The sequence below is a fragment of the Enterobacter sp. NFIX58 genome, assembly GCF_900110475.1.
Classification (GTDB): Bacteria; Pseudomonadota; Gammaproteobacteria; order Enterobacterales; family Enterobacteriaceae; genus Enterobacter; species Enterobacter quasiroggenkampii.
The window spans coordinates 1308313-1365983 of record NZ_FODW01000001.1; the positions used below are offsets into that span (position 1 = coordinate 1308313).

Here is a 57671-nt window from a genome sequence, read left to right on the forward strand (position 1 = left end):
GCGGGTTACCAGACAGGCATTTCATCCTGAAGGAACGGATTATGGAGCCGTTCATAGCCCAGCGTCGACATCGGACCGTGCCCAGGGATAAACGTCACATCATCACCCAGCGGCAATAACTTCTGTTTAATCGACTGAATCAGCTGTCGGTGATCGCCGCGCGGAAAATCGCTGCGTCCTACGCCACCTTTGAAAATCACATCGCCGGAGATCAGCAGACGGGACTGGTCATCAAAGAAGACGATATGGCCTGGCGTATGCCCAGGACAATGCAACACCTGTAAAGTCACATTCCCTATGCTAACGCGCTCTCCTTCATCCAGCCAGCGATCGGGCGTCAGAGGCTGACACTCATCAAGGCCAAACATGCGGCTTTGGGCAGGTAACCCCTGCAGCCAGAACTCATCTTCTTTTTCCGGACCGACAATCGGCACGCCGTAGTGTTCAGCCAGTTCAGCCGCTGCGCCCACATGGTCGAGGTGACCATGCGTCAGTAAAATCTGCATGAGCGTCACGCCGCTGTCGGCGACTTCCTGCTTGATCTTCTCAGCGTCACCGCCGGGATCGACAAGCGCGGCCAGTTTAGTTTGTTCGCACCAGATGAGTGAACAATTCTGGGAGAACGCGGTAACCGGAATAATACGATAGTTCATACTGCTCCTGTGTTTCGTTATTACCAGTGCCGAACCGGACCGGTATCAATATGCACAAAGTTGCTGCTGGGGTAATATCCTACACCACCTGCGCGCATAGATAACGCAGCTTTGCGAATATTGGCTAACGAAACGCCCTCAATATGGAAATCCATTGCCTGGCCCTTCGTGTGATAGCTTTTTTTCGCTACCCCGCGACTGTGGGCGCGCAGTTCATTATTGGTATCAACCGAGCGATAACCAGAAATAAGCTGCACCGGCTTGCTGGTACCCAGCAGGCCCTGAAGGCGGAAAAGCTGATCAAACAGTCCTGGGTCGATGGCTTTAATTTTATTCGCGCGGAAATCACGGAAAAAATGGTTAAGTCTTGCTAATTCATCCTGAATATAGCCTCTGCCATCGAAGAACTCCGCTTTTAACGACTCACCGGTATGAAGATTGTTGAGCGTTAAAACTCGCGGACGAGGTGTCGAGAGGGTGGCAAATGCTGGCGTCGGCAAGATGGCCGCTGCGCCAAGCGCAACACCACCTAACGCCAGCAGTTTGCGGCGATTAGCGTCAAATTTGTCCATGATAATCAGGTCTACAGGTAAAAGAAATCGTAATATGCTTAGCGCACGAAGGGCACCTTAACTGGCAAAACCGGGTACGTCAAGGCGCCCAACCCCAGTGAATACGCGGCTTGCAGCGATATAGCCCCTTATTCACCCTAACTTACGACAATCATTTTTCCCGAACTGCTTCATTTACCTGATTAATTGTTCCGCTTTTGGCAAAATTTGTGCGCCGGATCGCGCGGTGAGATCATAATTGTAAATATCTGTACGGTACTGGGTACGCCCGTCTTCGCCAACAAACGCCGTCAGATAGTAAAGATTGACCGGAATATTGTGTCGAATATTAACGTAACGCGTATCTCCCTGCTTCAGGGCATCCGAAATGCGCGTATCGTTCCAGCCCGCGTCCTGCAGCAGCATATTGGCCAGCTCCGAGGCTTTGTTCACGCGCACGCAGCCAGAACTCAGCGCGCGCGTATCTTTCTGGAAGAGATTGTGGTTCGGCGTATCGTGCAGATAGATAGCGTCAGAACTCGGCATATTGAATTTGTAACGCCCTAAAGAGTTATGCGCCCCCGGTGCCTGCTGGAAACGGAACGGCAGGTTAGAAGCCGTGATTGTCGACCAGTCGACCATATAAGGATCGATGGCCTCTTTACTGTTCCAGCCACGCATCACCGTATAACCATGACGTTCCAGATAACCCGGATCGTTCCAGACCTTCGGCAGAATGTCTTTACGCGCCAGAGTCGGTGGCACGTTCCACGGCGGGTTAACCACCACGTTATTCAGCGCGCTGCTCATCATCGGCGTTTTGCGATCCGGACGCCCGACAATCACGCGTGACGCCAGTTTTTCGCTACCGTCCTGGTAATAGACCAGTGAATACGCAGGAATGTTAACCATAATCCCGGTAGAGAGGGTTCCAGGCAGCAGGCGCAAACGCTGGATATTGAGCGCCAGCACCCCAGCCCGCTGCGCAGGCGATACGTTCAGCCAGTCTCGTGTCGTCTGGCCAATGACGCCATCGGCTCCCAGTCCCTGAGCGGCCTGGAATTGCTTCACTGCCGCAACCAGCTCACGATCGTATGCTGCGGGTTTATTGCTGACGGCAATCGCTTTTTTCTCTTTCACGGGCGCTGACGGGCTGACCGCCGCGTTTTGTGGATCGTCACCAGGCAGAGCGATATGTGGCCCGCCATCAAGAAGACCGGAGCGAGTCAGGATCTCACGCAGAGCAGGCACATCGCTGCTCCACTGCCCCGGACGCAGCGTCGCGGTGCCGCGCATCTGCGGCCATGGACGCAGCGTCGCGGTGCCGCGCATCTGCGGCCATGGACGCGAGTCGCCCACCAGCGCGAGAAGCGACTCGTGCAGAGTGGCATATTGTGGATGCGCCGGTGCAAGGCTGGCAATAAAGCGCGGCAGTTCGCCGTTATCCAGGGCTAACTGCCACTGGTTAATCACCGACAGCGCTGGCGTCGCCAGCTTATACGGCTTGTCGCTGTACAGCCAGCGGTTGCCATTGACAGGAATACCCGCCACAAACTGCAGATAGCCCATCATGGCATCGGAAAGCACGACGTCCCGTGCCTGACCGGACACGGCAGGATCGGTTAACAGCTCAACCCACTTTGTAAACTGTGGCTGAAACCCTGCAATCGCGACCTCCGCCAGCTGCTGCTGGAAGGCGCGCACGGCATCGCGGTTTTCCCACATCGGTTTCATATCGCGGGCAGCATAGAGGAGCGTGAGCTGATTGATATAGACCGGCGTGTAGCCTGACGGCAGCCCTGACTGCAGCTGCTGGCTGAGCGATTCGGCATCGATGCCTTCCGGCAGCGGCTTAATACCGGCCATGATAGCCGTCGCCGGAGACTGTTCCAGCGGCTGGGACAACGACGTAGGCTGCGTGCCTGTCGTTGCCGAGCTGTCAGTCGGCACAATTTCAGGCTCGTCGGCCTGGGCGGTTAACAGTGGAGCAAACATCACTGCCAGGCATAGACTAAGCGCAGACAGCTGACGACCACATTCTTTCTTAAGCAACATCCCTTGCCCCCTGTTTTCACGACATGCCCATCACGTTGGGGCTTTCTTTCATTATAGGTAGACGGCTAAGCTGTTGCCTTACCTTATGTAAAGAAGTTTAAAGATAACGCAGCCCTAAGCACAAGTTAAGTTTAAAAAAAAAGCGGCGCCAGGGCGCCGCTTCGGATCGGAAAACGCGTCAGGAAGCGTCCGCCGTGGTTTCTGGCAGTGACTCTGGCGGCTGCGGCGCAAAGCCACGCAGCCCCACAACGTGCACGTGTTCGCTGTTCTGGAACACTTTACGCACCAGCTTGTAGGTTGTCCCTTTTTCAGGACTGATGTTCTCCGGTGCCGCAATGATGAGCTGCATATCGAGACGTTCGCAAAGCTCAAACAGCGTGGCAATGGAGCGCGCATCAAGACGCGCCGCCTCATCCAGGAACAGCAGTCGGCATGGGGAGATGTCTTTGCCGCGCAGGCGGCGCGCTTCGTCTTCCCAGCTCTGTACCACCATCACCAGAATTGACATACCGGTACCGATCGCTTCACCGGTTGAGAGTGCTCCGGACTCCGCACGCAGCCAGCCGTCTGAACCACGGTTTACCTCTACCTCCATTTCCAGGTAGTTACGGTAATCCAGCAGCTCTTCACCAATGGTTTGCGGCGTACGCTGGCCCATATCAATCTGCGGGTTCAGGCGCTGATACAGTTTCGCCAGCGCTTCAGAGAAGGTCAGACGGTTACTGTTGAACAGATCCTGATGCTGCTCGTGCTGCTCAGACAGCACTTCCAGCAGGGTGGCATGCGCTTCGCGCACGTTAACGTTGAGGCGCACGCTGTTCACCTGACCAAACGACACGCTCTGCAGACCCTGGTTGAGCTGGCGGATACGGTTCTGCTCGCGCTGAATGGTTTTACGGATGATGTTCGCCACACTGCGGGAGCTGATCGCCAGCTTCTGCTCGCGAGAGGTCAGCTCTTCCGTCAGACGACCCAGCTCGATTTCCATCTGTTCGATAGCCTCGACCGGATCGTCAGTACGAATGATGTCCTGACGAATACGTTCGCGCAGGTGCTGGTAAACCGCCACGAAGAACTGGATTTTACGTTCAGGACGTTTCGGATCTTCAGACATGCGCAGAACATCGCGCAGGTGTTCGTTATCCGCCACCGCCAGACGCAGGGCACCCAACGCCTTATCCGACATGGAACGAAGCTCATCGGCAGAAAGATATGCCAGCTCGCGACGGTGCAGGCGACGCTCAACGTTATTGTCTTTCACCATGCGCATCACCGCGCACCAGCCCGCCTTCGCGGTCACGACCTGCTCGCGCATCTCAAAGTAGTCGCGCTCCAGCTTGCGCAGGCGACGGGTCAGGTTATCCATTTCTGCTTCGCAGAAGGTCAGCGCTTTTTCCAGCTGATTGCGACGCGCACGGTTGTTGCTCAGTTGAGCATGCAGCTCGTCACGACGAATGCGCGCGCGCTCTTCTGCCCCGCTGTCGGCACGAACGCCGATGTCCTGAAGCTCTTTCTGCAGGTCGTTTAACAGCTCTTTCTTGGTATCGAAGGAGCTTTTCAGCGAGGCCAGCACCTGGTTGTACTGGTTCAGCTGAGCGGAATGGCTGCGCATTGCTTCGCGGGCGCGGGTACGTTCCGCTTCCGCCTGCTCAAGGCGCTGACGTAGCTTTTCATTCAGATCGCTGTTACCGCTCAGCATTTCTGCCGAATCGGAGTAGCCGAAGTGGGCGCGACGCTGCACCACCTCCGTCAGGGCGAACGCCTGCTGACGCGCCTCGCGCTGCACCTGCTGCGACCAGGCATAGTCTTCTTTCAACTGCTCAAACTGTTCCGGGTCGCTCTGCAGGACAGAGACAACCGGCTCCAGCTTCGCCAGCTGATTGCCGTGCTGCTGCACGAAGCGCGCGGCTTCCTGCGCTTCATCCAGGCGCTCCTGGATCTCGTCCACGCGATCGGCCAGCGTGTCATCCGCCAGCAGATTCAGGCGCGGCAGAATACGGTTAAGGGCTGCGACGCCCTCTTTCGCCTGCTCAAACTGGACGCGGCTCTGCTGGTTGTCGCTTTCATGACTGGCAATCGTCCGCTCCAGCTCGCCGCGACGGGTATTGAGCTTGCGAATTTCCGCTTCCGGATCAGCTTCAAAGGCCACGGCCAGATGGCTGCCGATAAAGCGGCTAAACGCCTGATGCAGGCGCTGGGTTTTCTGCACGTCAAACGACAGCGTCGCAAAACGTTCAGATAGCGTTTCACGCTCGGCGTGCAGGCTTTCGATGCGGCTTTCGCGCGCGGCGCGGCCAAACAGCGGCAGCTCAGGGAAGCGGGAATAGCGCCACTGACGGTCAGCGATTTTCACCACCACCGCTTTTTCCAGTTCGTCGACGCTGAATACGCTGTCATCGAACGACTGCGGATCCCCTTCGATCAGGTAGAGATCTTCCGGACAATCTTCCAGACCGGCAAGCTGCTCAGAAATCAGCGACAGATCCGGCACCACGATCGCATTACGGGATGGACCGTACAGCGCGGAGAAGTATGGCGCATCGTCCAGACCGACATCGTCGTAAATCTCGGACAGCAGCACGCCGCCAAAACGCTCCGCCAGGGCATTGAGACGCGGGTCTTCCGCACCGCCCGGCTGGCTCAAGCGTTCAATTTCTTCGTCGACTTCACGCTTGCGCGTGCCGACTTCATCACGCTCAACAATGGCTTCGCGCTCACGCTCCAGCAGCTGCTGCAGGTATTCGGTCACTTCCTGACTGGATTCAAACTGCTCGCCGCACTGTTCGCTGAGCTGGTTAAGGCTGCTCTGGGCCGCCAGCCAGACCGGTGCACGCTGCAGAAGCGCTTGCGAACGGGACTGCAGCTGTTCCAGCTCCTGACGCAGGGTCATACGCTGTTCGCTGGCGCTGGAGACCGTGTCTGAAAGCGCAGCGATACGCGCCTCGAGTTCCTGATGCAGGGCCTCAAGCTCGTCAAAATCGTAATTTTTGCCCTGACGTTTGCAGAATTCCGCCAGCAGACGCTCGGCTTCCTGCTGCTCGCGCAGGCGCTGTTCCAGCTCGTTCAGTCGCATACGCAGCGGCTGAACCTGCTCGGCCAGATGGCGCTGGTTCACGCCGTCGCGCAGCAGTTCACGGGCAACGTCCCAGGCTTCGTTACGCGCCAGCGGGCCGTTAATCGCCACAACCAGCTGATAGGCCTGCTCAAACTGGCTGTGCGCCGTTTGCGCAACGCTCATTTTCTGTTCGAGGGACAGCAGTTTCTCAGTGGCTTCCTGCTCTTTGGCCTGGAAGGTATCCAGCCACTCGTCGGCGCTTTCCGGCGTCAGGTCAGGCAGATGGCACAGCTCTTTCGCGCGCTGTAATGCCTGCAGTGCCTGGGTGTACTGGATCGCGCGCGTCTGCTGCACGTCCAGCGCCTGCTGGTAATCGGCAAGCTGGCTTTTCAGCTCATCCACTTCCAGCTCGGCCGCTTCGGCGCGGGCTTCGTTCTCTTCCTGCATCTCGGCGGCTTCGGCCACCACTTCATTTTGCTCTTCGAGACGGATCTGCAGCTCATCGAGGTCCGCTTCATAGCGCTCGATTTTTTCCTGCTGACGGAGCGCAGTTTGCACCAGGTTCAGGTGATCGCTGGCGGCCTGATAGTCGGCTTCCAGGTCGCCCTCGGCACCGTTGTGTTCACCGAGCTCGCGCGCCATTTCGACGTGCTTGTACTGCTCGGCCACCAGCTGTTTACGGGATGTAAACAGCTCGCGGCGATATTCTAATGCCTGATCGAGGTGGACGCGGCGCTCGTTGGCGTGGCGCATGTAGTCCGCCGCCACGTAGTTGGTGGCTTCGCTGATCAGGTGTTTAAACAGGTCACGGTCAGACTGGGTAACGCGAATCGCTTCCAGCGTCATGCGGTTTTCACGCAGCGCCGCTTCCATATCCTGGAAGGCCTTACGCACGCCGCTGTTTTCCGGCAGCAGGTAGTCGCGCAGGGAGCGGGTAATGGCGCTGGAGATACCGCCGTAAAGAGACGCTTCAATCAGGCGGTAGTATTTGCTGCGGTCTGATGCCGTGCGCAGACGACGCGCCACCACGCCGAGATCGAACATCAGCGAGTGGTAGTCGGTAATCGAGTTAAACTGCTTGAACTGCACGCCTTCGATCGCTTCGAGCTTATCTTTCAGCTCCTGGAGCGTTAGCACGCGCGCCTGGCGTTCGTTCAGGGTTTCCGTCAGCAGCGCCGTTGGCTGCATGGACGTTGGCAGCCCCTGGATGGCGAACGGTTTAATATCGACTTTACGATCGCGACCGGCAACCTGCTGCAGGCGTACGCCCACCACCACGCGCTGATGGCGGGAGTTAATGACGTCCAGAACCGAATAGCAGACGCCGGCCTTCAGCTTCCCGTGCAGACCTTTGTCACGGGAGCCGCTTGTGGCACCCGCTTCAGTGGTGTTACGGAAGTGAAGCAGCGTCAGGTCAGGGATCAGCGCCGTGACAAAGGCCGCCATGGTGGTGGATTTACCCGCACCGTTACCGCCGGAGAGCGTCGTCACCAGCTCATCCAGATCGAACGTTCGGGCAAAGAAGCCGTTCCAGTTAATCAGCGTCAGTGAGCGAAATTTACCGCGTTCAATCATTACTCTTCCTCCCCGCTATCCGGCAGATTCTCTTCATGCTCATCATTGAGCTGCAAATGGTTTTCCACCGGCATCGCTTCACCGTCGCGGATCATGCGAAGCTGCGCTTCACGCGCGTCATCGCCCGCACGCACGTCGGCGCCGAAGCGGAAGACAGATTCCGTAATGCGGAATTTGCTGCTGTCGTGGCCCATAAACCAGACCATCCCCAGACGGCGCAGACGGTTCAGGGAAGAGCGAACCTTTTCCTGTAATTTCTGACGGTCAAGATCCGACCCCGTGGAGCGGTTGTTCACCAGCTTGAGCAGCTTGCTCTCATCTGCCAGCGTCAACAGCTCGTCGTAAAGCTCCTGCTGGGTGAAGATCCCTTCATTCGCCAGACGTTCCGGGCTGAGGTAGAGGTAGCAAAGAATTTTGCCGACCATCATATCCAGCTCGGAGAGCACGGAACGCGGAATCAGCGTCGTGGAGCGCGGGCGCAGGTAGAAAAACCCTTCCGGCGCGCGGATAAGCTCCACGTTGTAGCGTGCGTAAAACTCTTCCAGGTACTCCTGGAAGTCCATCAAAAAGGCGTGATTATCCAGCTCGTCTAAGCCAATGTGACGACCGGCACGCAGCTGGCTGTCCAGCGCCGGAAATAACGGATTCGCCAGCGCCTGTGCCAGCTTAACCGGCATCACTTGTTCAATATTTGTCAATGACATGCGCCTGTACCTTGGCTCCGTAATCGTTAATTGGCTGCCACTTCGGCGGCAGTCCGGTGAAGTCTGCTTGCGCGATACCCAGGCGAACAGCCTGGTCTACCACAATGCGGGCAACGTCGAAGTGGCGCGCGCGCGGATATTGCGCCAGATAGTCGCGCACCACGAGTCCAAGATCCAGCGGAGCTTGTCTGGTTTTATAGACCGCGAGCTGTTCTTCGATCATCGCCGCAAGCTGCTCGCGAATTTCGTTAAATTCTTCATATTCCAGATCCGGCGGCAGTTCACCGGTCACCTCTTCATCGCGCAGCGCCATCTCTTCGTCGCGCATATCCAGCAGACGATCGGCATTGGCGTAGGTCAGCGCCCACGGCGCATCGAAATAGGTCTGCACCGACTGGCGCAGACGCTGGGCAAAGACGCGGTTCTTATCCATATCGATCGCGGTACGGATAAATTTATGCACGTGTCGGTCATAGCCAATCCACAGGTCGATCGACTGCTGGCCCCAGCTGATAATACGGTCCAGTTTGCTCTGCAGGTCGAACACTAAACGATCGATAAAGTGCAGATCGTCGTGCGCCAGCGTCGCGTCCTGGATACGCAGCAGGTTCGCCTGCAGCTTATCCCCTGCGGCTTCCAGCGTATCCTGCAGCTCACGCAGCGTACCGGAGGTTTCTGACAGCAGAAGTTCACAGCTGGAGATGGCCGCTCGCCAGTCTTTATTCAGCAGCTGTGCGATATCGTCTTTCACCTGCTGCTGCTGTTCGTCCATCAGGCGCTGGGTCAGATCGATACTGTCGAAGATTTCCGCCACCGAATATTTCAGCGGTGCATAAACGTTTCGGTGCCAGTGGAATTCGTCACCGTCTTCATCTGCCGCATCGGCGGCGCGCTTAAGCTCACCCGCCACGATCGACAGCTGCATGGAAAGACGCAGCGTGGAAAATTCACGCTGGCGGATATAATAATCGGTGATGCCGATGCCCAGTGGCGTCAGGCGATAGATGGCGTTTCCTTCCGCCTGCTCGCTGGTAAAGCGGTTCAGCAGACGTTGACGCACCATATCGTTGATCGCGTTGTTGGCACGGACGCTAATGGTTTCGCTGGTTTGCTCAAACGCATCACTGACGTGGCGGAACGCATCCACCAGTTCACCCTCGCTCATTTCACCATCCAGCCGCTCGCCGTTCAGCGTGGCGACCGCCAGCAGGAAAGAGAGTCTGTCTACCGGCAGCGAGATGGAGAAATCGTTTTTCCTGGCCCAGGCAACCAGTTCGGGGACTGTCTGGGAAAATTCACTCATAGGTTATCCTTGCATCTGCGGCTTGTGCGCGGTGACGTGAATATAGCGGCCAAGGCTGACAAAAGGCTCCTGACGGCAATACCGCGTTTCCAATTCTGTTAAGGTGTCAAAACAGTCACGCTGTTTGTGTTTTTCACGCAGATAATCATGAAACACCCTGACGCCCGTCTTCCCGACAATCTGCCAGCCAATCGCTTCCAGCCAGCCATAAACCTGCTGTGGATCGCGCGGATAGTCCGGGGAAAGCGTGCGCTTTTTCTTTTTGGGCATCCCGACCTGAACATAGTCGAAGTTTCCCGCAACCATGTTGTGCATCAGGAAGCCGTTAGCATTGTAGAACATCAGCGACAGCGTGCCGCCCGGGCGCAACATCGACCACAGGGTTTGTAACACGCTTTGCGGATCGGCAACCCACTCCAGCACCGCATGAAACAATATCAGATCAACCTGGGTTTCCAAATGCTGTGCGATGTCCTGAGCGGCGCATTGTATAAAATGCATGTTGTCGCTCACACCTTTCTCTTCTGCCGCACGCGTCGCGCGGGCGACCATTTCAGCAGAAAGATCGCAAAGCGTGACGTGATGACCGCGTTCAGCCATTTTTATGGCCGTCTGCCCTTCACCACCACCGGCGTCCAGCACGCGCAACGTTTGGCCGCCGAACGTAGCCAGAATGGTGTCCAGATCCTGCCAGAGGATCGTCTGACGGAGCTGCCCCTTCGTGGTGCCATAAATGTTGCGCGAAAATTTTTCCGCGATGTCATCAAAATTGCGATCCCGCATTGGGAGAGTTCCACTCGCTAACTGCAAAACCGCTATTTTGTCACACCCGCGCGGAGAATGAACCTCTCTGGTGTAATATCACCGGCAATCACCTGCTATATGGTCAAAAAAGGAACCAAAAAGGATGCTTTTTACCCTTAAGAAATACATTGGAGGGATGATGCTTCCCCTTCCGCTGCTGCTCATCATCATCGCGCTGGGGCTGGCGCTGGTGTGGTTCAGTCGCTTTCAGAAGAGTGGCAAAACGCTTATCACGCTCGGCTGGCTGGTCTTGCTGCTGTTGAGCCTGCAACCGGTCGCGGATGGCCTGTTACGCCCCATCGAGAACAGGTACCCAACATGGCAGGGAAATCAGAAAGTGTCGTACATCGTGGTGCTGGGCGGTGGATATACCTGGGATCCTGACTGGGCTCCGAGCTCAAACCTGATCAACAACAGCCTGCCACGGCTGAACGAAGGTATTCGCCTGTGGCTGGCGAATCCGGGATCAAAAATGATCTTCACCGGCGCGGCGGCGAAAACGAACCCGGTGAGTACGGCTGAAGCGGGCGCCAGGGTCGCGGAATCTCTCGGCGTGCCGCGTTCCTCAATCATCACGCTGGACAGCCCGAAAGACACCGAAGAAGAGGCTGCTGCAGTGAAGCAGGCGATTGACGATGCCCCGTTCCTGCTGGTGACCTCCGCCTCGCACCTGCCGCGCGCGATGATTTTCTTTGAGAAGCAAGGCCTGCACCCGCTTCCCGCACCGGCAAACCAGATGGCCATCGACGCACCGCTCAACCCGTGGGAACGGGCGATCCCCTCCCCGGTGTGGCTGATGCATAGCGACCGCGTCGGCTACGAGACGCTCGGACGCCTCTGGCAGTGGCTGAAAGGATCCTCAGGCGAGCCAGGGCAAGAGTGATTTTGTTGCCAGATCGAAGTTTGCGCGATTGAATCGTCCGGTGTTCACCAGCTGCGCGACTTCGTCCCAGAGCAGGTAGAGCCAACGTCGCCAGAGAAACGCTTCCGCAACGGGGGCGCGTTGGAGGTAATGCCACAGTAAGCCTTCCGCCGCCCCGCTGTCGCTGAGCCTGAACAACTCATATTCGCGCGGTGCCCAGAGCATGATGCCCGGCCCCACCATTGCCAGAAGCTGATCGCTGCGGGCGTCTTTGAGCATGCTGCGCAGGGTAAAATTGCCGTGGATCAGCACGCAGTTGTCATTAAAACCGTCGAACAAGGCCGGTAAGCACTCCCGGGTGCGAAACAGGATACGTTTGTCCTGCATGGTTAAACCGGTATTGTTGAACTGGTTAAGCGTTCCCCACAGCACTTCAACCCGCTGGCGGTACCACAGCGGCCAGAGGTTTTCCTGGGTGCTGTCAACCGGTCCGACAAGCCCACGGCTATCCTGACGGTGCCAGGCCAGCAGCGCCTCGACAATCTGGTCTTTCAGCTGCTCCCAGCGTTCCGGCGTTCGCGCGGGCGCTTCAACGGGCACACCGCGTAAACGTTCAATCAGCAGTACGTCCGGGCCGGGGTGTTCCTCATGGGTCATCACGCCATACACCGTCGGCATACGCACGGTTCCCTCCCGCGCCAGCATCGACATTTTCCATGCAAGCTGCCTGGCAACGCCGGGTGACGTGAAACTTCTTGCCATTAGCGGCATTGGGTTACCCTGACTGTCGTAAAGCGACCAGAGCGCGGTATCGGCTTTTTCACTCACGCATTCGACCCGGCTTAACTTTTCACCCAGCAGATGGCTAAGTTCGGCACGCAGCTGTTCCATATGAGATTACCCCCATTAAGACTACTGCTTTTATAATGAGCGTCCTTAATGAAGATGTCACCCGGAAGAGATCAATCAGGAAAAAGAAAGTGAAAAATAAAGCGGAGAGTGCATCCCTCCCTGCGGAGAGATGCCGGTAAGATTAACGCAATTCGGCGCGAACGCGCTCAAGATCTTCAGGGGTGTCTACGCCCGTGCCGGGGACTTCCTCAGCAACGGCAACGTGAATTTTCTCGCCGTACCAGAGCACGCGAAGCTGCTCCAGCATTTCGATATGCTCCAGCGGGCTCGGCGCCCAGGCCACATAGCGGCGAATAAAGCCAGCGCGATAACCGTAGATCCCAATATGACGCAGGAAGGTATCACCGATGGTCTCTTTAGAGAGCGCAAAGCGATCGCGATCCCACGGGATCGTGGCGCGGGAGAAATAGAGCGCATAGCCTTCCGCATCCATGACGACCTTCACCGCATTCGGGTTAAACGCTTCTTCTGCATGATGAATGGGTACCGCCAGCGTCGCCATTCCGACCTGACGCTGCGCCAGGTTTTCGGCCACCTGACGGATAATGACCGCGGGGATCATCGGCTCGTCACCCTGCACGTTTACGATGACCGTATCATCACTGAAACCGCATTTCTCAACCACTTCCGCCAGACGTTCGGTGCCGGACTGGTGATCGGCTCGTGTCATGCACACCTCTCCGCCTGCGGCCTCAACCGCACGAGCGACATCCGGATGGTCGGTGGCAACAATCACGCGGTCAGCACCCGATTCACGCGCGCGCTCGAGGACATGCACAATCATCGGCTTGCCGTTAATATCCACCAGCGGTTTACCCGGCAGACGCGTTGAGGCATAACGCGCAGGAATAATGACGACAAAACTCATGGCTTGCTCTCTTCTGCCACCAGGGAACGGGCTTCATTTTCCAGCAATACCGGAATACCGTCACGCAGCGGGAAAGCCAGACTGTCCAGCTTGCAAATGAGCTCTTGTTTGTCCTGGCTGTAGTAAAGTTTGCCGTTGCATACCGGGCAGGCAATAATTTCAAGTAAACGGTGATCCATAGTTCCTCCGTATGGGTAATCGCTAAAGCTTAACACATTCCCTTTTCAGGACGTGCCTGTTTCCCAGCCACTTCGACAGGATGTAAACAATCCATCAGGTACCCGGCCCAGCGTCACGTCGTCGGCCCCCTGCCAACGCGCGAATTCACTAATGGCGGACGTTAATCCTTTTTCCAGGCTCGCCGTCACCCTGACGCCCTCTTGCAGATAAAGCGCAATGATTTCAAGCGTGCCGGTCTTGCGGTGCATTTTGGCATCCATGCGCCCGACCAGCTGTCCTTTATGCAGCAGCGGTAAAACAAAGTAGCCATACTGGCGCTTTGGGGCCGGGGTATAACATTCCAGCCGGTAGCTAAAATCAAAGAGCTGCTCGGCGCGTTTTCTGTCCCAGACGACCGGGTCGAACGGCGACAATACCGCGCTGTGGGTTGCCTGAAGTTTCCCCTCCAGAGCCTGAGGCAATAACGGAAGGAGATCCGCATGCAGCCACATTCCGCCCAGCGTTTCCACGGTAACGGGAATAACGCGCTGCTCGTGTTGCCACATGTCCAGCAGCGGTTTCAGCACGGGCTGGCGCAGGCGATAATAATCTGCCAGCCACTGCGCGCGAAAAATCCCCAGACTGCGGGCGCTGTTCTCCAGCATAATGGCCTCGGCCGCCTCCTGGGTAAGCAGGTCGCGCTCGTCGTCCCAGTGCGGCATCACGCGATGCGTCAGATCGTAGACGCGCTGAAAGTTACGCCGCTCAATCACCATGACTTTCCCAGAGGTAAATAACCCTTCGAGATGACGTTTGTGCGGCTTCCACTCCCACCAGCCGCTTGCCCCCTTGCGCGGGTGTTCAAAATCGGCAGAGCGTACAGGACCGTTTTCCTGAATATGCGCGATGAGCTGCTCTATTTCAGCCGCATGTTCCTGCATCCAGGCCTGTCGGTATTTCCAGCCCATCTTTTCCGGCGCAAGCATACGGTGACGCACCAGGGCAAAATCGCTGCGAGGAAGGAAGCAGGCTTCATGCGCCCAATACTCCATCAACTCCCCCTTGCTGAGCGCCTCATCCAGCCACTGGGAAGGATAACTCCCCAGGCGGCTAAACAGCACCAGGTAAGGGCTGCGGGCCACAATATTAATGGTGTCGATCTGGAGGAGCGACATGCGCTGTACGGTAGAGAGGATATCGGCAGGCTGCGCGCGGCGGCGGGGCTTTTTGAGCAGCCCCTGCGCGGCCAGGTGGAGATTACGTGCGGCTGAAAGCGAGAGTTGCGGTAGAGACATGCGTTTTCCTGTCAGTCAAAGCGCCACCAGAACCGCGTAAGCCTTTAGTGCACCAACGCAATCAGTTCCTTGAGCAAATGTTCCGGCTGCTCACCGCTGAGTTCGGCGTCAACCGGCAGATACCACCAGTTATCTTTCGCAAAGGCGCGGCATTTCACCGCATCTTTTTCGGTCATGATCAGCGACTGCCCGGGTGCGGTCAGGGCGTCTACCTGCCCTTCCACCAGCGCCTGATGGTCGGCCAGCGGAACGCGTTTTTCCAGCCGGGCACCACACTGTTCCAGCGTCGCGAAGAAGCGCGGCGGATGACCAATGCCCGCCATCGCTACCAGTGAAGGCAACTCTGAAACCGACCGGCGTTCCCCCGTCACCAGGTTGATCGCCAGGCCCGGCTGCAGGTGCATCGGGATTTCACCCGTTTTCGCCTCACCCCCGTTCACGATCACCGCATCCACAGACTTCAGACGTGAAGCGCGTTCGCGCATGGGCCCGGCAGGTAACCACCAGCCGTTACCAAAACGGCGAACGCCGTCGATGACCACAATCTCTTTATCACGCGCCAGGGCGTAATGCTGCAGACCATCGTCAGTGATGATGATTTGTACCGCGTGTTCGGCAAGCAGTGCCTGTACGGCATCGCTGCGCACCGGGGAAACCGCGACCGGTACGCCGGTACGCTGGAAAATCAATACCGGTTCATCACCCGCTTCAGCCGTCGTGGTTTCCGCCGTCAGCAACAGCGGGTAATGCGACGCTTGACCACCATATCCGCGCGATACCACGCCCGGGCGTATACCGCGTTTTTGTAACTGCTCTACCAGCCAGATCACCACCGGCGTTTTGCCGTTGCCGCCCGCCGTAAGATTACCGACAACCACAACCGGCACCGGCGCGCGCCAGGCCCGCTTCACCCCCAGACGATAAAGCAGGCGGATGATGCCGCTCACCAGGCCGTAGAGCCAGGAGAGCGGCAAAAGCAGCAGCCACAGCGGGGATTCACCGGACCAGATGCGTGCAATCATTCGCCGAACTGCATCTTATGAAGCTGAGCGTAAACGCCGCGGTGTTCCAGCAGGTCAGCATGGCTTCCACGCTCAACAATGATACCGTCCTCAACCACGACGATTTCATCAGCCTGCTCGATAGTCGACAGACGGTGCGCAATCACCAGCGAGGTACGGTTCTTTTGCAGCTCATCCAGCGCGGACTGAATCGCGCGTTCAGATTCCGTATCCAGCGCAGAGGTCGCTTCGTCCAGGATCAGGATCGGGCTGTCGCGCAACAGCGCACGGGCAATGGCGATACGCTGACGCTGCCCACCGGAGAGCAGTACGCCGTTCTCACCGATGATGGTATCCAGACCGTTATCCATCTTGTTGATAAAGTCCATCGCGTAAGCCATACGCGCGGCGTTCTCAATCTGCTCGCGGCTGTACTCTTCAGTACGCGCATAGGCAATATTGTTTGCCACGGTATCGTTGAACAGGTGCACGTTCTGAGAGACCAGCGCTACCTGATTACGCAGCGACTGCAGGGTATACTCCCGCAGGTCGTGGCCGTCTAACAGAATTTCACCTTCGTCAATGTCGTAGAAACGGGTGATCAGGCTGGCAATGGTCGATTTCCCCGAGCCAGAACGGCCTACCAGCGCAACGGTTTTCCCCGCCGGAATGGTCAGGTTGATATTGCGCAGAGCCGGTGTTTCGCGGCCAGGATAGGTAAAGGTCACATTGCGGAACTCAACGTCGCCGTTCGCGCGCTCAATGACGCGTTTACCTTCATCTTTTTCCTGTTCGGAATCCAGAATGCTGAACAGGGTCTGGCAGGCGGCCATCCCACGCTGGAACTGGGCGTTTACGTTCGTCAGTGACTTCAGCGGACGCATCAGGGCAATCATTGAGGAAAAGACCACGGTAATGGTACCCGCCGTCAGCGTCTCCATGACGCTCGGGAAGCTTGCTGCATACAGGACGAACGCCAGTGCCAGCGAAGCAATCAGCTGAATAATCGGGTCAGAGATGGAAGAGGCCGAGACCATTTTCATCCCCTGCAGACGCATTTTGTTGCTGACTTTATCAAAGCGTTTGGTTTCGACGTCCTGACCACCAAAAATCAGCACTTCTTTATGCCCTTTCAGCATCTGCTCTGCGCTGGTGGTCACCTGCCCCATCGTGTTCTGCATATTCTTACTGATATTGCGGAAGCGCTTTGACACGACGCGGATAGCAATGGAAACCACCGGTGCCAGAACGATAAGGATAAGCGACAGCTGCCAGCTGTAGTAGAACATCATCACGAACAGACCGATGATCGACGCGCCCTCGCGCACAACGGTAATCAGCGCGCTGGAAGAGGAAGAAGCAACCTGCTCGGAGTCGTAGGTAATACGCGACAGCAGCGTCCCGGTTGACTGCTTGTCAAAGAACGCAACCGGCATGCCCATCATGTGACTGAACAGTCGACGGCGCATGGTCATCACCACTTTCCCGGATACCCAGGAAATGCAGTAGCTTGAGATATAGCTGGTGATACCGCGTAAGATCATCAGTCCGATAACCACCAGAGGCATCCATAGCAGCACTGAGCGATCCGTTTTACCAAAACCGTCATCCAGTAACGGTTTAAGAAGCGATAGCATAAAAGTATCGCTGGCTGCGTTGAGGATTAACGCTACACCCGCCACGATCAAGCCTGCTTTAAAAGGGGCAATCATCGGCCAGAGTCGGCGGAACGTTTGCCACGTGGAGAGATCTTTGTCGTTATGCATTCAAAAAACCAGCATTGTTGAAATAGCCGCATATTCTACCCGTTATCGACGGGCGCGCCAAACCACTGATGATACCAACGTGGTAAAATTTGCTCTCGCAAGCGCCGGATTTGCCAGTGATGTTGCGAGAATGTCACCGATATTTGTCCTGAATGAGGGGTATCGTGCCAGATATACCCCTCTTTTCGATAGCGTCGGACAACTTTTGCTGACGGGAAATGCCATGCGTTATAGCGGGCCGCGGAATCCAGGGCGATCTGTCCTCCCACCCGCTGTACCAGCGGCAGTGAAGACGAGGTATTGCTGCCATGATGGGGCACCTGTATCAACGTGGACGTCATATAGCGCCAGTAATGGCTAAGCATAGCCTGTTCCGCTTGCGCTTCAATATCTCCTGTTAACAGAACACTTTGCTCCCCGTCGTCCACCTTTACCACGCAGGAACGGTTATTCCCCTGGGCCGGGTAATTTTCAGGGGGCCAGTGGACGGTGAAGGTTAACCCCTGCCATAACCATTTCTGCCCACGAAAACAGGGACGGTGTCCCGTCCTGCGCAACGGGCTTCTTATCCATATATCCGGCCATGCTTTTTGCAACGAAATGAGGCCTCCTGCATGGTCGAGGTGTTCATGACTGAGAATCACCCCGTCTGGCCGCAGGTGATGCCAGCGAAGCCAGGGAATAATTAACCGCTGCGCGCTGTCTCCGTCCGGCCAGGCGAGCCCGGTATCATAAAGAATGGCTTTTCCCTGCCTTTCAATGACCATGGCCAGCCCCTGCCCCACGTCCAGCATATGCAGCGTCCAGCTCTCGCTTTTTGACGCTCGCCAGAGGGGAAATGTCAGTAAGACACTGCCTGCAAGACAAACGGCAGGAACGGTTTTCCAGGCACGAAAACGCCAGGCAATGATGATCAACCACGGCAGTAATGCCATGGTTTGCCAGCGTTGATCGACACTCTGCCAGCCATCAGGCAGGCGCATCAGTAGCCAGAAGAGTCCCGCAAGCGACTTATCGGCAGCAAACCAGATGGCACTTTCAACCGCCGCCAGCGGTAGCAGATGGAGCAGCATACCGAGCAGGATCAGCGGGACGGAGACAAACGTTACCAGGGGCACGGCAAAGAGATTCGCGACCAGGGATGAGAGGCTGAAGCCATGGAAAATCAGAACCTGTAACGGCATGAGCAGAAGCAACATGCCGACCTGCAGATAAATCAGGTTCACTAGCGGCCGTATACGTCGCGTCCACTGCCAGTCAGGAAGCGGCAGCCACTGAAACCAGAAAATCAGCGCGGCGACGGCAAAGGCTGACAAAGCCAGACTCTGCGAAAGTACGGCTAACGGATCGTTTAACAGTATCGCCGCGATACAGCACCCCCATACCTGCCAGGGAGACCATTGACGGCCAGCGATACGCAACATAGCAAGCACAGCAAGTGCGATGACCGTCCGCAGCGCAGGCGGTTGCAGGCCGGTAAGCCAGGCGTAGAAAGCAGCAAAGATTAACCCGGCAAGGAGAGGCATTTGCCAGTGGACCCGATGGCTGGGTAATAAAAACTGGAGTCCACGTGCAAGTAACCAGACGAGAGAGGCTGCCAGCGCGATATGCAGACCCGAAATCGCCATCAAATGCAGCGTGCCGGTTTCCCGCATAAGATCTTTTATTTCCCGTGGTACATCCAGGCGTTCCCCCATCCCAAGGCCCAGGATAACCGCTCCCCATGGATAAGCAGAAAGTCGGTTTTGCAACGACAGCAGATATTGCGCTCGCAGGCTGCAGCGCCCGTCGACGAGTTCCGCACGGGTGAAGCGCCCGCTCAATGTTTGATGTCGGGCAAAAGCGCTGCGCTGAGCATCATAACCGCCGTCGTTCAGTTCGCCGTGTGCAGGCCTGAGCCTGAGCGTCATGGTCCAGCGCTGACCGGCACAGGCTTTCTGCGGCAGATAATTGCCATACAGCGTTACGCCGGTGGAGGCCCACCAGCGCTTGCCATCGACGCTGCGAATGTTTCCCTGATGCAGAGTGGCGCCGTCGGTCGCGGTGAGCTCTACCTCAGCCTGCACGGCCCCCGTTGTTAAATGCTGCATCGGCCATACGCTCTCTTGCGCGGCCAGAATGCCCCACGCACAAAATAACAGCGTGACACCAGCATACTTCATTCGACGGTTTTGCCATGCAGCAAGCACTATCCCGCCAGCCACCATGGCCCACACAGTGTAAGGTGACGGCAATTCAGGTAACCAGAGTAACGGAACTATCGCCAGCATGGCGCAGACACTAAGCGCGGGAATTCCCATTGCTACCTCCCTGTTTCAGGGTGGCAGTATGCAAGCAGGGTGAGCGGGTCGTCAGGTGTGAAGGATGCGATTTACAGCAAGCGCAGCAAGGTATTTTACGTGTTGCAGAAAACGAAACGGCAAATGCGGGGCACCTTCAGAAAGAAAGCGACGGGTACAAAAAAAGCACCCGCAGGTGCTTTCTTTCGAACCCAGTTTAACCGGCTGGCTAAACTCAGTTGCCGTAAATATTGGCGCGATCGCGCAGTTCTTTACCCGGCTTAAAGTGTGGAACGTACTTACCTTCCAGCTCGACTTTATCGCCAGTTTTCGGGTTACGCCCGGTACGTGGAGCACGATAGTGCAGAGAAAAACTACCGAAACCGCGGATTTCAATGCGCTCGCCCTGGGCAAGAGTGGAGGCCATATGCTCCAGCATCTCTTTTACGGCATCTTCCACTGCTTTGGCAGGGATATGCGGTTGCTGACTGGCAAGTCTTTCAATCAATTCTGACTTGGTCATGATTCCTCCGGTTCCTTTCAAACCAATTAGCTGAACAGCTCATTAAACAAGGGCGGCCGTAGCCGCCCTTTGTTATTGATTACAGGACGAATCCTGTAATCTGTCAAGTTTGCTCCTCATCCTTCGCGCTGTAAATGCACTACAGCGCACATGATGCTGAGAACCTGATATTACTCGCCTTTAGCTGCTTTGAAAGCTTCAGCCATTGCGTTGTTAGAGAAGTTTGCATCTTCCTGTTTGTTAACAGTTGCGATTGCATCTTTCTCATCAGCTTCGTCTTTAGCACGAACAGACAGGCTGATTGCACGGTTCTTACGGTCAACACCGGTGAACTTAGCTTCAACGTCGTCGCCTACGTTCAGAACCAGAGTGGCATCTTCAACGCGGTCACGGGAAGCTTCAGAAGCGCGCAGGTAACCTTCAACGCCGTCAGCCAGTTCTACGGTTGCGCCTTTAGCGTCAACTGCAGTCACTTTACCGTTTACGATTGCGCCTTTCTTGTTCAGTGCAACCCAGTTGTTGAACGGATCTTCTGCGAGCTGTTTAACGCCCAGGGAGATACGCTCACGCTCTGCGTCAACCTGCAGAACAACTGCAGCGATTTCGTCGCCTTTTTTGTATTCACGAACTGCTTCTTCGCCTGCAACGTTCCAGGAGATGTCAGACAGGTGAACCAGGCCATCGATGCCGCCGTCCAGGCCGATGAAGATACCGAAGTCAGTGATAGACTTGATTTTACCTTCAACACGGTCACCCTTGTTGTGGGTTTCCGCGAACTGCTGCCATGGGTTGTTTTTGCACTGCTTCAGGCCCAGGGAGATACGACGACGTTCTTCGTCGATATCCAGAACCATCACTTCCACTACGTCACCAACGTTAACAACTTTGGATGGGTGGATGTTTTTGTTGGTCCAGTCCATTTCGGAAACGTGCACCAGACCTTCAACGCCTTCTTCGATTTCAACGAAGCAGCCGTAGTCAGTCAGGTTGGTTACGCGACCAGTCAGTTTAGTACCTTCTGGGTAACGCTTAGCGATAGCTACCCATGGATCTTCGCCCAGCTGTTTCAGGCCGAGGGATACACGAGTACGCTCGCGGTCGAACTTCAGCACTTTAACAGTGATTTCGTCGCCCACGTTCACGATTTCGCTTGGGTGCTTAACGCGTTTCCACGCCATGTCGGTGATGTGCAGCAGGCCATCAACGCCGCCCAGGTCAACGAATGCGCCGTAGTCAGTGAGGTTCTTAACGATACCTTTGACTTCCATGCCTTCCTGCAGGTTTTCCAGCAGCTGATCGCGTTCTGCGCTGTTTTCGGATTCGATAACGGCACGACGGGAAACAACAACGTTGTTACGCTTCTGGTCCAGCTTGATTACTTTGAACTCAAGCTCTTTGCCTTCCAGGTGCAGGGTGTCACGAACTGGACGAACGTCTACCAGAGAACCTGGCAGGAACGCACGAATACCATTCAGCTCAACAGTGAAGCCACCTTTAACTTTGCCGTTGATAACACCGACCACAGTTTCAGCTTCTTCGTAAGCTTTTTCCAGCGTGATCCATGCTTCGTGACGTTTCGCTTTCTCACGAGAAAGCAGGGTTTCACCGAAGCCGTCTTCTACTGCGTCCAGAGCAACGTCAACTTCGTCGCCAACCTGGATTTCCAGCTCGCCCTGGGCGTTTTTGAACTGCTCTGCCGGAATGGCGGACTCAGATTTCAGACCGGCGTCAACCAGTACTACGTCTTTGTCGATAGCAACAACAACACCGCGAACGATGGAACCCGGGCGGGTTTCGATTTCTTTTAAGGATTCTTCAAACAGTTGAGCAAAAGATTCAGTCATGTTTAATCTTCAGGTTAATATTAACGTCCACCTGGCTCCGTGCCGGATGGGGTTGTTTCACATACCCGCCGTCAATCCTTTGCAGCGGGGGTACTGCTAAATCGGTCGCGATTACGCGAGTGCCAGTTTTTGGTGTGCATATTGTAGCGCTTTTTCAATCACTTGCTCAATAGTTAAACTGGTTGAATCCAGAACTAATGCATCTTCTGCTGGAACAAGTGGGGCGACGGCACGGTTACGATCGCGGTCATCGCGCTCTTTTATCTCGGATAAAAGGCGATCAAAGTTAACACTAAACCCCTTTTCCTGCAACTGAAGCATGCGGCGTTGAGCACGTTCTTCCGAAGAGGCGTCAAGGAAAATTTTCACAGGTGCATCAGGGAATACCACGGTTCCCATATCGCGTCCGTCTGCGATCAAGCCCGGTGCTTCACGAAACGCGCGTTGACGACGTAACAGCGCCTCACGAACGCGCGGGAAGGCTGCTACCTGGGAGGCCGCATTCGCCACTTCCTGAGTACGAATTTCCCCGCTCACGTCTTCCCCTTCAAGGATGACTTCCAGGTTGCCATTGGTCGATACGAAACGCACATCAAGATGCGCAGCCAGCGGTACCAGCGCTTCTTCTGACGCCACGTCCACATGATGATGCAGCGCAGCCAGAGCCAGCACGCGATAGATTGCTCCCGAATCTAAAAGATGCCATTGCAACGCTTCCGCCATCGCTTTGCACAGAGTCCCTTTCCCTGCGCCACTCGGCCCATCAATGGTGATTACCGGGGCAATTGCCGTCATCTTTTTCTCCTTAAATAAGGCATACCGTTTACATGAACGCCGCGCATTATACGCGTCAACGTGCGCAACTGTTACCTTTGCGTGCAAATTACGGATTGATTGAAGCAGAGTGTAGAAGAAATGAACGGAAGTGTTCGTCTGGAAGCGTAAGGAAATGCCGCATCGGGTGATGCGGCAGGCGTTATCAGGCCAGCGTGCTAATGCGTGCCAGCTGTTCGAAGTAGTCAGGGAACGTTTTCGCCGTACATTTTGGATCAAGAATGGTGACAGGCGTGTCTGACAACGCCACCAGCGAGAAGCACATCGCCATACGGTGATCGTTGTAGGTTCCGATCTCGGCAACCTGCAGTTTTGCAGGAGGCGTGACGCGAATGTAGTCTTCACCCTCTTCCACCTCAGCGCCGACCTTACGCAGCTCAGTCGCCATCGCGAACAATCGGTCGGTTTCTTTTACGCGCCAGTTGTAGATATTACGCAGCGTGGTGGTGCCTTTTGCAAACAGCGCCGCTGTGGCAATGGTCATCGCCGCATCCGGAATATGGTTCATGTCCATGTCGATGGCCTTCAGCTCGCCGCGGGTACAGGAGATGAAATCATCGCCCCAGGTCACAACCGCGCCCATTTTCTCCAGCACGTCCGCAAAACGGATATCGCCCTGCACGCTGTTGCGGCCAATACCGGTCACCTTCACGGTACCGCCTTTGATGGCGCCCGCCGCCAGGAAGTAAGAAGCCGACGAGGCGTCGCCTTCAACAAGATAGCTGCCCGGAGACTGGTACTGCTGCGCACCACGTACTACGAAGCGCTGATAAGACTGGTTTTCCACCTCGACGCCGAAGGTTTTCATCAGGTGCAGCGTGATATCGATATACGGTTTGGAGACCAGCTCGCCTTTAATCGTAATTACCGTATCCTGCGGTGCCAGCGGCGCGGTCATCAGCAGGGCGGTCAGGAACTGGCTTGAAACGCTGCCGTCAACCTCGACGTGACCGCCGGTAAAGCCCCCGCGCAGACGCAGTGGCGGATAATTTTCCTGCTCCAGATACTCAATCTGCGCGCCGCCCTGACGCAGGGCATCCACCAGATGGCCAATCGGACGCTCTTTCATGCGCGGCTCACCGGTCAGCACAATGTTGTTGCGCCCAAGACACAGAGCCGCCGCCAGCGGACGCATCGCGGTACCCGCGTTGCCCAGAAACAGCTCAAGCTCTTCACCCGTCTGCAGCGCGCCGCCATTGCCGGTCACTTCGCAGCGGGTGCGATCGTCGGAGAGAGTGTAATGAACGCCCAACGCTTTCAGCGCATTGAGCATATGGCGCACGTCATCGCTGTCCAGCAGGTTTGTAAGGACGGTGGTGCCGTTTGCCAGTGCTGCCAGCAGCAGAGCGCGGTTCGAGACACTTTTTGAACCAGGCAGATTAATGGTGCCATCTACCCGCGCGATAGGTTGTAACGTCAGGGATTCCATGAAAACTTAACTCTCAACTCAACATAATAAAAACCCCGCAGCAGGGCTACGGGGGTGAAAACAGCGCAATTAACCGTGGCGACGTTCGAAGTCGATCATGAAATCGGTCAGAGCTTTAACGCCTTCCAGCGGCATCGCGTTATAGATGGAGGCACGCATGCCGCCCACGACACGGTGACCTTTGAGCGCGTGCAGGCCTGCCGCGAAGGACTCTTCCAGGAACACTTTATCCAGGTTGCTGTCCGCCAGCTGGAACGGCACGTTCATGCGGGAACGGTTAGCTTTCGCCACATCGTTGCGGTAGAAATCGCTCTTGTCGATCACGCCATACAGCAGTTCGGCTTTCTGCTGATTCACTTTGTCCATCTGCGCCACACCGCCGTTTTGCTTCAGCCATTTGAAGACCAGGCCGGAGAGGTACCAGGCAAACGTCGGTGGGGTGTTGAACATAGAATCGTTGTCGTTCAGCACGGTGTAATCAAGAATCGACGGGCAGGATGTATGCGCTTTACCCAGCAGATCTTCACGCACGATAACAATCGTCAGGCCTGCAGGGCCGATATTTTTCTGTGCGCCCGCGTAGATCACGCCATAACGGCTGACGTCAATTGGCGCAGACAGAATGGTGGAGGAGAAGTCAGCGGCAACCACGACATCGCTGCCGAAGTTTGGCGTCTCGTCGATGGCAATGCCGTCAATGGTTTCGTTCGGGCAGTAGTGCAGATACGCGGCGTTATCAGAAAGCTGCCACTCGCTCATTGGCTTCACGGCGCGCAGGCCGTCAACAGTCACTTTGGCGTCGATCACATTCGGCGTGCAGTATTTGTGCGCTTCTTTCACCGCACTGGCCGCCCAGTAGCCTGCGTCAACGTAGTCTGCCGTCGTTTTATCGCCCAGGATGTTCAGCGGTACGCCCGCAAACTGGCCGCGCCCGCCGCCGTGACAGAACAATACTTTGTAGTTCGAGGGAATATTCAGCAGATCGCGAAAATCCTTTTCTGCCTCTTCCGCCACCTGAATAAACTCTTTACCCCGGTGGCTGATTTCCATCACCGACGTACCGAGACCGTTCCAGTCACAAAGTTCCTGTTGAGCCTGTTTAAGCACGTCTGCCGGTAACATTGCCGGACCTGAACTGAAATTAAAGACTTGAGCCATTTCCCCTCACCACGCTAAAAGCCATAAGTTATAACTGTGGATATCGGTTTTATCATTCAGTGACACGCGCCGCAATGTCTAAAACTTATGACCCGTGAAATGTGCCCCACGTCACACAAAACAATCTGCCGCCTCGCCAGGACAAAACCGACAAAATGGCTGTCAGGTGATGCGTTTAGCCCGGCTAACCTTCGTCCATTCCGGATTTGCACAGCGGGGGCATAATTGACGATCCCCCGGCTGCATCGCGACGACATGGCTACATCTCACGCAGGCATACTCGCCTGACTCAGGTACGGTTCTGAAACGCTCGATCAGCATATCCGGCAGAATGCACAGTCCCGGCCTCACCTCATCGTCAGAATAGTAATAGACGCTAATCTGCCCGTTGGTTTCCATGATCGCCAGACGCACCTGCCCGAGCTGTTCCACGCTGTTGAGGCGTAGCTCCATAAAGAACTCAAACTCGGTCATATTGGCGCTCTGAACGTTTTCCCAGGCCAACTGACCGTCCTCGACGATAACGACCGGCTTCCCTTCAAGCAGATCTTCCAGCTTTTCACTTTTCGACATCAGCCACATGACAAGCCGGTAAAGCAGCGCCAGGGAGACAAAAACGATGAAGACCGGCACCATCGGCACATCATCATAGAAGGCGACATCCCCCGCCGCGGAACCCAGCGTCAGGATAATCAACACTTCAAAGAGCGACATCTGCCGTACGCCACGGCGGCCCGTGATTTTGAGAAACAGGAAGACGAGGACGAAGGTATACAGGCTGCGAAGCGCGACTTCGCCTAAAAACTCTGGAGGGACTTTATCAAACGCCATCCGCTGGAGATCAAACGCTTTCATTTTTCTATGCCTTAACAGTAGGTTACTGAGTGTAAGCATAGCTCAGGCATTTATTTTCGCCGAAGATAGCACCCGTCACGCAAAACCCGTATCATTGCGCGCTTTACGTACGATAAAAGTGAACGCCATGACTCAAACGTTTATCCCCGGCAAAGACGCCGCTCTGGAAGATTCCATCGCTCGCTTCCAGCAGAAACTGACCGACCTGGGTTTTAACATCGAAGAAGCCTCCTGGCTCAATCCGGTGCCTCATGTCTGGTCCGTGCATATTCGCGATAAAGACTGTGCCCTGTGCTTTACCAACGGTAAAGGCGCGACGAAAAAAGCGGCACTGGCCTCCGCGCTGGGTGAGTATTTTGAGCGTCTGTCCACCAACTATTTCTTCGCTGACTTCTGGCTGGGCGAAACCATCGCCAACGGCCCGTTCGTTCACTATCCGAACGAAAAATGGTTCCCACTGACGGAAGACGACGAACTGCCGGAAGGTATTCTCGACGCGCGTCTGCGTGCTTTCTACGATCCGGAAAACGAACTGACCGCCAGCATGCTGATCGATCTGCAGTCCGGAAACGACGATCGCGGTATTTGCGCCCTGCCCTTTACCCGTCAGTCTGACGAGCAGACCGTCTATATCCCGATGAACATCGTCGGCAACCTGTATGTGTCTAACGGCATGTCCGCCGGTAACACCCGCAATGAAGCGCGCGTGCAGGGTCTGTCTGAAGTCTTCGAGCGTCACATCAAAAACCGCATTATTGCCGAATCCATCAGCCTGCCTGAAATTCCGGCAGACGTGCTGGCGCGCTACCCGGGCGTGGTGGAATCCATCGCCAAACTGGAAGCAGAAGGTTTCCCAATCTTCGCGTATGACGGCTCGCTGGGCGGCAAGTATCCGGTGATCTGCGTCGTGCTGTTTAACCCGACCAACGGTACCTGCTTCGCCTCCTTCGGCGCGCACCCGGACTTCGGCGTGGCGCTGGAGCGTACCGTCACTGAGCTGCTGCAGGGCCGTAGCCTGAAAGATCTCGACGTGTTTACGCCGCCAACGTTTGACGATGAAGAAGTGGCCGAGCATACCAACCTCGAAACCCACTTCATCGATTCCAGCGGCTTAATTTCCTGGGATATGTTCAAGCAGGACGCGGACTATCCGTTCGTGGACTGGAGCTTCGCCGGTACCACGGAAGAAGAGTTCGCCACGCTGATGGCGATCTTCAACGCGGAAGACCAGGAAGTGTACATTGCCGATTACGAGCACCTGGGCGTTTACGCGTGCCGCATCATCGTGCCTGGCATGTCTGACATCTACCCCGCTGAAGACCTGTGGCTGGCGAACAACAGCATGGGCACCCATCTGCGCGAAACGCTGCTGGCTCTGCCGGGCAGTGAATGGGAGAAAGAAGATTACCTGAACCTGATCGCCCAACTGGACGAAGAAGGCCACGATGACTTCACCCGCGTACGCGAACTCCTGGGTCTGGCGACCGGTAAAGATAACGGCTGGTATACCCTGCGTATCGGTGAACTGAAAGCAATGCTGGCTCTGGCGGGTGGCGATCTGGATCAGGCCCTGGCCTGGACCGAGTGGACCATGGAGTTCAACCAGTCGGTCTTCTCTGCCGAGCGCACCAATTATTACCGTTGCCTGCAAACCCTGCTGCTGCTTGCACAGGAAGAGGATCGCGAACCGCTGCAATACCTGAATGCTTTCGTGTGTATGTACGGGGCTGAGGCCGTTGAAGCAGCCAGCGCGGCCCTGAGCGGCGAAGCGCCGTTCTATGGCCTGCAGGCTGTTGATAGCGATCTGAAAGCCTTCCCGGCGCATCAGTCACTGCTGAAGGCCTACGAAAAGCTGCAGAAAGCAAAAGCTGCTTACTGGTCAAAATAAGCGCATATAACATTACCAGCAGTAGGCGTATTCAATCGTCTGGGCTATATTACGGGGCAATTTCATTGCCCCGTTTTTTATTTTCTTCGGCAATGATTGTTGATTGTAATAATAAAGTTAAACACGGGTAAATATAATAATATTGATCTGGGCTTTACTGTTACTTTTTATGGTTAATACTCCATATTAATTAACTGATAAAGAGGTGGCTGAACGAAAAAATTCAACTCTTTTCATAACTTTTAAAATTTATTTTTATACGGATAATCAAACACTTACTCCGCATTTGCTGTAAATCTATACACACTGCGGGCCTATAAGCCAGGCGAGATATGATCTATATCAATTTCTCTTCTATAATGCTTTGTTAGTATCTCGTCGCCGACTTAATAAAGAGAGAGTTAGTGTGAAAGCTGACAACCCTTTTGATCTTTTACTCCCTGCTGCGATGGCCAAAGTTGCCGAAGAAGCAGGTGTCTATAAAGCAACGAAACACCCGATGAAGACGTTCTATCTGGCGATCACGGCTGGTGTGTTCATCTCTATCGCTTTCGTCTTCTACATCACCGCCACCACCGGTACTGCCGGAATGCCTTTCGGCATGGCCAAACTGATTGGCGGCATTTGTTTCTCACTGGGTCTGATTCTTTGCGTCATTTGCGGCGCCGACCTCTTCACCTCAACGGTGCTGATTGTCGTGGCAAAGGCCAGCGGAAGAATTACCTGGGGTCAGCTGGCACGTAACTGGCTTAATGTTTACGTGGGTAACCTGGTTGGCTGTCTGCTCTTTGTTTTGTTGATGTGGCTTTCTGGCGAGTACATGACCGCCAACGGTGGCTGGGGCCTTAACGTCCTGCAAACCGCCGACCACAAAATGCACCACACATTTATCGAAGCCGTTGCTCTCGGCATCCTCGCTAACCTGATGGTCTGCCTGGCTGTATGGATGAGCTACTCGGGTCGTAGCCTGATGGACAAAGCCTTAATTATGGTTCTGCCGGTTGCGATGTTCGTTGCCAGCGGCTTTGAGCACAGTATCGCGAATATGTTCATGATCCCAATGGGCATTGTTATCCGCGACTTTGCGAGCCCGGAGTTCTGGACCGCAGTTGGTTCATCCCCGGAAAGTTTCTCTCACCTGACTATTATGAATTTCATTACTGATAACCTGATCCCTGTCACTATCGGGAACATTATCGGTGGGGGTCTGTTAGTTGGGTTGACATACTGGGTCATTTACCTGCGTGGCGACGATCATCATTGATGGTTTTCTCAGGCAGTAAATAAAAAATCCACTTAAGAAGGTAGGTGTTACATGTCCGAGCTTAATGAAAAGTTAGCCACAGCCTGGGAAGGTTTTGCGAAAGGTGACTGGCAGAATGAAGTAAACGTACGTGACTTCATCCAGAAAAACTATACCCCGTATGAAGGTGACGAATCCTTCCTGGCTGGCGCAACTGACGCGACCACCAAGCTGTGGGACAGCGTAATGGAAGGCGTTAAACTGGAAAACCGCACTCACGCGCCAGTTGATTTTGACACCTCCGTTGCTTCCACCATCACTTCTCACGATGCTGGCTATATCAACAAAGCCCTTGAGAAAATCGTTGGTCTGCAGACTGAAGCACCACTGAAACGCGCAATCATCCCGTTCGGTGGTATTAAAATGGTTGAAGGTTCCTGCAAAGCGTATAACCGCGAGCTGGACCCAATGCTGAAAAAAATCTTCACCGAATACCGCAAAACCCACAACCAGGGCGTATTCGATGTTTACACCAAAGACATTCTGAACTGCCGTAAATCTGGCGTTCTGACTGGTCTGCCAGATGCGTATGGCCGTGGCCGTATCATCGGTGACTACCGTCGCGTTGCGCTGTACGGTATCGACTTCCTGATGAAAGACAAGTACGCGCAGTTTGTTTCCCTGCAGTCCGATCTGGAAAACGGCGTAAACCTGGAAGCGACTATCCGTCTGCGTGAAGAGATCGCTGAACAGCACCGCGCGCTGGGTCAGATCAAAGAGATGGCGGCTAAATACGGCTGCGATATCTCTGGTCCTGCTACCAACGCTCAGGAAGCTATCCAGTGGACCTACTTCGGCTACCTGGCCGCAGTTAAGTCTCAGAACGGTGCAGCGATGTCCTTCGGTCGCGTATCCACCTTCCTGGATGCTTACATCGAACGTGACCTGAAAGCAGGCAAAATCACCGAACAAGACGCTCAGGAAATGATTGACCACCTGGTCATGAAACTGCGTATGGTTCGCTTCCTGCGTACGCCTGAATACGATGAGCTGTTCTCCGGTGACCCAATCTGGGCAACTGAATCCATCGGCGGTATGGGCGTTGACGGCCGTACTCTGGTGACCAAAAACAGCTTCCGCTTCCTGAACACCCTGTACACCATGGGTCCTTCTCCGGAGCCGAACATCACCGTTCTGTGGTCTGAAAAACTGCCTCTGAACTTCAAGAAATTCGCCGCTAAAGTGTCCATCGACACCTCTTCTCTGCAGTACGAGAACGATGACCTGATGCGTCCGGACTTCAACAACGACGATTACGCTATCGCTTGCTGCGTAAGCCCAATGGTTGTTGGTAAACAAATGCAGTTCTTCGGTGCGCGTGCAAACCTGGCAAAAACCATGCTGTACGCAATCAACGGCGGCGTTGATGAAAAACTGAAAATGCAGGTTGGTCCTAAGTCTGAGCCGATCAAAGGCGACGTTCTGAACTTCGACGAAGTGATGGACCGCATGGATCACTTCATGGACTGGCTGGCGAAACAGTACGTCACTGCGCTGAACGTTATCCACTACATGCACGACAAGTACAGCTACGAAGCTTCTCTGATGGCGCTGCACGACCGTGACGTTATCCGCACCATGGCGTGTGGTATCGCAGGTCTGTCCGTTGCTGCTGACTCCCTGTCTGCAATCAAATATGCGAAAGTTAAACCAATTCGTGACGAAGACGGTCTGGCTATCGACTTCGAAATCGAAGGCGAATATCCGCAGTTTGGTAACAACGATTCTCGTGTTGATGACATGGCGGTTGACCTGGTAGAACGTTTCATGAAGAAAATTCAGAAACTGACTACCTACCGTAACGCTATCCCGACTCAGTCTGTTCTGACCATCACCTCTAACGTTGTGTATGGTAAGAAAACCGGTAACACCCCAGACGGTCGTCGTGCTGGCGCGCCATTCGGCCCAGGTGCAAACCCAATGCACGGTCGTGACCAGAAAGGTGCGGTTGCCTCTCTGACTTCCGTTGCTAAACTGCCGTTTGCTTACGCGAAAGATGGTATCTCTTACACCTTCTCTATCGTGCCAAACGCGCTGGGTAAAGACGACGAAGTGCGTAAAACTAACCTCGCGGGTCTGATGGATGGTTACTTCCACCACGAAGCGTCCATCGAAGGTGGTCAGCACCTGAACGTGAACGTCATGAACCGTGAAATGCTGCTCGACGCGATGGAACACCCTGAGAAATATCCTCAGCTGACCATCCGCGTATCTGGCTACGCAGTACGTTTTAACTCCCTGACTAAAGAACAGCAGCAGGACGTTATCACCCGTACTTTCACTCAGTCCATGTAAGTGGAATTGACTGAAATCACGCGTTAACAAGCGTACAATAAAGGCTCCACGTCAGTGGGGCCTTTTTAGCACCCTCTCCACCTCAGTCTCTTTTGTCCGCTATCTATACTGAATGGATAACAGCCAAAACAGACTTAACACAGCCGGCTTTGAGCTGTGCATACACAGGCCCGGGACGGGCCGATGATGGAGATATCACCGCAATGTCAACTATTGGTCGTATTCACTCCTTTGAATCCTGTGGCACCGTCGATGGCCCGGGTATCCGCTTTATCACCTTTTTCCAGGGCTGCCTGATGCGCTGCCTGTACTGCCATAACCGCGACACTTGGGACACGCACGGCGGTAAAGAAGTCACCGTCGACGATCTGATGAAAGAGGTGGTGACCTATCGCCACTTTATGAACGCCTCAGGTGGCGGTGTGACCGCATCCGGCGGTGAAGCCATTCTTCAGGCTGAATTTGTCCGCGACTGGTTCCGCGCCTGCCACAAAGAAGGCATTCATACCTGCCTGGATACCAATGGCTTTGTACGTCGCTACGATCCGGTGATTGATGAACTGCTCGAAGTGACCGATCTGGTGATGCTCGATCTCAAACAGATGAACGATGAGATCCACCAGAACCTGGTGGGCGTCTCCAACCACCGCACGCTGGAGTTTGCCAAATACATTGCCGATAAAGGCATCAAAACCTGGATCCGCTACGTGGTGGTACCAGGCTGGTCAGATGACGACGACTCCGCGCACCGCCTGGGGGAATTCACACGCGACATGGGCAACGTCGAGAAAATCGAACTTCTGCCCTATCACGAGCTGGGTAAACATAAATGGGTGGCCATGGGTGAAGAGTACAAGCTCGATGGCGTGAAGCCGCCGAAAAAAGAGACGATGGAACGCGTCAAAGGTATTCTTGAACAGTATGGTCACAAGGTGATGTATTAAAGAAAAGGCCCGGTAAAAAACGGGCCTTTTTATATGCTATTTAAAGACGCCGTTAATAACGGACGTCACAATCGCAGTACTCAGCGCAATTAAGACCAGGTCGTCACCCACTACGCGCCATTCATAACCGGGATAGGAAGGAAGCTGGTCCAGCATTGAGGCCGGCACGGCCTTCTTCGCAATACCCGGAGGCAGTGGTTTGCCGCGCGCCAGGTTTTTTGCGATCCCCGGAGGCAGAGACTTATAGCCCGTTAAGCCGTAATTCACGGCCAGATGGCGGGCATGATCGAAGCTCACGCGAGCATCAACGTCATTACCGACATCTTTGCTGTTTTTAACACCCTTATCCGATTTACCAGGGTTATCCTGACCGTTAATTTGCTTATTACCATGGTTACCGGCGTTACCAGAATTCCCGTTACCATGATTGCCGCTGTTACCCTGTCCGCCTCCGTTTCCGTGACCATTGCCATTCCCGTTGCCAGGATTAGCCATGACCGGAGCCGTTGCAAACGTTAAAGACAACACTACGGCCAGTGCGGTAGTGGAAAAACGACGTATAGACATGATTGCTGCCTTATTGTGGTAGGACTCACCTGAATTATCGTCCGGCGCAATAAACAAACAATAAGTAAAACTCTGAGTTGTGATGGGGACAAAAAAGCCTGTCATCGACAGGCTTTTAATTCATCAGGCATGTGCCACCGGCGTTGGATGTTCGCCCGCTTTACGCAGCAGCATTAACAGATAAATAAACGACACGCTGGCGATCATGATAAACAGTAAATTATCGGAGTAATTCTGCATCAGCATCGCGGTAAACGTCGGCCCTAACAGGCTGCCGATGGTATAGCTCAGTAACAGCGCCTGGTTCATTGCCACCAACTGGTGATGCTCAACTTTCTCACAGGCCCAGGCCATCGCGACGGGATAGAGCGTAAAGCCAGCAGCCCCGAGAATGAACAGCGCAGGCGCCATCGCGGCGTTGCTGAGCATAGCAAGACAGCCCATGATCACCACGAAGACCTGAACGCGCAGCACCAGCAGACGTCCAAAGCGGTCCGCCAGGCGGCCAATTGGCCACTGCCCCACAATACCCGCACTCACCATCACCGCCATCCAGAAACCAATCCCGGAGTCGCTGACGCCCTGATGGTTAAGATAGAGTGGCATCAGGCCATAGAGCGAGCCGAGGACAATCCCCGAGATAATGCAGCCGTTAACGCCCAGACGCGCCTGACGCAGCCTCAGCATTGGCCAGACGTGGGTTGCTTCCTGGTGTTCGCTATTCTGGTTCACAATGCGCGTAAAGAGCAGCGGCAGGATCGCGGCCAGCACCATACCGGTCACCCACGGCAGAACGCTCATCAGGTCGGTTGGCAGCTTACTCACCATCAGTTGTCCCAGCACGGTGCCGACGTAATAAACCATCATGTAGGCAGCCAGCAGGCGTCCGCGGTTGCGGGAGGTGCCGCTGCACATCAGCGCACTTTCAACGACCACCCAAATCATCGCGCAGCCGACACCGGCGATAAAGCGCCATGCCATCCAGCTCCAGAAGCCGACCATCAGGCCCAGCCCCGCACATCCGGCGGCGAAAATCAGCGAGGCCAGATAATAGCTGCGGTTAAAGCCAAAGCGCTTGATCAGGCTCCCGGTCACCAGCGTACCCAGCAGGTTCCCGGTAAAAAAGGACGAGCTGACCATACCCACCTGCCAGGTCGGTAAGTTTTCATGGGCGAGCCACAGCGGGACGAGCGTATTTAACACTGCGATCGCCAGGGTCAACAGAAGCAGGCCACAGAGCAACAGCAGCACTGGCCGGGTATAGGTGGTCATGGATTAAAAAGCCGTGAGGAAGTTCAGATTTCGTGCGCATCATGCCACTGGCAAAAACAAAGTCAATCCACTGATTTAGCCGCCTCGCACAATATGTTCCCTGTCGATTTAAAAAACTTATCCTGCTAATGCCACGCCTGCTATAGATATTAATTATGTCTCTGTTTTCATTTATTAATGGGCAAAATTAAAACAAAACGACAGTCGAAAAATTTCATGATCGAAAAAAGAAAAAGCCGGGCACTCAGGCCCGGCTTGATATAACCAAATACAACATTAACTGGCGATAGCCATACCTACAGTCATATGCAACCCGTAGAACACGCCGCGACCAATCAGTTCACCCGCCAGTACCAGCACAAAAGCCAGTGACAACAGCGGCAGCGCAGGTTGATAGCCTTTAAGCTGAGGAGCAATCCAGAATACCAGCGCAGCGACCAGCAGGACGATACGCCAGGCCATCAGCGCACCGTAGTCCGGCACCAGGGCAGAGGCCTGCTGGATAGAGCTGTGAATGGTTGCCAGTTCAGAACCCTGCATCAGGGCGACCATCGCACTCACTACCAGCGCCAGAAGCGAAACAGCGGGCAGCAAACGCATAGCCCATCCGTCGACACCCGCCACGCGCAGCAGCAGGTAGCCCAGCAGCGGCCCGCCGATAAACATCGTCAGGAAGAAGCTCATTGGCGTCCAGACGTTGTACCAGGTGGGGACGGTATCAATGGTGTTATAGACACGCACCATCATCCACACGAACACCACGCCCAGCACCATAGTCAGGATCAGCCACAGGCTGCGCAGACCCGCAGGCAACTTCTTCATAGCGGCCAGCAGCCAGCCTAGCCCACCGACGGCAAAGAAAATTGCGCCACTGGCAATCTCGTTACTCAGTGATGAGGCCCCCACGCGGTTCAGAGAGTTAAACGCGCGCATCGGCGAGCCCAGGTGCAGCGTTGAGGCGATAAAGCCAATCCCCATCAGCACCCACAGGCCAAACATGCTCAACACTAAACGCTGCTGCTGTTCAGCATTGAGCTGACCTTTCAACAACGCCAGCGCGAGCACAATGAAGCCGCCCGCCACACACTGACCAAAGACCGTGAAGATCATCAGCGGCCATTCATGCCATCCACTTCCCATCTCACACCTCCTTCGGGTTTGCCAGGTAGCCGGTGGTGTCACCTGTAGGACGGCTGTTGGCGTTAGGTTTAATCACAATACTCGGCTTCGTGAAGTGCGCAGACGGCAGCGGTGCCACGGCGGCGAGCTGACCGTGTTTCTGACGCAGCTCTTCAATCGGGCCGAAGTCCAGCGCGCGCAGCGGACAGGACTCGACGCAAATCGGCTTTTTGCCATCCGCTACGCGGGTGTGGCAACCATCGCATTTGGTCATGTGACCTTTAGCGGCATTGTACTGCGGCGCGCCGTACGGACAGGCCATATGGCAGTAGCGACAGCCAATGCAGACATCTTCATCTACCACCACAAAGCCGTCTTCGCGCTTGTGCATCGCTCCGCTCGGACAGACCTTCGTGCAGGCAGGATCTTCACAGTGGTTACAGGCAATCGACAGGTAATACGCAAAGACGTTCTGATGCCAGACGCCGTTATCTTCCTGCCAGTCGCCCCCGGCGTATTCATAGATGCGACGGAAGCTCACGTCCGGCGTCAGGTCTTTGTAGTCTTTACAGGCCAGCTCGCAGGTTTTGCACCCGGTGCAACGGCTGGAATCAATAAAAAATCCATACTGGGTTGTCATCGGCTACTCCTTAAACCTTTTCAACCTGGACAAGGTTTGTGTGGGATGGGTTACCCTTCGCCAGCGGCGACGGACGCTGTGTGGTCAGTACGTTAATACTGCCCGCCTGGTCGATGCGGTTGGCATCCGGGCTGTACCAGGCCCCTTCCCCTAACGCCACCACGCCGGGCATCATGCGTGGGGTGACTTTGGCTTCAATATGCACCTCGCCGCGACCGTTGAAGATACGCACGCGATCGCCATTGCTGATGCCGCGCGCTTTCGCGTCCATCGGGTTAATCCACATCTCCTGGCGGCAGGCGGCCTTCAGCACGTCGACGTTACCGTAGGTAGAGTGAACACGCGCTTTGTAATGGAAGCCGGTCAGCTGCAGCGGGAATTTCGCCGTCAGCGGATCGTTATAGTTTTCAAAGCCCGGCGTGTAGATCGGCAGCGGATCGATAACGTCCCCTTCCGGCAGTTCCCAGGTTGACGCAATGTTTGCCAGCGCTTCGGAGTAGATTTCGATTTTGCCCGACGGCGTGGTCAGCGGGTTCGCCTGCGGATCTTCACGGAACGCTTTGTACGCCACGTGGTGCCCTTCCGGATCGCGCTGTTTGTACATCCCCTGCTTGCGGAAGGTATCAAAGTCCGGCAGGTCAGGAATCGCCTTACGGGAGAGTTCATGCAGATGGCGCATCCACCCTTCCTGAGTACGTCCCTCGGTAAACTGTTGCTCAACGCCAAGACGTTTCGCCAGCTCAGAGGTCATCTCATAAATGGTTTTGCACTCAAAGCGCGGTTTAATCGCCTGGTCGGTAAAGATCACGTAGGACATGTTGCCGCAGGAGGCGTCCAGCGCGAAATCCATCTGCTCAGAGGCGGTGCAGTCCGGCAGCAGGATATCGGCATATTTTGCCGAGGAGGTCATGTGGCAGTCGATCACCACAATCATCTCGCACTTCTTGTCGTCCTGCAGGATTTCATGGGTGCGGTTGATTTCGGAGTGCTGGTTGATGAGACAGTTACCGGCATAGTTCCAGATCATCTTGATCGGCACGTCCAGCTTGTCCTTGCCGCGCACGCCGTCGCGCAGAGCGGTCATTTCCGGGCCGCGTTCAATCGCATCGGTCCACATAAACATGGAGATGGTGGTCTGAACCGGGTTATCCAGCGTCGGCATACGTTCGAAGGGCACTTCATATGAACCTTCACGCGCGCCGGTGTTACCGCCGTGAATGCCGACGTTGCCGGTCAGAATGGAGAGCATGGAGATGGCACGGGTCGCGATTTCGCCGTTCGCATGACGCTGCGGACCCCAGCCCTGGCTGATATAGGCCGGTTTGGCTGAGCCAATCTCGCGCGCCAGCTGAACGATACGCTCTGCCGGGATGCCGGTGATGGTGGAGGCCCACTCCGGCGTTTTCGCCACGCCGTCGCTGCCCTGTCCGAGAATATACGCCTTGTAGTGACCGTTTGCCGGCGCGCTGGCGGGCAGCGTTTTCTCGTCATAGCCGACGCAGTATTTATCCAGGAAAGGCTGATCAACAAGGTTTTCGGTGATCATCACCCACGCGAGCGCTGAGACCAGCGCGGCATCGGTACCCGGACGGATTGGGATCCACTCGTCTTCACGTCCGGCACCGGTGTCGGTATAGCGCGGATCGATGATGATCATGCGGGCATTGGATTTGGCGCGTGCCTGTTCGAGGTAGTAGGTCACCCCGCCACCGCTCATGCGGGTTTCACCCGGGTTGTTACCGAACAGCACGACCAGCTTACTGTTTTCGATATCGGACGGGCTGTTGCCGTCAGCCCAGCCGCCGTAGGTGTAGTTCAGTCCTGCCGCGATCTGCGCAGAGGAGTAGTCGCCATAGTGATTGAGATAACCGCCGCAGCAGTTCATCAGGCGCGCCACCAGCGTTTTTCCCGGTGGCCAGGAGCGGGTCAGCGTGCCGCCAAGCGTCCCGGTACCGTAGTTCAGGTAGATAGATTCGTTACCGTACTCTTTAATCAAACGCTGCATGTTGGTGGCGATGATATCGTAGGCTTCGTCCCAGCTAATCCGCTCGAATTTCCCTTCCCCACGCTTACCGACGCGCTTCATCGGGTATTTCAGGCGGTCCGGATTATAGACGCGACGACGCATGGAACGACCACGCAGGCAGGCACGGACCTGATGTAACCCTTCGTAGTTATCGTCACCAGTATTGTCGGTTTCGACATATTTAATTTCACCGTCCACCACATGCATACGCAGCGGACAACGGCTACCGCAGTTGACGGTACAGGCACTCCACACCACTTTTTCCGGCGAAGTGGCCGGAGACAGAGCCTCTGCCGCCGACGCCAGTCGGGTAAAGGGGAGCGAGAAGGCACTGCTGGCTACGGCCAGGCCGCCTATGGCCGTGGTTTTCATCAACCCACGGCGAGTGACCTCGGCAGCCATTAATGCTTCAGGCGCGTTGATTTTCATAGAGACTCACTTTGGTTGCTCACAAAGAAAAGAGAGGCGGCGCAAACCGCTATGTAGTTTTATATATAACGAATTTTTTCGTTATCAGCGTTTTATGCTGACTTTCATTCGGAGGAGTATTACTACTTTAGAGGGAGGGGTTATTGCGTCGTATCAAATCAAAGGCATAAAAAAAGCGCCCTGAGGCGCTTTTTTGTTTTAAGGCAAATATTAACCGATGTACTGCAGGCCTTTCATGTATGGACGCAGCACTTCAGGGATCTCGATACGACCGTCTGCCTGCTGGTAGTTTTCCAGCACGGCAACCAGGGTACGGCCCACAGCCAGACCAGAACCGTTCAGGGTATGCACCAGACGGGTTTTCTTGTCAGATTTGCTGCGGCAGCGTGCCTGCATGCGGCGCGCCTGGAAATCCCAGACGTTAGAGCAGGAGGAGATTTCACGGTAGGTGTTCTGCGCAGGCACCCATACTTCCAGATCGAAGGTTTTGCAGGCGCCAAAGCCCATATCACCGGTGCACAGCGCCATACGACGGTACGGCAGACCCAGCAGCTCCAGCACTTTCTCCGCGTGGCCGGTCATTTCTTCCAGCGCGTCCATGGACTCTTCAGGACGAACGATCTGCACCATCTCAACCTTGTCGAACTGGTGCATACGGATCAGACCGCGCGTGTCGCGACCGTAAGAACCGGCTTCAGAACGGAAGCACGGAGAGTGCGCCGTCAGTTTGATCGGCAGATCGTCTTCGTCGATGATCTCATCACGCACGAGGTTAGTCAGCGGCACTTCCGCGGTTGGGATCAGCGCGTAGTTGCTGCTGTCTGCTTCTTCGTCCAGCGGACGGGTATGGAACAGATCGCCGGCAAATTTCGGCAGCTGGCCCGTACCGTACAGCGTATCGTGGTTGACCAGATACGGCACGTAGGTTTCGCTGTAGCCATGCTGCTCGGTGTGCAGATCCAGCATGAACTGCGCCAGCGCACGGTGCAGATGGGCAATCTGGCCTTTCATCACCACGAAGCGAGAACCGGTCAGCTTAACCGCTGCCGCAAAATCCAGGCCCGCGTGCATTTCGCCCAGCGTCACGTGATCGCGCACCTCGAAGTCAAACTCACGAGGCGTACCCCAGCGTTTCACTTCAACGTTGTCGTTTTCATCTTTGCCGACAGGCACGCTGTCGTCAGGAATATTCGGGATAGCCAGGGCAATATCACGAATTTCGGCCTGAAGAACATCCAGCTCCGCTTTCGCCTGATCCAGTTCTTCACCCAGCTTGTTCACTTCCAGGCGTAATGGCTCAATATCTTCCCCGCGCGCTTTCGCCTGGCCGATGGATTTCGATCGAGAGTTACGCTCTGCCTGCAGATTTTCAGTTTGTACCTGCAGAACTTTACGACGCTCTTCAAGAGCGCGCAGCTTATCTACATCCAGCTTAAAGCCCCGGCGTGCCAGTTTTTCAGCGACTGCGTCTGGCTCATTACGCAGCAGATTGGGATCGAGCATGCTTATCCTGTGCTTATCGAATTAAAATAGGAAATGTGACCACAGCCTGCGGTCACAAGGATACAATTGCCAACATTACCGCAACGACTGAACTAACGGTAGCGTTTTATAGGGCTATTTTGATCCTGTCCGGCGAGCCAGGTGAGCTTTTCACCAATCTTGCCTTCAAGACCTCTGTTTGTGGGGTGATAATAGCGCGTTTGTGCCATCTCCTGCGGGAAATATTCCTCCCCGGCGGCGTAGGCATTGGGTTCATCATGAGCGTAGCGGTACTCCTGCCCATACCCCATCTCTTTCATCAGTTTGGTCGGCGCATTACGCAGATGAACCGGTACATCGTAGTCCGGGCGTTCGCGTGCGTCAGACATCGCGGCCTTAAACGCGGTATAGACGGCATTGCTTTTTGGCGCACAGGCCAGATAGACAATCGCCTGCGCAATGGCACGCTCGCCTTCCGCAGGTCCAACCCGGGTGAAACAGTCCCAGGCCGACAGAGCGACCTGCATGGCGCGAGGATCGGCATTGCCGACATCTTCTGAGGCAATCGCCAGACAGCGGCGCGCGACGTATAACGGATCGCCGCCCGCAGTGATAATACGCGCGTACCAGTACAGTGCCGCATCCGGCGCGCTGCCGCGCACGGACTTATGCAGGGCCGAAATGAGATCGTAAAAACGGTCACCTTTATTATCGAACCGCGCGCTGCGTTCCCCGGCAATTTCGGTGAGCAGTTCCGGCTTCAGCACCCGCTTGCCGGCATCGTCGACTTCGGCCATATCGGCCATCATCTCCAGCGTGTTCAGCGCCCGACGCGCATCGCCGTTAACCAGTTCCGCAATCGCACGACGCGTCTCGTCAGGCAGAACGATATCCTGCCCCCCGTAGCCGCGCGATTTGTCGTCCATCGCCTGAGTAAGAACCTTTTCGATATCCTCGGTCGTCAGCGATTTGAGCAGGTAAACGCGCGCGCGGGAAAGCAGCGCCGAGTTCAGCTCAAACGACGGGTTTTCGGTGGTCGCGCCGATGAAGAAGATCGTGCCGTCTTCAATGTGCGGCAGGAAAGCATCCTGCTGACTCTTGTTGAAGCGGTGGACTTCGTCCACAAAGAGAATGGTGCGCCGCCCGGCATTGCGGTTCTGCCGCGCACGCTCGATCGCTTCGCGGATCTCCTTCACGCCGGACGTCACCGCCGAGATACGTTCGACGTCTGCGTTGGCATAGCGGGCAATCACTTCAGCGAGGGTCGTTTTACCGGTGCCGGGTGGCCCCCAGAGGATCATGGAGTGCAAATGCCCCGCCTCAATGGCGCGCGGCAAGGGCTTACCGGCAGCCAGCAGGTGCTGCTGGCCGATGTACTGCGCTAAATTTTCTGGCCGCATACGTGCGGCCAGAGGTTGAAACGCGTTATCTGAAAAATCGAGCGACAGATTGCCCACTCACGCCTCTTACTTATTGCGTTGGTCGTCCACCGTTACGCCCTTCGGCGGGGTAAAGGTGAATTTCGATGCATCAACGGCGCCGTTCTGCTGAGACTTGAGCTGATAGCTGCTGCGCTGATCGTCCTGCTCAACCGCGCCGAACTGATTAATGGTACCGTTAGTGCTGACATTGATGGTGAACTGCTTCAGGTTGCCGTTGCTGCCTTTCGGCGTCAGGACAAATTCGTCACCTGTCTGTTTAATATTGTACTGCTGCCAGTCGCTGGCCTGGTTACGGGCAATCAGCATAAACGGCGTATTGCTGGTCGCATCCTTCAGCCAGGTCGCCGTGGCCTGCTCAACGAACGGGTTGAAGAACCATAGGGTTTTACCGTCAGAGACCAGGATGCTCTCATCCGGCTGGGTCATGTGCCAGTTGAAGAGATTGGGGCGTTTTACCCACAAATCTCCCTGACCTTCCTGCACCGCGTTGCCGCTGCCGTCCGTCACTTTTTGTGTGAAGCTGGCGTGGAAGCTGCTTACTTTATCCAGTCGGCTTTTAAGGTCGCTGGCTGCATCAGCCCAGACGCTGCTGGCGACAAAACTGGTGAGTAATGCACAGGCGATGGCGATTTTTTTCATTGTTATTCCTTAAAATACGTCTTCCCGATAGGGGGTTTCCGTCTTCTATTCTGGACCTACCCGAAGGCAGGCGACAGAAGAAAATGCTTAATTTTGCCTGATTTACCCTTCTTTGCAATTGCGGAAGGTTAATCAAACGGTGGCGGTGCCAGCACCTCGCGGTTACCGTTATGCCCCTGCTCACTCACAATGCCCTGCGCTTCCATCTGCTCGATGATGCGCGCAGCGCGGTTATAGCCGATGCGGAACTGACGCTGTACGCCGGAGATAGATGCTTTACGTTTTTCGGTAACGAAGTTAACCGCCTGATCGAATAACGGATCCAGCTCTTCACCGCCGTCAAAGCCACCGCCGCCTTCGCTTTCCGTGTCGCTGGTGATGCCATCGACATATTGCGGACGACCGCGCGCTTTCCAGTCCTGCACAACCGCGTGCACTTCCTGGTCGCGCACGAACGCGCCGTGAACACGCACAGGAGAGGTAGAGTTCGGACCGGAATAGAGCATGTCACCCATACCCAGCAGCGATTCTGCACCGCCCTGGTCAAGAATAGTACGCGAGTCAATTTTGCTCGATACGGTAAAGGCGATACGCGTCGGAATGTTCGCTTTAATCAGACCGGTGATAACGTCCACGGAAGGACGCTGGGTCGCCAGCACAAGGTGAATACCGGCCGCACGCGCTTTCTGCGCCAGGCGGGCAATCAGCTCTTCCACTTTCTTACCGACGGTCATCATCAGGTCAGCGAATTCATCGACCAGCACCACGATATAAGGCAGTTTTTCCAGCACCGGATGCTGGGCATCCATGCTGTCACCCGGCTTCCAGTACGGATCCGGAATCGGACGTCCCATGCGCGCCGCTTCGGCGATTTTCTCGTTATAACCGGCCAGGTTACGTACGCCCAGCGCAGACATCAGCTTGTAGCGACGCTCCATCTCATTCACGCTCCAGCGTAAAGCGTTGGCGGCGTCTTTCATGTCGGTAACCACTTCGGTCAGCAGATGAGGAATACCTTCATAGACCGACAGTTCGAGCATTTTCGGGTCAATCATGATGAAACGCACATCTTCCGGCTGCGCTTTATAGAGCATGCTGAGGATCATGGCGTTCACACCGACGGACTTACCGGAACCGGTAGTACCCGCGACCAGCAGGTGAGGCATTTTTGCGAGGTCTGCCACCACCGGCTCGCCCGCGATATCTTTGCCCAGCACCACGGTCAGCGGGGAGGGGTTATCGCGGAACTTGGTGTTATCCAGCACTTCACGCAGGTAAACGGTCTGGCGTTTCTTGTTCGGCAGCTCAAGACCAACGTAAGGTTTACCCGGTATCACTTCCACCACGCGCACTGCCACGGTCGACAGCGAACGCGCCAGGTCGCGGGACAGGTTGGAAATACGCGCGGCTTTTACGCCCGGCGCCAGGTTCAGTTCAAAACGGGTGATCACAGGACCCGGCGAGTAGTTCACCACGTCCGCCTTGATACGGAAGTCAGCCAGACGGGCCTCCACCAGACGCGCCATCTGCTCCAGCGCGAAGGTATCAACCGGTTCAACTTCTGACGGCGGCGGCGTTAACAGATCCAGAGACGGCAGCGGCGTACTTGGACGCTGCAGCGGACGGCTGTCACCGTTACGCATCAGCAGCGGGTGAATCAGGCTCTCCTGAGGCTGAGGCGCAGGCTGCTGGAACTGCGGCGGCTGTGGTGGCTGCTGCGGCTGTGTATACGGCTGCTGAACGGGCTGTTGCGGCTGCGCGTAGGCCTGCGGTGCCGGTGGCTGGCGCACAGGCTCAGCTTCCGGCATCACACTCGGGGTAAATAAAGGCTCGCTTGGGCCATCATCCACCAGATCTTTCATCGGCGAGAATTCAAAGTCCGACAGCGAGAACGGATTTGCACCAGCCGGTTGTTCACCAGAATAGCGCTGCTGCTGGGTGGCGGCAAACTGACGCGCCAGTTCCGCTTCTGCGGCGTCATCGTCGTCTTCCAGCGCCGGTTCATCGTGCTGATACTCTTCACCGTAGCGCTGATTCTGCTGGGCAGCGAACTGGCGGGCCAGCTCGTCCTGCTGCATTTCATCAGCATCATCGTCGTACTCAGACTCGCGCGCTTTTTCTTCAGCCATACGCTGGGAAGGCAGCTTGATGCCATAAGAAGCAAGCTCACGGCGGGTTGGCACGCGGACGCGGTTAGGACGAGGCAGCTGCGGACCAATCCCCTCTTTCACCTGAGGACGAGGTGCCCCCCCGGTTGCCAGGCTAAAGACGGGTGCAGCCACGGCCGCCGCCGCGGTAGCCTGCTTCACGCTTTCCGCTACGGGTGCAACAGCAGGCGTCGGATCGACAGGTGGAACAGAAACAGAAGGCGCTTTCGTAACCTGCTCCTGCACTGGTTCAGGCACAGGCTGATACCAGGCGGCCAGTTGTTCGCGTTCACGCGCGCGGCGCTCTTCGACTTCTTCAAAATAGTACAGCGGTGGACGGGCAGGCTTCACCTCTTCCACGATTTCAGGCTCAGGTTCAGGCTGCGGTGCAACATAAGGCTGCACAGGTTCAACCGGTTCAGGCACGTACTCCTGATACGGTTGAGCCACTGGCTGCTGATATTGCTGCGGTTCATACTCAGGCTGCGGCGGCTGATAAGGCTGCTGCCACTGTTCCTGCTGCACGGGGATGTAGCTTTCAGGTTCAGGCGCAATGACGGGCTCTGGCGTGTGAACACCCGGCGCAGTCTGCCACTCAACCTGAGGCTGCTGAATAACGGATTCCGGTGGCGGGACCGGCGCGGATGGCATCACGGCGTCGACAGGCGCGGCATACGCCTGGGCTGCAGTCGTCGCGGCGGCCGCGGCTGCTACCGGTTCGGTGACCGAGTGGCCGCTTAACAGCGGGTCGTATTCGTCAAAGTCCCCGGGCGTGGCCCGGCTGCCGGAGAAGAGCACATCGTCAGGATCGACGGCGACACCCGCAGCGCGATACGCCACCTGCTCGTCTTCATCCATGCGTTTACCGGAGAAGAGCGCCGCATCGGTTTTACGGCCGAGCGGGTTGGCAAATTTCTCAGCAACACGCTGGCGACGCGCCAGCGCGCCGCGCAAAATTCTGGCACGACGAGACTCACGACGCTGCACAGGCGCGTCATCTTCCTCTTCATCTTCGTATTCGTCTTCATCCACCCACGTATCGTCACGGCGGGTACGATTGCTGGCAAAAGTCAGAATGGTGAGGATAAAGCTGCCAATTTTCTCGGCAATGCTCACCCAGGACCAGCCGGTAAACAGCGTCAGCCCGGCGGCCCAGATGCACAGCAGCGCCAGCGTGCCGCCGCTGCTGTGCAGCATCGGCTGGAGCGCAGAACTTAATAAGCTGCCGATCACCCCGCCAGAGGCGAAGTACCAGATATCATCGGCGTTAATCGCCGCCAGCCCGCAGGAGGTGAGGATCAGCGCCAGCGCGCCAATCAGGCGCAGCGAGACGGCGAAATAGTCGATGTAATCATCGTTCTGACGATGACGCCACGCAAACCAGCATCCGCCAATGATAATGACGGGAAGGGTGTAGGCCATCACACCGAAAATGAAGAACAGCGTGTCCGCAAGCCAGGCACCGGGGACACCGCCCAAATTATGGATAGGCTCATGCCATGCAGTTTGTGACCAGCTGGGATCCGAGGGGTTGAAACTGAGTAAGGCTGCCATCAGCCAGACGGCAAAAAGGGCAATAACAATCAGCAAAGCCTCGAGGAGACGACGTCCGCTGCTTAGCTTCGATAGTGTGACTTCTTTGTCTTCAGTGTATTCCTGGCTCAAGAAAGGCTCTCCAGGTATCAGGCATATCCTGCCTGTTTGCTAAAACGGACAACAGCGCCGGGACTCCCCGGCACTGTTGCTGTATGGATTAACAGGAGTGTAATCAAACTACGCTGATTTTGCACCTGTTCCGTGTTAGCGCGTCTTAATAACCAGACGATTGCTCTGTTTGACCTCTTCCATCACCACGTATGTACGGGTGTCGTTCACGCCCGGCAGACGCAACAGGGTTTCCCCCAGCAGCTTACGGTAGGCGGACATATCAGGCACACGGGTTTTCAACAGGTAGTCGAAATCACCGGACACCAGATGACACTCTTGAATTTCTTCAAGTTTTTGTACAGCGGCGTTAAATTGCTCAAACACATCCGGCGCACCACGATTCAGAGTAATCTCAACAAATACCAGAAGTGAGGCATCCAGATAATGCGGGTTCAGCAGAGCCGTATAGCCCTGAATAAAACCCTGTCTTTCCAGTCGGCGCACACGCTCAAGGCACGGCGTCGGGGAAAGTCCCACACGTTTTGAAAGCTCGACGTTGGAAATACGCCCATCCTTTTGCAATTCATTAAGAATGTTACGATCGATACGGTCGAGATCTTTGCCAGGGCGCTTCTTGCTATCTACCATTATTATTGTCTCTCTGTATTCCTTCCCTACTCCTGCCTGGACCCTGTGCACATCACTGTTCAGAGCCTGTACCCGTTAGTCATGACATCGCCTGATTATGTAATAGACGCGATGCGGATTCGGGTTCTGTTGGTAAGAAGACCGTTGCCCGAAGGCAGTCACCGACATCACGTATGGCGTCTGTCCACGCCATGCGTAGATTTCACTGACCCGGTAAAAATGGCATTTACGTGCATGCCTATGCGGCATACGGTTAACGCGGTTTTTTTTCTTCCTTGAATGTTTTCGCAAAAGCGCAGGGGATTGTCAAAGCAAAACATCGTTTTTTAGTACAACATGCCGGATATTCATTGCGGCAGGGTATTAATCCTCATTTTATTGCCTTACAAACGACCGCTTTTCTGGAGAAAGCGTGATGTTATCGCGCGCGATTCATCGTCCATGGCTATTACACAGATTGATATCAAAATTGCTGCGCTCTTTTTTTACGGCAACAAATTCCCTACAATCCAGCCAAATGTCTGCCAACAACAATGGGGATCTCATGGGCACGGCCAAACACAGTAAGCTGCTAATCCTTGGTTCTGGACCTGCGGGATATACCGCGGCGGTCTATGCTGCACGCGCTAACCTGCACCCGGTATTAATCACCGGCATGGAAAAAGGCGGTCAGCTGACCACCACCACCGAAGTGGAAAACTGGCCAGGCGACCCGAACGACCTGACCGGGCCGCTGCTGATGGAGCGTATGCACGAGCATGCCGCTAAATTCGAAACCGAAATTCTGTTCGATCACATCAATAAGGTCGACCTGCAGAACCGTCCGTTCCGCCTGACGGGTGACAGCGGTGAATACACCTGTGACGCGCTGATCATTGCAACCGGTGCCTCTGCCCGCTATCTCGGTCTGCCGTCCGAAGAAGCGTTTAAAGGCCGCGGGGTTTCTGCCTGCGCCACCTGCGACGGTTTCTTCTATCGCAATCAGAAGGTCGCGGTCATCGGCGGCGGCAACACTGCCGTGGAAGAAGCGCTGTATCTGGCGAACATTGCCTCTGAAGTGCACCTGATCCACCGCCGCGAAACCTTCCGCGCGGAGAAGATCCTGATCAAACGTCTGATGGACAAAGTGGCGAGCGGCAACATCGTGCTGCACACCAACCGTACCCTGGAAGAGGTGACGGGAGACCAGATGGGCGTTGCCGGTCTGCGTATCCGTGATACCCAGAACACCGATAACGTCGAAACGCTGGAAGTGGCGGGTCTGTTTGTGGCGATCGGTCACAGCCCGAACACCGCGATCTTCGACGGTCAGCTTGAGCTGGAAAACGGCTACATCAAAGTGCAGTCCGGCATTCACGGTAACGCGACCCAGACCAGCATCCCGGGCGTGTTCGCGGCCGGCGACGTGATGGACCATATTTACCGTCAGGCGATCACCTCTGCGGGCACCGGCTGTATGGCCGCGCTGGACGCTGAACGCTACCTCGATGGGCTGGCTGAACAAGGTAAATAATCTTTACAAGTCAGTAACAAACGTAAATAAAGGCGGCGATAAGTCGCCTTTATTGTCTCCCCGTTGTAACATTGCGCTGCCCAACTTCTAATAACGTCACCTGCAAAGTACGCAATGGAAAAAACCCGTCAACAAGAGTTAACACGCTGGCTGAAACAGCAAAGCGTTCTTTCCCGCCGCTGGCTTATGATTTCCCGTCTTTTGGGTTTCGTCAGCGGTCTGTTGATTGTTGCCCAGGCATGGCTGCTGGCCCGCATTCTTAATCACATGATCATGGAGAACATTCCACGCGAAGCGCTCCTGCTGCCCTTTATTGTCCTGATCCTGATTTTTATCCTGCGCGCCTGGGTGGTGTGGCTACGTGAGCGTGTCGGTTTTCACGCCGGACAGCACATACGCTACGAGATCCGCCGTCAGGTGCTCGACAGGCTTCAGGAAGCCGGGCCCGCGTGGATCCAGGGTAAACCGGCCGGTAGCTGGGCGACGCTGATCCTTGAGCAGATTGACGATATGCATGACTACTACGCGCGCTATCTGCCACAGATGGCCCTTGCCGTCTTCGTTCCGCTGCTGATCGTGATCGCCATCTTCCCGGTGAACTGGATGGCGGCGCTGATTCTGATGGGCACCGCCCCGCTGATCCCGCTGTTTATGGCGCTGGTCGGCATGGGGGCTGCGGATGCCAACCGCCGTAACTTCCTCGCACTGGGTCGCTTAAGCGGTCATTTCCTCGATCGTCTGCGCGGCATGGAGACGTTACGCATTTTTGGCCGCGGTGAAGCAGAAACCGAAAATATTCGCCTGGCGTCACAGGACTTCCGTCAGCGCACCATGGAAGTACTACGCCTCGCCTTCCTGTCTTCAGGCGTACTGGAATTCTTCACCTCGCTGTCGATTGCCCTTGTGGCGGTCTACTTCGGCTTCTCCTACCTCGGCGCGCTGGATTTCGGCCACTACGGCACGGCGGTGACCCTTTCCGCCGGTTTCCTGGCGCTGATCCTGGCGCCGGAGTTTTTCCAGCCGCTTCGCGATCTGGGAACTTTCTATCACGCCAAAGCTCAGGCGGTTGGCGCCGCCGATAGCCTTAAAACGTTCCTGGAAACGCCGCTGGCCCACCCGGAGCGCGGTGACGTGACGCTGAATGCGAAAGATCCGGTGACCATTGAAGCGCAGGACTTTTCCATTCTGTCGCCCGAAGGCAAAGTGCTCGCCGGTCCGCTGAACTTTACCTTACCTGCCGGACAACGCGTGGTCCTTGTCGGCATCAGCGGTTCCGGGAAAAGTTCTCTGCTGAACGCGTTGTCCGGTTTTATGGCCTACACCGGTTCACTGCGGATCAACAAAACCGAACTGCGCAATCTCGACCCTGACGCCTGGCGTAAACAGCTCAGCTGGGTAGGCCAGAACCCACAGCTTCCCGCCGCTACACTGCGCGAAAATGTGCTTCTGGCGCGCCCGGACGCGCGTGAAGATGAACTGCAATCGGTTCTCGACCGCGCCTGGGTTAGCGAGTTTCTGCCGCTGCTGCCGCAAGGGGTGGATACTGTTGTCGGCGACCAGTCCGCCGGGCTGTCGGTCGGGCAGGCGCAGCGTGTGGCCGTTGCCCGCGCGCTACTCAACCCATGCCAGCTGATGCTGCTGGACGAGCCGGCAGCCAGCCTTGACGCACACAGCGAGCAGCGCGTCATGGAAGCGCTTAACGCCGCCTCCCTGCAGCAAACCACCCTGATGGTCACCCACCAGCTGGAAGGGATTGCCGACTGGGACCAGATCTGGGTCATGGAAAACGGCCGTATTGTTGAGCAAGGCGATTACGCCTCTCTCGTTGCCGCCCAGGGGCCATTTGCTACCCTGCTGGCGAACCGTCAGGAGGATATCTGATGCGCGCTCTGCTACCTTACCTGGTGCTCTATAAACGCCACAAATGGATGCTGACGCTGGGTATTGTGCTGGCTATTGTCACGCTGCTCGCCAGCATCGGCCTGCTCACGCTTTCCGGCTGGTTCCTGTCGGCCTCGGCCGTCGCGGGGTTCGCCGGATTATACAGCTTCAACTACATGCTTCCGGCTGCCGGGGTTCGCGGTACCGCCATCACCCGTACTGCCGGACGCTATTTCGAACGGCTGGTCAGCCACGACGCCACTTTCCGCGTGCTGCAGCACCTGCGTATCTATACCTTTAGCAAACTGCTGCCCCTCTCCCCTGCCGGGTTGGCGCGTTTTCGTCAGGGCGAGTTGCTTAACCGCGTGGTGGCGGATGTCGACACGCTGGATCATCTTTACCTGCGGGTGATTTCCCCGATCGTGGGCGCGTTTGTGGTGATTGTGGTGGTCACGCTGGGGCTGTCTGTTCTGGATGTCCCCGTTGCGCTGACGCTGGGTGGGATCATGCTGCTGACGCTTATCATTCTGCCGCCGCTGTTTTACCGCGCCGGGAAATCCAACGGGGAAAACCTGACGCGCCTGCGCGGGGACTACCGTCAGCAGCTGACCGCCTGGCTTCAGGGGCAGGCGGAGCTGACCATTTTTGGTGCCAGCAAGCGCTACCGCGCGCGGATGGAAAGCACGGAGCTGAACTGGCATGAGGCTCAGCGCCGCCAGTCGGAGCTGACGGCCTTCTCTCAGGCGCTGATGATGCTGATCGGCGGCGTGGCGGTAATAGCCATGCTGTGGCTGGCATCCGGCGATATCGGGGGAAATACACAGCCGGGTCCGCTTATTGCCCTTTTCGTCTTCTGTGCGCTGGCCGCGTTTGAAGCGCTGGCCCCGGTGACGGGCGCCTTCCAGCATCTGGGGCAGGTCATCGCCTCTGCCCTGCGCATCACCCAGATTGCCGAGCAGAAACCTGAAGTCACGTTCAGTGCCGGGCAGACCGTGGTACCAGAGCAGGTTGCACTGACGCTGGAAGATGTCACTTTCGCCTACGACAAACAGGCGCAGAACGCGCTGGACGGTATTACCCTTTCTGTTAATGCCGGTCAGCGGATTGCGATCCTCGGCCGTACCGGCTGTGGTAAATCGACGCTGCTGCAGCTGCTGACCCGCGCCTGGGATCCGCAGCGCGGCCAGATTCGTTTTAATGACACGTCGCTGACTGATTTCAGCGAGCAGGCCCTGCGCAAAACGGTCAGCGTCGTTCCGCAGCGCGTGCATCTGTTCAGCGCCACCCTGCGCGATAACCTGCTGCTGGCAGCCCCAGAGGCCACGGATGATGCGCTTCGCGCCATGCTGGAACAGGTCGGTCTGCATAAGCTGCTTGAGGACGAGGGATTGAACAGTTGGCTGGGCGAAGGCGGTCGTCAACTCTCCGGCGGTGAACTGCGCCGCCTGGCGATTGCACGCGCGCTGCTGCACGATGCGCCGCTGATGCTGCTTGACGAGCCCACCGAAGGGCTGGACGCCACGACCGAGAGCCAAATCCTTGATTTACTGGCCAATGTCATGACCGGTAAAACCGTCTTGATGGTCACGCACCGCCTGCGTGGACTGGCGAGTTTTGATCGAATAATTGTGATGGACAACGGACACATTATTGAGCAAGGTAGTCACGCAGAGCTGTTGGCGAAACAGGGTCGCTACTACCAGTTTAAACAGCGTCTGTAGACTATATTTGTAGCGTCCTCACTCGCGTACTGGAGTTTTGCTGTCATGCGCCTGGTCCAGCTTTCTCGTCATAATATCGCGTTCCCTTCTCCGGAAGGGGCGCTGCGTGAGCCCAATGGGCTGCTGGCCCTTGGCGGTGACCTCAGCCCTGCGCGGCTATTGATGGCGTACCAGCGCGGAATCTTCCCCTGGTTTTCTCCCGGCGACCCCATTTTATGGTGGTCTCCCGATCCGCGTGCCGTGCTGTGGCCAGAGCAGTTTCACCTGAGCCGCAGCATGAAGCGTTTCCATGCGAAATCCCCCTACCGCGTCACCCTGAACCACGCCTTTGGACAGGTCATTGAAGGCTGTGCCGAAGACCGCTTTGAGGGAACATGGATAACCCGCGATATCATTACCGCCTACCACCAGCTTCATGAGCTTGGCTACGCTCACTCCATCGAGGTATGGGACGGTGGAGCACTCGTCGGCGGCATGTATGGCGTGGCACAGGGGACGCTGTTTTGCGGCGAATCGATGTTCTCCCGCGCGGTGAATGCCTCGAAAACGGCGCTGCTGGTCTTCAGCCAGGCATTTGCCCAGCGCGGTGGACGCCTGATCGATTGTCAGGTGCTTAACGAGCACACGGCTTCTCTCGGCGCCGTTGAGATCCCGCGACGCCAGTACATCGAGCATCTGGATGCCAGTCGTCAGGAGAAGCTCCCCCGCGACTTCTGGATACCGAGAACGCTCTTTATGCCCAATGCCTAAATGTTTTCCGCATATTTTTTGTGAGGGTGTTATAATTATGCCGCAGAGTAGCTTCTGCCTGTTGCCCCGCCGCCGTTTGGGACCCTCGCTTCAGATAACGTCCTGACGTTTATCCTGTTGTCTCCCCTTTACGAATGCGCTTCCTGTTCGGTTGTACCGTGACGCTTGGGCAATGCGCCGAAACTGTTTTGCTGCGTTTTAATCGCGCAATTCTTTACTTAATTGATGAATTTCGGCATTATCTTGCCGGTTCAAAACTTGGTAGTGATACCCCAGAGGATTAGATGGCCAAAGAAGACAATATTGAAATGCAGGGTACCGTACTTGATACGTTGCCTAATACCATGTTTCGCGTAGAGCTGGAAAACGGTCACGTGGTAACTGCGCACATCTCCGGTAAAATGCGCAAAAACTACATCCGCATTTTGACGGGCGACAAAGTGACTGTTGAACTGACCCCGTACGACCTGAGCAAAGGCCGCATTGTCTTCCGTAGTCGCTAATTGTTTTCGCCTGTAATGGCAGATGAATATTTAAAAGGTCGGGTTAATCCCGGCCTTTTTTATTTGTGGCGTTAGTGTTGCTGCGTCGGAAGAAGTATTGTCATCCACGGTTGTGCAGGAGCGATTAAATCCCCCGCCATAGAATGAGCCATGTCATGGAGTAATCCCGTCAGGTGCGGCAGCATATCGCGGTCAAAATGCGATACCAGCAACACATGATTCAACGCCCGGCAGTAATCACACTTTGTTTCTGTATCTTCTAGCAGCCACTCCTTTTGTCGCGGTTGTTCCGATTCATCCTCAAATTCCACTATCTGAAAATCACGCATGGATTCTGTGAGGCCGGATTTTACCTCTTCCAGATAAGCCGCGAGGCAAAGACATACGGGCTGCGTTTGTGGGAGTGATTTGCAATCCAGCAGGATTTCGGTGAGCAGGTTGCAGCGCTCGGCCAAGGTAGGAAGATCGGGATTGAGGGAGAGTTCGCTGTATAAATGGGCGAAATTGTTTTCTGTATTCATTGGGTAATTCCTTCACACACTTTGAATTTACCACCGCAGTAAACGCCAATTTGCTGGCGGCGGACGAAAAGGAATTGGCGTACCAGTGTGTGTGCTACTGGCGCTTCAATAGAAGCTTCCGATTCGCCCGCCAGATGCAGAATTATACCCTTTTCCTGAGGGCGAACGAAGCCTGCAGCATTACTGCTGCTCACACACTTTCAGGACGCCAATCCCGGCACCTGATTTTGCAGGTGCGCCGCCATTTTATTACTGTGGATTTATCCAGCAACCAACATCGTACGAAACTGGAAAGCGCCTCGCAAAATTCCTCTGCGGTCTGTTGCCCTCACCCCAACCCTCTCCCACAGGGAGAGGGAGAAAAGCAGACATAAAAAAACCGGGCTATTGCCCGGTTTTTAAGACCTACGTAAGAAATCAATGAGCCGCTTCCGGCTTGTGCTTCGCCGCACTCTGGAAATCGTACGTCAGTTCGTTCTTCGCCTGGTCCAGCGCCACGGTCACCTGGCCGCCGTCCACCAGCGAGCCAAACAGCAGCTCGTTCGCCAGCGGTTTCTTCAGGTTGTCCTGAATCACACGCGCCATCGGACGGGCGCCCATCGCACGGTCGTAGCCTTTCTCGGCCAGCCAGTTGCGCGCCTCCTGGCTTACTTCCAGCGACACGCCTTTCTGATCCAGCTGAACCTGCAGCTCGACGATGAACTTGTCCACGACCTGATGGATCACCTCGGTAGACAGGTGATCGAACCAGATGATGTTGTCCAGACGGTTACGGAACTCCGGCGTGAAGATCTTCTTGATCTCCTCCATCGCATCGGTGCTGTTATCCTGGTGGATCAGGCCGATAGATTTACGCTCGGTTTCACGTACCCCGGCGTTGGTGGTCATCACCAGCACCACGTTACGGAAGTCCGCTTTGCGCCCGTTGTTGTCGGTCAGCGTCCCGTTGTCCATCACCTGCAGCAGGATGTTGAACACGTCCGGGTGCGCTTTCTCGATTTCATCGAGCAGCAGTACCGCGTGCGGATGCTTGATCACCGCGTCGGTGAGCAGGCCGCCCTGGTCAAAGCCCACGTATCCCGGAGGCGCACCGATCAAACGGCTGACGGTGTGACGCTCCATATACTCGGACATATCAAAGCGCAGCAGCTCGATGCCCAGCGCTTTGGAGAGCTGAACCGTTACCTCGGTTTTCCCCACGCCGGTCGGGCCGGCAAACAGGAAGGAACCGACAGGCTTGTGCTCATGCCCCAGCCCGGCACGGGCCATCTTGATCGCTTCGGTTAAGGCCTCAATGGCTTTATCCTGACCAAAGACCAGCATTTTCAGGCGATTGCCGAGGGTGCGCAGCGTGTCGCGGTCGCTCTGAGAGACGCTTTTCTCAGGGATACGCGCGATGCGGGCCACCACGGACTCAATATCCGCCACGTTAACGGTTTTCTTACGCTTGCTGGCCGGCATAAGACGCGCACGTGCCCCTGCCTCATCAATCACGTCAATCGCCTTATCCGGCAGATGACGGTCGTTGATGTATTTCACCGCCAGCTCCACCGCCGCACGCACCGCTTTCGCGGTATAACGCACGTCATGGTGCGCTTCGTACTTCGGCTTCAGGCCGTTGATGATCTGCACCGTTTCCTCGACGGACGGTTCGGTCACGTCGATTTTCTGGAAGCGGCGCGCCAGCGCACGGTCTTTCTCAAAGATGTTGCTGAACTCCTGGTAGGTAGTGGAGCCAATCACGCGGATCTTGCCGCTGGAGAGCAGCGGTTTGATCAGGTTAGCCGCATCCACCTGGCCGCCGGAGGCCGCACCCGCGCCGATGATGGTGTGGATCTCATCGATAAACAGGATGCTGTTGGTATCCTGCTCCAGCTGTTTTAACAGTGCCTTGAAGCGTTTTTCAAAATCACCGCGGTATTTCGTGCCCGCCAGCAGCGAGCCGATATCCAGCGAGTAGATGGTGCAGTCGGCAATCACTTCCGGCACGTCGCCCTGCACAATGCGCCAGGCAAGCCCTTCGGCAATTGCGGTTTTACCCACGCCAGATTCCCCCACCAGCAGCGGGTTGTTCTTGCGGCGACGGCACAGCACCTGGATCGCGCGCTCCAGCTCTTTATCGCGACCAATCAGCGGGTCGATACCGCCAACGCGAGCAAGCTGATTAAGGTTGGTGGTGAAGTTTTCCATACGATCCTCCCCGCCTGCTTGCTCTTCATTGTTATTGACCTGATTGCTGGAATCCGATGCCTGGTTAGGCTCGTCTTTGCGCGTTCCGTGAGAGATAAAGTTAACCACATCGAGGCGGCTGACTTCGTGTTTGCGCAGCAGATAGGCAGCCTGTGACTCCTGCTCGCTGAAGATGGCGACTAAGACGTTTGCGCCAGTCACTTCGCTACGTCCGGAAGACTGGACGTGGAATACCGCGCGCTGCAGCACACGCTGGAAGCTGAGCGTCGGCTGCGTGTCGCGCTCCTCTTCACTGGCTGGCAGCACCGGTGTGGTTTGTTCGATGAAGGCTTCGAGTTCCTGACGTAGCGCCACCAGATCCACGGAGCAGGCTTCCAGCGCTTCGCGGGCAGATGGGTTGCTAAGCAGTGCGAGCAGTAAATGCTCGACGGTCATAAACTCATGTCGGTGCTCACGCGCTCTGGCGAAAGCCATGTTTAAACTGAGTTCCAGTTCTTGATTGAGCATAGGCACCTCCCCCAATTTTATGCCTTATCAGGCCTTTTCCAGCGTACACAGCAACGGATGCTCGTTCTCCCTCGCATAGTCGTTCACCATCGCCACTTTGGTTTCCGCCACTTCGGCAGTGAAGATGCCGCAGATAGCTTTGCCACGATAATGAACGGTAAGCATCAGTTGCGTTGCACGTTCTACATCATAAGAAAAGAACTTTTGTAGCACGTCAATAACAAATTCCATCGGCGTGTAATCATCGTTCATTAACATAACTTTATACATAGATGGCGGTTTTAGCGCGTCACGCACTTTGTCTTCCGCCAGCTGGTCAAAATCCAGCCAGTCGTTGGTCTTACCCATTTTGCATAACCACTTTGAATCTACCTCAGATGTTAGATAACAATCATCTATTACTGTCATCCGCGATGTCTGTCACAAACTGTTGCAATAGCGTTAACTGCTTCAAACTTTGGTTGATTATTGTCCCATCTCCAGCGCCAAACGCTTGACGACTTCTTTCGTTTCTCTAAATTGTACAAGCGTGAGATGGCGAGGTTTTGAACAGCCCCCACTCCACCACCGGTTCATTCCATCTTAACTTATAAGATTTACGAAGGATGTCGAAGCATGGAAATGGGTACTGTTAAGTGGTTCAACAACGCCAAAGGGTTTGGCTTCATCTGCCCCGAAGGCGGCGGCGAGGATATCTTCGCTCACTATTCCACCATTCAGATGGATGGTTACAGAACGCTCAAAGCCGGGCAGTCCGTCCGGTTCGATGTACACCAGGGACCAAAAGGCAATCATGCAAGCCTTATCGTCCCCATTGAAGCAGAGACGGTTGCATAGCTCTCTGTTTTATTGTGTACATCCCGCAGTCAAAATGCCAGCCCGATCGGCTGGCATTTTTATTTTCGGGTTATTCCCGAGCCAGCGCATCCACCGGATCCAGCCGCGCCGCGTTGCGGGCGGGCAACCAGCCAAACAAAATGCCGGTAAAGGTCGAACACAAGAATGCGGTAATAATGGCCACCGGCGAGAAGCCAATCTCCCAGCCGGGTAAAAAGAGCTGGAGCGCGAAGGCGATCATCATCGAGAGCGCAATCCCCATCGCACCGCCGACC

Annotated in this window: 45 protein-coding genes (1 of these 45 running past the window's edge); 11 read left to right on the top strand and 34 right to left on the bottom strand. The window is 55.7% G+C overall.

Going from position 1 to position 57671, the window contains the following annotated elements; genetic code table 11:
* Positions 1–5 precede the first annotated feature (5 nt).
* The 7 genes from BMW97_RS06515 to cmoM form a co-directional block, all read right to left on the bottom strand.
* On the bottom strand, positions 6–653 hold the full coding sequence (locus BMW97_RS06515; protein ID WP_045908378.1) for an MBL fold metallo-hydrolase: 648 nt from the start codon (positions 651–653) through the stop codon (positions 6–8).
* Positions 654–673: 20 nt separating this feature from the next.
* On the bottom strand, positions 674–1225 hold the full coding sequence (locus BMW97_RS06520) for a peptidoglycan L,D-endopeptidase MepK (RefSeq protein ID WP_014169403.1): 552 nt from the start codon (positions 1223–1225) through the stop codon (positions 674–676).
* Positions 1226–1399: 174 nt separating this feature from the next.
* Positions 1400–3259 (bottom strand): L,D-transpeptidase, encoded by a 1860-nt coding sequence (ldtD, locus tag BMW97_RS06525; protein WP_090392602.1) that lies wholly within the window; start codon positions 3257–3259, stop codon positions 1400–1402.
* Between the two features lie 178 nt (positions 3260–3437).
* Entirely contained in the window at positions 3438–7889 is a 4452-nt protein-coding gene (mukB, locus tag BMW97_RS06530; RefSeq protein ID WP_045908380.1) for a chromosome partition protein MukB, read from the bottom strand.
* The gene (gene mukE, locus BMW97_RS06535; RefSeq protein WP_008499954.1) at positions 7889–8593 is read right to left on the bottom strand and encodes a chromosome partition protein MukE; all 705 of its coding nucleotides are present in this window, start codon (positions 8591–8593) and stop codon (positions 7889–7891) included. Before mukE ends, mukB begins: the two co-directional genes overlap by 1 nt.
* Complete coding sequence (gene mukF, locus BMW97_RS06540) at positions 8574–9896, bottom strand: chromosome partition protein MukF (protein WP_008499955.1); 1323 nt, start codon at positions 9894–9896, stop codon at positions 8574–8576. Before mukF ends, mukE begins: the two co-directional genes overlap by 20 nt.
* Before the next feature lie 3 nt (positions 9897–9899).
* On the bottom strand, positions 9900–10679 hold the full coding sequence (gene cmoM / locus BMW97_RS06545; RefSeq protein WP_032649174.1) for a tRNA uridine 5-oxyacetic acid(34) methyltransferase CmoM: 780 nt from the start codon (positions 10677–10679) through the stop codon (positions 9900–9902).
* Positions 10680–10803: 124 nt separating this feature from the next.
* Here cmoM and elyC point away from each other — a divergent pair, with 124 nt between their 5' ends.
* Positions 10804–11583, top strand: coding sequence for an envelope biogenesis factor ElyC (gene elyC / locus BMW97_RS06555; protein WP_045908381.1), 780 nt, complete (start codon positions 10804–10806; stop codon positions 11581–11583).
* Here elyC and BMW97_RS06560 read toward each other — a convergent pair.
* The 13 genes from BMW97_RS06560 to BMW97_RS06620 form a co-directional block, all read right to left on the bottom strand.
* Positions 11560–12453, bottom strand: coding sequence for a YcbJ family phosphotransferase (locus BMW97_RS06560; protein ID WP_045908382.1), 894 nt, complete (start codon positions 12451–12453; stop codon positions 11560–11562). The genes elyC and BMW97_RS06560 overlap by 24 nt on opposite strands.
* A gap of 142 nt (positions 12454–12595) precedes the next feature.
* Entirely contained in the window at positions 12596–13342 is a 747-nt protein-coding gene (kdsB, locus tag BMW97_RS06565) for a 3-deoxy-manno-octulosonate cytidylyltransferase (RefSeq protein ID WP_008499959.1), read from the bottom strand.
* The gene (gene ycaR / locus BMW97_RS06570; protein WP_006174474.1) at positions 13339–13521 is read right to left on the bottom strand and encodes a protein YcaR; all 183 of its coding nucleotides are present in this window, start codon (positions 13519–13521) and stop codon (positions 13339–13341) included. The genes kdsB and ycaR overlap by 4 nt, the downstream gene beginning before the upstream one ends.
* A 45-nt stretch (positions 13522–13566) precedes the next feature.
* Positions 13567–14796 carry a winged helix-turn-helix domain-containing protein gene (locus tag BMW97_RS06575; protein ID WP_045908383.1) on the bottom strand — a complete coding sequence of 410 codons (1230 nt, stop codon included), beginning with the start codon at positions 14794–14796 and terminating at the stop codon, positions 13567–13569.
* A 44-nt stretch (positions 14797–14840) separates the two neighbouring features.
* On the bottom strand, positions 14841–15818 hold the full coding sequence (lpxK, locus tag BMW97_RS06580) for a tetraacyldisaccharide 4'-kinase (RefSeq protein WP_045908384.1): 978 nt from the start codon (positions 15816–15818) through the stop codon (positions 14841–14843).
* The gene (gene msbA, locus BMW97_RS06585; protein ID WP_045908385.1) at positions 15815–17563 is read right to left on the bottom strand and encodes a lipid A ABC transporter ATP-binding protein/permease MsbA; all 1749 of its coding nucleotides are present in this window, start codon (positions 17561–17563) and stop codon (positions 15815–15817) included. Before msbA ends, lpxK begins: the two co-directional genes overlap by 4 nt.
* Before the next feature lie 35 nt (positions 17564–17598).
* Positions 17599–19863, bottom strand: coding sequence for a ComEC family protein (locus BMW97_RS06590; protein ID WP_090392604.1), 2265 nt, complete (start codon positions 19861–19863; stop codon positions 17599–17601).
* A 214-nt stretch (positions 19864–20077) separates the two neighbouring features.
* Entirely contained in the window at positions 20078–20365 is a 288-nt protein-coding gene (gene ihfB / locus BMW97_RS06595) for an integration host factor subunit beta (protein WP_008499965.1), read from the bottom strand.
* 170 nt (positions 20366–20535) lie between these two features.
* Positions 20536–22209, bottom strand: a complete 1674-nt coding sequence (rpsA, locus tag BMW97_RS06600; RefSeq protein ID WP_008499966.1) for a 30S ribosomal protein S1 — start codon at positions 22207–22209, stop codon at positions 20536–20538.
* A 111-nt stretch (positions 22210–22320) separates the two neighbouring features.
* Complete coding sequence (gene cmk / locus BMW97_RS06605) at positions 22321–23004, bottom strand: (d)CMP kinase (RefSeq protein WP_045908386.1); 684 nt, start codon at positions 23002–23004, stop codon at positions 22321–22323.
* Between the two features lie 184 nt (positions 23005–23188).
* Complete coding sequence (gene aroA, locus BMW97_RS06610; protein ID WP_045908387.1) at positions 23189–24472, bottom strand: 3-phosphoshikimate 1-carboxyvinyltransferase; 1284 nt, start codon at positions 24470–24472, stop codon at positions 23189–23191.
* A gap of 69 nt (positions 24473–24541) precedes the next feature.
* The gene (gene serC / locus BMW97_RS06615; RefSeq protein ID WP_045908388.1) at positions 24542–25630 is read right to left on the bottom strand and encodes a 3-phosphoserine/phosphohydroxythreonine transaminase; all 1089 of its coding nucleotides are present in this window, start codon (positions 25628–25630) and stop codon (positions 24542–24544) included.
* Between the two features lie 162 nt (positions 25631–25792).
* The gene (locus tag BMW97_RS06620; RefSeq protein ID WP_045908389.1) at positions 25793–26485 is read right to left on the bottom strand and encodes a DUF421 domain-containing protein; all 693 of its coding nucleotides are present in this window, start codon (positions 26483–26485) and stop codon (positions 25793–25795) included.
* 127 nt (positions 26486–26612) lie between these two features.
* Between BMW97_RS06620 and ycaO the strand changes: the two genes are divergently transcribed.
* From ycaO to pflA, 4 genes are all read left to right on the top strand, one after another.
* Positions 26613–28373: a 30S ribosomal protein S12 methylthiotransferase accessory factor YcaO gene (ycaO, locus tag BMW97_RS06625; protein ID WP_175481431.1), complete on the top strand. Its 1761-nt coding sequence runs from the start codon at positions 26613–26615 to the stop codon at positions 28371–28373.
* A 406-nt stretch (positions 28374–28779) separates the two neighbouring features.
* Positions 28780–29637 (top strand): formate transporter FocA, encoded by an 858-nt coding sequence (gene focA, locus BMW97_RS06630; RefSeq protein ID WP_008499974.1) that lies wholly within the window; start codon positions 28780–28782, stop codon positions 29635–29637.
* Between the two features lie 51 nt (positions 29638–29688).
* Positions 29689–31971: a formate C-acetyltransferase gene (gene pflB / locus BMW97_RS06635; RefSeq protein WP_023310992.1), complete on the top strand. Its 2283-nt coding sequence runs from the start codon at positions 29689–29691 to the stop codon at positions 31969–31971.
* A gap of 203 nt (positions 31972–32174) precedes the next feature.
* Positions 32175–32915, top strand: a complete 741-nt coding sequence (gene pflA, locus BMW97_RS06640) for a pyruvate formate lyase 1-activating protein (RefSeq protein ID WP_008499976.1) — start codon at positions 32175–32177, stop codon at positions 32913–32915.
* A 36-nt stretch (positions 32916–32951) separates the two neighbouring features.
* On the opposite strand, the gene BMW97_RS06645 is transcribed toward pflA, so the two are convergent.
* From BMW97_RS06645 to lrp, 10 genes are all read right to left on the bottom strand, one after another.
* On the bottom strand, positions 32952–33482 hold the full coding sequence (locus BMW97_RS06645) for an anti-virulence regulator CigR family protein (RefSeq protein ID WP_045908391.1): 531 nt from the start codon (positions 33480–33482) through the stop codon (positions 32952–32954).
* Between the two features lie 123 nt (positions 33483–33605).
* Positions 33606–34754, bottom strand: coding sequence for an MFS transporter (locus tag BMW97_RS06650; RefSeq protein WP_008499979.1), 1149 nt, complete (start codon positions 34752–34754; stop codon positions 33606–33608).
* A 276-nt stretch (positions 34755–35030) separates the two neighbouring features.
* Complete coding sequence (locus BMW97_RS06655) at positions 35031–35894, bottom strand: dimethyl sulfoxide reductase anchor subunit family protein (RefSeq protein WP_045908392.1); 864 nt, start codon at positions 35892–35894, stop codon at positions 35031–35033.
* A gap of 1 nt (position 35895) precedes the next feature.
* Positions 35896–36513 (bottom strand): DMSO/selenate family reductase complex B subunit, encoded by a 618-nt coding sequence (locus BMW97_RS06660; RefSeq protein WP_021240882.1) that lies wholly within the window; start codon positions 36511–36513, stop codon positions 35896–35898.
* 10 nt (positions 36514–36523) lie between these two features.
* Positions 36524–38968, bottom strand: a complete 2445-nt coding sequence (gene dmsA / locus BMW97_RS06665; protein WP_090392606.1) for a dimethylsulfoxide reductase subunit A — start codon at positions 38966–38968, stop codon at positions 36524–36526.
* A gap of 210 nt (positions 38969–39178) precedes the next feature.
* Positions 39179–40471 carry a serine--tRNA ligase gene (gene serS, locus BMW97_RS06670; protein WP_045908394.1) on the bottom strand — a complete coding sequence of 431 codons (1293 nt, stop codon included), beginning with the start codon at positions 40469–40471 and terminating at the stop codon, positions 39179–39181.
* Positions 40472–40563: 92 nt separating this feature from the next.
* A complete protein-coding gene (gene rarA / locus BMW97_RS06675; protein WP_008499984.1) occupies positions 40564–41907 on the bottom strand; it encodes a replication-associated recombination protein RarA in 1344 nt (447 codons plus the stop codon).
* Between the two features lie 9 nt (positions 41908–41916).
* A complete protein-coding gene (lolA, locus tag BMW97_RS06680; RefSeq protein WP_024907806.1) occupies positions 41917–42531 on the bottom strand; it encodes an outer membrane lipoprotein periplasmic chaperone LolA in 615 nt (204 codons plus the stop codon).
* Between the two features lie 128 nt (positions 42532–42659).
* Positions 42660–46343, bottom strand: coding sequence for a DNA translocase FtsK 4TM domain-containing protein (locus BMW97_RS06685; protein WP_045908395.1), 3684 nt, complete (start codon positions 46341–46343; stop codon positions 42660–42662).
* 135 nt (positions 46344–46478) lie between these two features.
* Complete coding sequence (lrp, locus tag BMW97_RS06690) at positions 46479–46973, bottom strand: leucine-responsive transcriptional regulator Lrp (protein WP_000228469.1); 495 nt, start codon at positions 46971–46973, stop codon at positions 46479–46481.
* A gap of 544 nt (positions 46974–47517) precedes the next feature.
* On the opposite strand from lrp, the gene trxB reads away from it, so the two are divergent.
* From trxB to infA, 5 genes are all read left to right on the top strand, one after another.
* Positions 47518–48486 (top strand): thioredoxin-disulfide reductase, encoded by a 969-nt coding sequence (trxB, locus tag BMW97_RS06695; protein ID WP_032638969.1) that lies wholly within the window; start codon positions 47518–47520, stop codon positions 48484–48486.
* 114 nt (positions 48487–48600) lie between these two features.
* The gene (cydD, locus tag BMW97_RS06700) at positions 48601–50367 is read left to right on the top strand and encodes a heme ABC transporter permease/ATP-binding protein CydD (RefSeq protein WP_045908396.1); all 1767 of its coding nucleotides are present in this window, start codon (positions 48601–48603) and stop codon (positions 50365–50367) included.
* On the top strand, positions 50367–52088 hold the full coding sequence (gene cydC, locus BMW97_RS06705) for a heme ABC transporter ATP-binding protein/permease CydC (RefSeq protein WP_045908397.1): 1722 nt from the start codon (positions 50367–50369) through the stop codon (positions 52086–52088). Before cydD ends, cydC begins: the two co-directional genes overlap by 1 nt.
* A 45-nt stretch (positions 52089–52133) precedes the next feature.
* Positions 52134–52838: a leucyl/phenylalanyl-tRNA--protein transferase gene (aat, locus tag BMW97_RS06710; protein WP_045908398.1), complete on the top strand. Its 705-nt coding sequence runs from the start codon at positions 52134–52136 to the stop codon at positions 52836–52838.
* Between the two features lie 284 nt (positions 52839–53122).
* The gene (infA, locus tag BMW97_RS06715; RefSeq protein WP_002211347.1) at positions 53123–53341 is read left to right on the top strand and encodes a translation initiation factor IF-1; all 219 of its coding nucleotides are present in this window, start codon (positions 53123–53125) and stop codon (positions 53339–53341) included.
* A gap of 71 nt (positions 53342–53412) precedes the next feature.
* On the opposite strand, the gene BMW97_RS06720 is transcribed toward infA, so the two are convergent.
* From BMW97_RS06720 to clpS, 3 genes are all read right to left on the bottom strand, one after another.
* Complete coding sequence (locus tag BMW97_RS06720) at positions 53413–53862, bottom strand: hypothetical protein (protein ID WP_032674456.1); 450 nt, start codon at positions 53860–53862, stop codon at positions 53413–53415.
* Between the two features lie 417 nt (positions 53863–54279).
* Positions 54280–56559: an ATP-dependent Clp protease ATP-binding subunit ClpA gene (clpA, locus tag BMW97_RS06725; protein WP_014831269.1), complete on the bottom strand. Its 2280-nt coding sequence runs from the start codon at positions 56557–56559 to the stop codon at positions 54280–54282.
* A gap of 27 nt (positions 56560–56586) precedes the next feature.
* Positions 56587–56907 carry an ATP-dependent Clp protease adapter ClpS gene (gene clpS, locus BMW97_RS06730; protein ID WP_006174393.1) on the bottom strand — a complete coding sequence of 107 codons (321 nt, stop codon included), beginning with the start codon at positions 56905–56907 and terminating at the stop codon, positions 56587–56589.
* 267 nt (positions 56908–57174) lie between these two features.
* Between clpS and cspD the strand changes: the two genes are divergently transcribed.
* Positions 57175–57396, top strand: a complete 222-nt coding sequence (cspD, locus tag BMW97_RS06735; RefSeq protein WP_008499993.1) for a cold shock-like protein CspD — start codon at positions 57175–57177, stop codon at positions 57394–57396.
* 70 nt (positions 57397–57466) lie between these two features.
* Here cspD and macB read toward each other — a convergent pair whose 3' ends face one another.
* On the bottom strand, positions 57467–57671 hold the final stretch of the coding sequence (gene macB, locus BMW97_RS06740) for a macrolide ABC transporter ATP-binding protein/permease MacB (protein WP_045908399.1). Its footprint extends 1736 nt past the window's final position; 205 of the gene's 1941 nt are visible here — the last part of the coding sequence; its start codon lies off the right edge, out of view; the stop codon is at positions 57467–57469.

What these genes read in the sequence shown, in the direction of transcription:
- BMW97_RS06515 (WP_045908378.1), bottom strand. Translation starts at nt 653, where the DNA reads ATGAACTATCGTATTATTCCGGTTACCGCGTTCTCCCAGAATTGTTCA.
- BMW97_RS06520 (WP_014169403.1), bottom strand. Translation starts at nt 1,225, where the DNA reads ATGGACAAATTTGACGCTAATCGCCGCAAACTGCTGGCGTTAGGTGGT.
- ldtD (WP_090392602.1), bottom strand. Translation starts at nt 3,259, where the DNA reads ATGTTGCTTAAGAAAGAATGTGGTCGTCAGCTGTCTGCGCTTAGTCTA.
- mukB (WP_045908380.1), bottom strand. Translation starts at nt 7,889, where the DNA reads ATGATTGAACGCGGTAAATTTCGCTCACTGACGCTGATTAACTGGAAC.
- mukE (WP_008499954.1), bottom strand. Translation starts at nt 8,593, where the DNA reads ATGTCATTGACAAATATTGAACAAGTGATGCCGGTTAAGCTGGCACAG.
- mukF (WP_008499955.1), bottom strand. Translation starts at nt 9,896, where the DNA reads ATGAGTGAATTTTCCCAGACAGTCCCCGAACTGGTTGCCTGGGCCAGG.
- cmoM (WP_032649174.1), bottom strand. Translation starts at nt 10,679, where the DNA reads ATGCGGGATCGCAATTTTGATGACATCGCGGAAAAATTTTCGCGCAAC.
- elyC (WP_045908381.1), top strand. Translation starts at nt 10,804, where the DNA reads ATGCTTTTTACCCTTAAGAAATACATTGGAGGGATGATGCTTCCCCTT.
- BMW97_RS06560 (WP_045908382.1), bottom strand. Translation starts at nt 12,453, where the DNA reads ATGGAACAGCTGCGTGCCGAACTTAGCCATCTGCTGGGTGAAAAGTTA.
- kdsB (WP_008499959.1), bottom strand. Translation starts at nt 13,342, where the DNA reads ATGAGTTTTGTCGTCATTATTCCTGCGCGTTATGCCTCAACGCGTCTG.
- ycaR (WP_006174474.1), bottom strand. Translation starts at nt 13,521, where the DNA reads ATGGATCACCGTTTACTTGAAATTATTGCCTGCCCGGTATGCAACGGC.
- BMW97_RS06575 (WP_045908383.1), bottom strand. Translation starts at nt 14,796, where the DNA reads ATGTCTCTACCGCAACTCTCGCTTTCAGCCGCACGTAATCTCCACCTG.
- lpxK (WP_045908384.1), bottom strand. Translation starts at nt 15,818, where the DNA reads ATGATTGCACGCATCTGGTCCGGTGAATCCCCGCTGTGGCTGCTGCTT.
- msbA (WP_045908385.1), bottom strand. Translation starts at nt 17,563, where the DNA reads ATGCATAACGACAAAGATCTCTCCACGTGGCAAACGTTCCGCCGACTC.
- BMW97_RS06590 (WP_090392604.1), bottom strand. Translation starts at nt 19,863, where the DNA reads ATGGGAATTCCCGCGCTTAGTGTCTGCGCCATGCTGGCGATAGTTCCG.
- ihfB (WP_008499965.1), bottom strand. Translation starts at nt 20,365, where the DNA reads ATGACCAAGTCAGAATTGATTGAAAGACTTGCCAGTCAGCAACCGCAT.
- rpsA (WP_008499966.1), bottom strand. Translation starts at nt 22,209, where the DNA reads ATGACTGAATCTTTTGCTCAACTGTTTGAAGAATCCTTAAAAGAAATC.
- cmk (WP_045908386.1), bottom strand. Translation starts at nt 23,004, where the DNA reads ATGACGGCAATTGCCCCGGTAATCACCATTGATGGGCCGAGTGGCGCA.
- aroA (WP_045908387.1), bottom strand. Translation starts at nt 24,472, where the DNA reads ATGGAATCCCTGACGTTACAACCTATCGCGCGGGTAGATGGCACCATT.
- serC (WP_045908388.1), bottom strand. Translation starts at nt 25,630, where the DNA reads ATGGCTCAAGTCTTTAATTTCAGTTCAGGTCCGGCAATGTTACCGGCA.
- BMW97_RS06620 (WP_045908389.1), bottom strand. Translation starts at nt 26,485, where the DNA reads ATGAAAGCGTTTGATCTCCAGCGGATGGCGTTTGATAAAGTCCCTCCA.
- ycaO (WP_175481431.1), top strand. Translation starts at nt 26,613, where the DNA reads ATGACTCAAACGTTTATCCCCGGCAAAGACGCCGCTCTGGAAGATTCC.
- pflB (WP_023310992.1), top strand. Translation starts at nt 29,689, where the DNA reads ATGTCCGAGCTTAATGAAAAGTTAGCCACAGCCTGGGAAGGTTTTGCG.
- pflA (WP_008499976.1), top strand. Translation starts at nt 32,175, where the DNA reads ATGTCAACTATTGGTCGTATTCACTCCTTTGAATCCTGTGGCACCGTC.
- BMW97_RS06645 (WP_045908391.1), bottom strand. Translation starts at nt 33,482, where the DNA reads ATGTCTATACGTCGTTTTTCCACTACCGCACTGGCCGTAGTGTTGTCT.
- BMW97_RS06650 (WP_008499979.1), bottom strand. Translation starts at nt 34,754, where the DNA reads ATGACCACCTATACCCGGCCAGTGCTGCTGTTGCTCTGTGGCCTGCTT.
- BMW97_RS06655 (WP_045908392.1), bottom strand. Translation starts at nt 35,894, where the DNA reads ATGGGAAGTGGATGGCATGAATGGCCGCTGATGATCTTCACGGTCTTT.
- BMW97_RS06660 (WP_021240882.1), bottom strand. Translation starts at nt 36,513, where the DNA reads ATGACAACCCAGTATGGATTTTTTATTGATTCCAGCCGTTGCACCGGG.
- dmsA (WP_090392606.1), bottom strand. Translation starts at nt 38,968, where the DNA reads ATGAAAATCAACGCGCCTGAAGCATTAATGGCTGCCGAGGTCACTCGC.
- serS (WP_045908394.1), bottom strand. Translation starts at nt 40,471, where the DNA reads ATGCTCGATCCCAATCTGCTGCGTAATGAGCCAGACGCAGTCGCTGAA.
- lolA (WP_024907806.1), bottom strand. Translation starts at nt 42,531, where the DNA reads ATGAAAAAAATCGCCATCGCCTGTGCATTACTCACCAGTTTTGTCGCC.
- lrp (WP_000228469.1), bottom strand. Translation starts at nt 46,973, where the DNA reads ATGGTAGATAGCAAGAAGCGCCCTGGCAAAGATCTCGACCGTATCGAT.
- trxB (WP_032638969.1), top strand. Translation starts at nt 47,518, where the DNA reads ATGGGCACGGCCAAACACAGTAAGCTGCTAATCCTTGGTTCTGGACCT.
- cydD (WP_045908396.1), top strand. Translation starts at nt 48,601, where the DNA reads ATGGAAAAAACCCGTCAACAAGAGTTAACACGCTGGCTGAAACAGCAA.
- cydC (WP_045908397.1), top strand. Translation starts at nt 50,367, where the DNA reads ATGCGCGCTCTGCTACCTTACCTGGTGCTCTATAAACGCCACAAATGG.
- aat (WP_045908398.1), top strand. Translation starts at nt 52,134, where the DNA reads ATGCGCCTGGTCCAGCTTTCTCGTCATAATATCGCGTTCCCTTCTCCG.
- infA (WP_002211347.1), top strand. Translation starts at nt 53,123, where the DNA reads ATGGCCAAAGAAGACAATATTGAAATGCAGGGTACCGTACTTGATACG.
- BMW97_RS06720 (WP_032674456.1), bottom strand. Translation starts at nt 53,862, where the DNA reads ATGAATACAGAAAACAATTTCGCCCATTTATACAGCGAACTCTCCCTC.
- clpA (WP_014831269.1), bottom strand. Translation starts at nt 56,559, where the DNA reads ATGCTCAATCAAGAACTGGAACTCAGTTTAAACATGGCTTTCGCCAGA.
- clpS (WP_006174393.1), bottom strand. Translation starts at nt 56,907, where the DNA reads ATGGGTAAGACCAACGACTGGCTGGATTTTGACCAGCTGGCGGAAGAC.
- cspD (WP_008499993.1), top strand. Translation starts at nt 57,175, where the DNA reads ATGGAAATGGGTACTGTTAAGTGGTTCAACAACGCCAAAGGGTTTGGC.